Source organism: Sedimentibacter sp. (assembly GCF_032080165.1).
GTDB lineage: Bacteria > Bacillota > Clostridia > Tissierellales > Sedimentibacteraceae > Sedimentibacter.
Genome location: NZ_DAMASY010000004.1, coordinates 282,630 through 340,300 on the forward strand (window position 1 = coordinate 282,630; position 57,671 = coordinate 340,300).

A 57,671-nucleotide genomic window follows, 5' to 3' on the forward strand; every position below is an offset into this window, starting at 1 on the left:
CAAAAATATTCTTCGAATAAGATGCTATGTCTGCTGCTCCGCCGCTCCCGTTAATATGTCTGAAATAATCCTTTTCGTGTACTCCCGTAGAATTTATATTACCAAACTTGTCTATCTGCAGACCGCCTAAAAATCCTACATCAACCAATCCTCTTTGCAGTATGTGCCCCAGGGAACCTATAAAGCTTGTAAAATAATCACTTCTGTACCATAATCTTGGATCGGCGATCCCCACACCTGCATCAACACTTTCAGGATTCACAACTCCAATTTCAAATATGATATTTAAGTGAGGAGCATGTGAGCTTTTAGCAAGAAGCGTTGCAACCTGCGGTAACCCTAAGCCAACTACTATATTTTGACCATCCTTAAGCAGCCTTGAGGCTGTAACAGCCATTAATTCATTAGTTGTAAATTTTGAATTACTCATATTTATCACCCCAAATTTTTTTATAACCGTAGACAGGGTCAGCTTTTAATTTATTTAATGTAGAAATACCGCCGCATTTTTCTAAAAATTCATTGTGATTGTTTGTTCCCGTAACATATTCTTCTATAAATAAATCAAAATCTTCTTGCTTTTTATTGGTTTTAGCATACATTGTCAACATATCGCCATCATAATCATACATTTTATAAACAGCGGTAGGATAAGCTCCGTAAGGTACTTCTATGACTGCATGTGTATAAACATTAGGTATGATAACCTTTTCCGGATGCATCTTGACGTACTCATTTGAAATAATTTGGTCTACCGTAACATACAGTTTTTTAGCTGCTTTTGCTAATTCTAAATCCCATACAGGTCCATCAATCAATACATTTCCCTTTTCATCGGCATATGGAGCATGTATTACTGCATAATCCGGATTCAATGCTTTCATAAAAACATATTTTTCACCGTCACCATACGGTGATTCAGAAATCATAACAGACTCATCTTTCTTATCAATCAGGTTTTTTAAAATATCTGTTCCTAACAATGTCTTTGTAGGTATGTACGGAACTCCTAAAGAGCCTGCCAAAAACCTGTAGGTTAAGCTCAATCCGCTGAATTCTCTTGCATCAATCTTTTTATTTTCAAAAGCTTCATTGATTCTTTCCATTCTTCCGAATCTGTCCAAAGAACCGCCTCCATAAGAAAGCTTCTTTACAGCTTTTGCTCCTACAAGCATGTCTGTGGCCATGCAAACTATAGGTTGATATATACTAAGATTTTTCTTATTTTGTCTTATTAATTCACAGGCAAAAGCTATGGGACTTCTTGTTATTGCAAATCCGCCAAATGCAATTTCCGCACCATCGGGTATTTCTCTGACGGCATCAATTAAATTCATAACCTTACTATTCATACTAATTACCTTCAACTACAGCAGAATCAGCTATTTTAGCACATCTGATGCCGCAATACTCACCTTTGATGTCTATAGGAAGCAATTCGGGAGACAGACCAAGTTCATTTTCAATAGCATTCATAAACATATTGGCAATCGGACAGCTTAAAGGCTGCATACCATTTTTATAGAATGAGTTGCTTATATTATACAGACAGCAGTTTTTCATTTTAGCCTTAAATTCAATTTCATCCTGCTCTATTTCAATTTTTTCACAGAATTTGTTTTCTATCAGCCAATTCTTTATTGTTTCAATGTCATTTGCTTTTTCTCCAAGCTGAGATTTTATATAAGGTACACCCGTTAAAGTTAATCTATATCTTGCACCCTTTCCTCTTTCATCATAGAATGCCTTTTGAACCTCATATAGCATTTGATCTTTAAAGTTATTTATATCACTCATTTTATATCCTCCATAGCTTTTATTTAAATATCGGCGTTAATTATCTGGACAGCATATTATTCTTCGTAATATGTTTCTCCGAACTTTTCATTGAAGACCAAATCTTTCAAAGGAATTCTTGGTCTTGGATTTGCCATTTTAGCAGGATATCCTATTGAAATAATAGCAAATAGCTTATACTCATCAGTTATTTCAAAATACTCCTTCATTCTGAACTCGTCTCTTATGTCAATACATGGAGCTACCAGCCAGCATGCTCCTAATCCTAAACTTGTTACTGTCAAAAGCATATTTTCAATAGCCGCTGAGGTATCAAAGGGAGCATCCCAAACTTCTTTTTTCCCTAATACAATTATGTTTACATCGGCTTCGCTAACAAATGCTGATACATTACCGGAAGTCAATTTTTTATATGCGGCAATCTTTTTTTCTTCATCCTGCAAGCCTGTAAATCTTGCCTGCATTTGTTTACTTAAAAATTCTCCTGTGAATCTTCTTCCGCTTCCATGTTTACCGACGTATGACAAGAACTCCTTACTGTTTCGGTCTTTAACCACAATAAATCTCCACGGCTGTGCATTTTCTCCTGAAGGTGCTTGTCTGGCACTTTCTAATATAAGCCTTAAATCTTCTTCTGTAATCCTTTGATCAGTATACTTTCTTATACTTCTTCGGTCCTTAATTACCTGAAAGAATACTTCCTTAGTATTTTCCATATTGCACTCTCCTTAAATATTTTTGTTTATATAAATCCCTAAAAACATAACCTTATAGGTTGTGAGAAAACGTTTCTATTTGTGATGTAATATTATTTACTATTTCGATATGCAAATTAAGTGCCATACAAGGTTTATTTTAATAAATAAATAAACCTTGTAATTTTAATGTTAATTGTTAAATAAAGTTTGGAATTATTTATGGTATTTCATTATGAAATATTAAATAGATTAAATTGATATTATGATATTTAATTCTGAAAAGATTTACAGTTTTGTTGCTTCATATTTTTCTGCTAATTTGTTTAATTCTTCAATAACTTCAATTTCCACAGGTATGCCTAAGGATTTTCTTTCATCCATCAGATTTTGTTCAATTTCACCTGCCATAAAAACTTCGTTATTACCTTTAGGTGGTAATGATTTTATATTATTCACAATTGAGTCAACATTATTTTTATAAACATCGGTATCAATGAAGCTACTAATATTTACGGCTATAAATACATGGCTTGTTTTGGAAGGACCACTCATATCAGTAATATTTTTTACTTCACCGGTTAAAGAAGTACCTGTTAAAACACCGGTAAGCAAATCAATTATCAATGACAAACCCGAACCTTTAACACCTCCAATAGGTACTAAACTGCCCTTTAATGCCTCATAAGGATCATCTGTGGGGTTGCCTTCCTCGTCTAAACCCCAATCAAAAGGTATTTCTTTATTTTGCAGTGCCGCCATTCTGATTTTGCCTCTTGCAACAGTAGACATAGACATGTCAAGAACAATAGGTTTCTTATGTTTTGCGGGCACAGCTACTGAAAGCGGGTTAGTGCCAAGTAACGGTGTCTTTGTACCAAATGGGGCTATAGCAGGCGATGCATTTGTCATAACTAATCCAACCATATTATCCTTTGATGCCATCATTGAATAATATGAAGCCACACCAAAATGGTTGGAATTTTTTACTGCAACCATTCCTATTCCATAAACTTTTGCTATGCTCATAGCTTCCTTCATAGCTTTATATCCTGCAACCTGTCCCATTCCGTTATCCGCATTCAACGTCGAAATGGCAGCAAATTGATTGTTTATAAATTTCATTTCCGGCTTATTGTTTACAACACCTTTTTCCATTCTCTCTATATATGTGGGTAATCTTACTATGCCATGTGATTTTACATTTCTCATTTCTGCAAACATCAGTGTATCGCTCATAATTTCTGCTTCCTCTGAGCTCATACCCGCTTTTATAAACATACTGATGCAAAATTCATTAAGTGTATTAAAATCGTACACAATCGGTTTGTCCATACCATCACCACCTCATATTTTTTATAGTAATGCCACACCCGTACTTCTTGCTGCCTTTGCCACTGCCTCTGCAATTGCCGGTCTTACTCTTTTATCAAAAGGCATTGGTATTATGTAATCTTCAGCTAATTCTTCATCCGATATAAGCTCGGATAATGCTTTAGCCGCTGCTAATTTCATTTCTTCATTTATAGTAGTAGCTCTGACGTCAAAGGTACCTCTAAAAACTCCCGGGAATGCCAATACATTGTTTATTTGATTCGGATAGTCGGACCTGCCTGTTCCCACTACTCTTGCGCCTGCCTTTTTAGCAAGCTCAGGGTCAATTTCAGGAATCGGATTTGCCATTGCAAAAATGATGGCATCATTATTCATGCTTTTAACCATTTCTTCCGTAACGATGTTAGCTTCCGATACACCTATAAATACATCTGCACCAATCAGAGCATCTGCCAAGCTGCCTTTTTTATTATCCTTGTTAGTAACCTCAGCAAGCTCTTCTTTAGCCCAATTCATTCCTTTTTCTCTGCCCTTATAGATAATTCCGGTTCTGTCAACCATTAGCATACCTTTTACCCCTATATTGAGTATTATCTTTGCAATGGCAACACCGGCAGCACCTGAACCGTTTATTACGATTACTAAATCCTCCATTTTTTTCTTAGTAATTCTAAGGGCATTCATTAAGCCTGCCAAAACAATGATTGCAGTTCCATGCTGGTCATCGTGGAAAACAGGAATTGATAATCTTTCTTTAAGCTTTCGTTCTATTTCAAAGCATCTTGGTGCCGATATGTCCTCTAAATTTATACCTCCGAACACAGGTTCAATCATTTCAACTATATTAACTATTTCATCAGGGTTCTTAGTTTTAACGCAGATTGGAAAAGAATCAACTCCGCCAAATTCCTTAAATAATACAGCTTTTCCTTCCATAACGGGTATGGCAGCGTAGGCCCCGATATCACCAAGTCCTAAAACAGCAGTGCCATCCGATACGACTGCCACCAAATTACCTTTTGATGTGTAATCGTAAACCAAGTTAACATCATTATGTATTTCCTTGCAGGGCTCAGCTACACCCGGTGTATATGCCAGACTTAAGCTTACTTTATCTGTAACGGGAACCTTGCTCATTAAATTTAACTTACCTTGATTATCCTTGTGCAATTTTAATGCATCTTCTCTTAATGACATATAATTACCTTCCTTACACTATTTTGTATTTTTCTTTACCAATTTTGTACAAGTCATTTCCTTGATTGTCTATTATTACTGTTACGGGAAAATCTTCAACTTTCAATTTATATATTGCCTCTGCACCTAAATCGGGAAATGCTATAACTTCGGCTTCCTTAATTGCTTCGGCAAGCAAAGCTCCGGCACCGCCTATGGCTGCAAAATATACCGCATTATTCTTTATTATGGAATCCACAACCCGCTGATTTCTTAGTCCCTTGCCTATCATGCCTTTAAGACCTTCATCCATCAACAAGGGCGCATAAGCATCCATCCTTCCGCTGGTGGTAGGTCCCGCCGACCCGATAACCTGATCCGGCTTAGCAGGACAAGGTCCAACATAATAAATTGTTTGATTTTTTATATCCATTGGCAGCTCTTCACCTTTATTAATAAGCTCTGCCAATCTTTTGTGTGCCGCATCACGACCGGTATATATAATACCGCTTAATAAAACTCTATCTCCTGCTTTAAGGTCATTGATCACTTCGTCTGTTAAAGGAGTATTAATTTTCTTTACCATTCATATACCTCCACCTTCAATAAAAGCCTAAATTATTGCTTCCTGATGCCTTGCAACATGACACTGAATATTTATTGCAACAGGCATACTTGCTATATGAGCAGGGAAAGTTTCAATATGTACGGCCAATGCCGTAGTACTTCCTCCAAATCCCTGGGGACCGATTCCAAGCTTATTGATTTCCTCTAATAATTCTTCTTCTATTTTTGCAATATCAGGATTTGAATTATGTTCACCTACTGTTCTCAGCAATGCTTGTTTTGCAATTAAGGTTGTTTTTTCTATTGTACCGCCTACACCTATTCCGACTATTATGGGGGGACATGGATTAGATCCTGCTTTTTCAACGGTATCTAATACGAATTGTTTTATTCCTTTTACACCATCAGAGGGTTTGAGCATTGCCAAAGCACTCATGTTTTCGCTTCCGCCTCCCTTTGGAGCCAATATTAATTTAACTTTATCTCCGGGTACTATTTTTGTATGTATAATTGCTGGTGTATTGTCTCCTGTGTTTTTTCTGACCATGAACGGATCATCAACTGCCGATTTTCGAAGGTAACCGTTTTTATATCCCCTTCTGACACCTTCATCTATTGCCTCATTTAAATCTCCGCCTGTTAATCTTACTTCTTGACCTAATTCTAAAAATATTACCGCAAGACCTGTATCCTGACAGATAGGTACATTGTTTGTTCTTGCTATTTCTTGATTTTTAATAATATCTTCAATTATTTCCTTCGCAAGGGGAGATTTTTCTTCTTTTAGAGCATCTTGTAATGCTTTTTTTACATCTTGCGGAAGATAATAATTTGATTCAATACACAGTTTTTCAACAGTTTTGGATATTAATTCTACATGAATTTCTCTCATTTTCTTCTCCCTTATTAATATATAATTATCTCTCCTGCAAGAAAAAATCAAACAAGAGAGATAATTCAACAATTTATCAGTATGCTGCAAATAACAGCAACTAATTAATATGCTAAAGCGGCTTCTTTTACATCTACTATTTGTGGATCTGCCTCTCCGGCTTTTAATTGAATTGCTTCCGGATAATATCTATGAACCATTTCAAGAACTATAGCTGCCTGTCTTGCCATATCGATACCATTTTGAGCAGTTGTCAATTGACCATGACCTGATACACATGAATTACCTGTCTTTAAGTATACCGGTGCACAGCATCGAACCATTTCAGGAGCTTCATAAACTCTTATAAATCCGCCTGATCCCGGAGGATTGTCTGTATGTAAATCTAACGGAACCTCAATTGTTTGTCTTAAAGCAGCTAACATAGGAATTGACAAATCTCTTACAGGATTTATGGAGTCAGCGCCTAATCTTTCAAGCAATTTAAAGCTTGCGGGGTTTCCTTGTCCGTTATGTGCCGAATTCTTGAATTTCATATCTTCAGGAAGCTGTCCCGCTTTTCTTGCTTCATCCAACACCCACAATAAACCTTCATCATAAACGATTAATCCTCTGATTCCTGCTTCTGCTATACGTTTCGCATCTTCTACTGCTCTTGCAACTTGCTCCTGTCCTCTTAATCTGTATGCTATAACCCTACCTTGTTCACTTAATCTTGTAGCACTTGTATCATAAGCGGCTCTTGGTCCTATGGACATGTTTAAGCCGGCACCGTGAGCTTTACAAATAGCAGCATATTCTTTTAATTCAGTAAAGGTATGACGAAATGCACCATAGGTTTCGTCAACTCTGTTTATCTGTATGCCTAATCTTTCAGCCTCTTCTATAAGTGCCTTACATGCTACTGCAGTATTGATAGTCGGAACTTCTATACCGAAATGAGCTCCTGAAGGAAATCTTTTTTCAGAAGTCGGGCAATCAAATGCATCACCTCTTGGTAATCCAATACCTACTAAAAACTCTCTTGTATTTTCCATCATTTTGTTTAATCCTCCATAATTTTATTAAATGATATTTAATTCAAGCTTGAAATATAAAAATCTACCATTTCCGGATCTGGTACAATATTTTATTATTTGCTTGTATATGGAGCAATAATTATGCCAAAATTATAAAAAAACAACAATTAGCTTTAATAAAATTTATAATGTTTGAATTTCAACAAATTCTACTGTCATGCACCTATAATTAATCAGCAATACATTACCAAAAAAATATATTTGTTTCAAAATGAAAAGTATATTTTAATAATGAAAAATATAATGAAATTTTTATGATTTTCTAATTATATTTTAGTGATAATTATATATTATATAATTAGTTGTTACAATAATTAGTTTGATTTGCAATAAAAATAATATTATTTATTGCAAATAATAGCTACAAATATTATAATTATAGGAAAACATATTATAGGGGTCTAAGATGACTTTAGATGATAAAAAGAAATTTATAATTAATATAGCTTTCATAGTTACAGCTTACTCAGTTTTATATTTTGTATTTGTTTATGTAATTCATTGGATTATGCCTTTTATTGTAGGATTTTTAATTGCACTTGCACTAAGACCGATAGCAAAATTTATCAGAAAATATATTAAGGGTACAGGAAAGGGAGTCGCCATATTTGTAGTGGCTTTATTTTATGCATTTGTGGCTATAATTCTATGGCTGTTTATTACTTTTTTAATTACTCAGCTTACAGATTTAATTTATGCAATGCCGAATCTTTATTTCAACAAAGTCGAACCGATACTGTTGGAATTCAATGATTGGATAGTGGCAAATACAGAACTTATATCTGAGGATGCAGCTACAACTTTATCACAAATTATTACAAACGGAATTAACTATATATCGGACGTTATTAAAAACACCTCAATAAGTATTGTGCAAATAGCAACAAAGCTAATATCTAATTTTCCGTTATATTTAATATCAGTAATATTTACGATAGTTTTATCAGTTTTTATAAGTGTTGAATATGACAACATAATAGCTTTTATAAAAAGACAGCTGCCTGATAATTTTAACTCAACCTTTGAAGAATCTCGAGTATTCTTAATAGGAAGAGTTTGGAAAATGATAAAATCTTACATAATAATTATGTTTATTACTTTTTTTGAAATTATGATCGGTTTATCCTTTCTGAAGGTTAAATATGCTTTACCTATTGCTGCAATAATAGCAATACTTGATATAATGCCTGTATTAGGTACCGGGGGAATATTAATTCCATGGGCGATTGTTGAAATCATATTGAAAAATTACACTTTAGGATTTGGATTATTGGCACTATATTTAGCGGTAACCATTATCAGAAATGTAATCGAACCAAGAATTGTAGGATATCAGATAGGTCTTCACCCTATTATTACAATTACTGTAATGTATGCAGGGCTTAGATTGTTTGGATTCTTCGGATTGCTTATCGCTCCGATAATTGCAATAGTTGTGAAATACTTAAACGATACAGGAAAAATCAAACTATTTAAATAAGTGATAGGATAAAAAACAGCAAACTAAAAGCAAGGCGAACCTTGCTTTTTTTATATCCTAATTAAATTATACCTTGTGCCATCATAGCGTCAGCTACTTTTTTGAATCCTGCTAAGTTAGCTCCTGCTACTAAGTTATATCCTAATCCAGCTTCTTCAGCTGCTGCAACACTCATGTTGTAGATGTTTTTCATGATGCCGTGTAATTTAGCATCTACTTCTTCGAATGACCAAGCATATCTCATGGAGTTTTGAGCCATTTCCAGTGCTGATGTAGCAACTCCGCCTGCATTAACTGCTTTTGAAGGAGCAACTATCATTCCGCTGTCCATTAAGTATTTTAATGCTTCGTTTGTAGTAGGCATGTTAGCAACTTCTATATAATATTTAGAACCGCTTGATACTATTTTCTTAGCTTCTTCCATGTTGATTTCATTTTGGGTAGCACATGGCATGTAAACATCCGCTTTAACTGACCATGGTTTTTGTCCAGGGAAGAACTCTACTCCAAATTTATCAGCGTAATCTTGAACTTTATCTCTTCCTGATGATCTCATTTCTAACATGAAATCTTCTTTTTCGCCTTTAATTCCGTTTGGGTCGTAAACATATCCATCAGGACCTGAAATAGCGACTACAGTTCCGCCTAATTGATTGATTTTTTGAACTGCACCCCATGCAACGTTACCAAAACCGGATACTACGAATGTCTTGCCTTTAACTTCTTCGCCAAAGTGTTTTAATACTTCCTGAGTATAATAAACAGCTCCGTATCCTGTAGCTTCTGTTCTTGCTAAGCTTCCGCCGTATGGTATACCTTTACCTGTCAATACTCCGTTTTCGAAAGCTCCTCTTATTCTTCTGTATTGTCCATACATGTAACCAATTTCTCTTGCTCCAACACCTATATCTCCTGCAGGAACGTCAACGTCCGGTCCTATATGTCTAAATAATTCAGTCATAAATGCCTGACAGAATCTCATTATTTCTGCATCTGATTTTCCTCTTGGGTCAAAGTCGGAACCACCTTTTGCTCCGCCTATTGGTAAGCCTGTCAATGAATCTTTGAAAGTTTGTTCAAATGCCAAGAATTTCATTATACTTAAGTTTACTGAAGGATGGAATCTCAAACCGCCTTTGTAAGGGCCTATAGCTCCATTAAATTGAACTCTGTATCCTCTGTTAGCATGAACTGTTCCGTTGTCATCTACCCATGAAACTCTAAATGATATAACTCTTTCTGGTTCAACCATTCTTTCTAACAATCCAGCTTTTTCATACTCCGGATGTTTTTCTACCATTGGCTCTAAAGAGTATAATACTTCTTCAACTGTCTGAATAAATTCTGGTTCATGAGAATCTCTTTTTTTAACTGAGTCAATGATTCTTTCAATATATGCATTCATATGTGTAAAACCTCCATATAATTATAAATGTTTTTCCTCCTTTATTATATCAAAAGCAATTTACAATACAACAAATTTAATATTAACTATTTGTAATTTAAAACTTTAGGATAGACAAGCAGTACACATTACGTGTATTTTTTTATTTAAAATGCAATTTTTTAATATATAATTATTTATGTATTAAGATTACGTAATAATTTGTTTGTGCAAATGGGGTTAGGGCATCGCAGGGGAATGCGTCAAATGGGGTTAGGGCATAAAAAAAACAGAGATACTAATGCAATTAAAATCTCTGTTTTTAAAAAATATTATTCGCTTTTTTTCTTGTTCATCTGATTGTAATAGTATGTCAATGAAAACAAGCTTTCATTCAAATGAACATTTTCTACATGTACATAATCCGGCATTTTTAAATCCTTTGGGGCGAAGTTCCAGATGGCTCTTATACCGCACTGTATTAATTGTTCGGCAACTTGCTGACTTACGCTTTTCGGAGTACATATTACAGCGATATCTATGTTTTCTGCTTTCAAAAATTCTTCCAATTCGTCAATATCCTTTATTAACGCATTTCTCATAGACATTCCAATTAATTTCGGATTTTTATCAAACAATGCTACAACTTCATAATCTGCTTCATAGAAACCTGTATAATTTGCAATTGCCTGACCAATATTTCCGGCACCGATAATAATTAATTTATATTTTTTATCTAAGCCAAGAATCCTTGCAATCTCGTTGCGTAAGTTTTCTACATCATAGCCAAAACCTTGTTGTCCAAAACCTCCAAAGTTGTTCAAATCCTGACGTATTTGGGATGCTGAAAAGCCTGTCATATCACTTAATTCTCTTGAGGATGTCTTATTAAGACCTATTTTGTTCAATTCTCCCAAATATCTGTAATACTTTGGCAATCTTCTTATTACTGCAGGTGAAATTTTATCATTATTGTTCATATGCATGCCTCCTGCTTATATTTTAACAAACATTTTTTATCATTGCAAATGTTTTTTTGCAAAATAAACTTTTTTTCACAACTTTTTTTGCAAAGTTTTCAAGTAATAGTATAATATTAAGTAATCTTATATACTTTCGAATGTTATGAATTTTTCATAATAATGCTTTCAACCACATTCACTGCCTGTTCACATGCGTCGCAGCATTTTTCCAGTCTGTTAAAAGCAATTGTCCAACTCATTAATTCAATCGGATCTTTTGATGTCATATGCAATTTTCTAACTGCTTCTGTATATAAATTATCCCCATCTTCTTCTAATTTATTTATATAAACAATTTTATCATGAATAACTGTTGATTTTCGGAAATTCTTAAACTCTTCCAAAGTAATTTTTAATTCTTCGCAGCTTTTTAGAATTAATTTGGAAAACCTTAATGCCTCGTTTCTGATTTCCTGAACATTGTACATATACATGTGTATCAGTACGTCTTCAACACAGTCTGTTATATCATCGATTTCATGAGTAAGGGTTACAATATCTTCCCTCTCGATAGGTGTTATAAATTCTTTTGATAACCTTCTTATTATTTCATGTCCGCATAAGTCAGCTGCATGTTCTATGTTGTGCATCTGCTTCATTTTTTCTTCTAAAGTTGAAACCTCAAAGTTTATTAATACTTCATCCAGCATTTTAGCAGCTTCACAGCAATATTCGGATAATTTTACAAATGCATCAAAATAATCAAATTCTTTTTTACGAGCCATAATTCACCTCTAAATTTAGTTATAATACCATAATAAATAATTTTGCCATCAAATAACCTATTAATCCGCATCCGGGAAATGTCAATATCCAGGTCAATACCATCTCATTAACTAATTCCCAATTAACGCACGATATTCTTTTTGCAGCGCCTACTCCCATAATAGCTGTGGTCTTTGTATGCGTGGTACTTGCCGGAATTCCTGAAACCGAGGAAATTAAAAGACAGGTTGCAGCTGCCATATCAGCAGAAAATCCTTGATATTTTTGCAAGCGGCACATATCCATCCCTACCGATTTTATAATTTTATATCCACCTATTGATGTTCCTAAGGCCATAACAACCGAGCATAAAATCATCATCCATGTGGGCACAACAAAATTTGTAACATTCGCTTGTCCATTTGCTAAATAGATTCCAAGCATAAATACTCCCATAAATTTTTGACCGTCTTGAGCTCCATGCATGAATGCCATAGCGGCACCACTTGCAACTTGAGCATTTTGGAAAAAAGCATTTGTTTTTCGTCTGTTAAATCCTTTAAAAATCAGTTCCATCAATTTTACGGTTATCCAGCCAAGCGCAAATCCTAAAAAAGTAGATAAAATTAAACCATATAATACCTTAATCCATTCATTTGCATTTATACCGGATAAACCATTGTGTAAGGAAATTGCAGCGCCTGAAATTCCTGCAATTAATGCGTGGCTTTCGCTTGTAGGTATACCGAACCACCAGGCAGCAGTAGCCCAAATTACTATGGCAAACATTGCAGCACACAAAGCAACTAAAGCTTCTCTTGAATTTCCTCCGAAATCAACCATCTTATAAATGGTTTGAGCGACATTAGCATTGATAATCGTCATTATGAAAACACCAAAAAAGTTAAAGACTGCCGCCATTAAAATAGCTGATTTTACAGATATTGAGCGGGTTGAAACACATGTTGCAATAGCATTCGGGGCATCAGTCCAACCGTTAACCAAGATTACTCCTATCATTAACAAAGTTGTTACCAATAAAATCGGATTAGAAATTATCTGTGCTAAAAAATCAGAAAAAGATATAATCATTTTGCCTTCTCCTCAATTTGCTTTACATTGTATTTACATAATTATTACATAATTTTTACACACAATTTCAATATATCACAACTGATACTATAATTCTATTAGTTTTAAAAGTTATTATTATAAATTTATCGTAACTTTTTTTCAACACATTGAATATTATGAATAACGAGCAAAAAAACAGGAAAGGGGACACACCTTTTTCAGAAGTATAGTCTTGGGGGATGAAAGGAATGTCCCCAAATTGATAAAAAGGAGGTATTTATGAAAAAATTTATTTCTTTACTGTTGGTTGTTTTACTTGTGTCAACCTTAGTCCTTTCCGGGTGTGAACAAAAACAAACAGACATGACTAAAGTGCGTTTAATAGAAGTAACTCACTCCATCTTCTATTCACCGCAATACGTTGCAATAGAAAAGGGGTTCTTTGAAAAACAAGGACTTCAAATTGAATTAACAAACGGCGGCGGGGCGGATAAATGTATGGCTGCCATGGTAAGCGGCGAGGCAGATATTGCATTCATGGGACCAGAAGCAAGCGTCTATGTTTATTTACAAGGACGAGAAGATTATGCTGTTAACTTTGCACAACTTACTCAGAGAGACGGTTCCTTTATTGTAGGCAGGGAAAAAGACGATGACTTTACATTGGAAAAATTAAAAGGGCATACGATTCTTGGAGGCCGTAAAGGCGGAATGCCTTTGATGGCATTAGAATATGCCATGAAACAGGCGGGCTTAACACCAGGTGTTGATGTTGATGTAAGAACCGATGTACAATTTGATATGATGGCAGGAGCATTTGCTTCGGGCGAAGCAGATTATACCACATTATTTGAGCCGTTAGCTTCAACCTTTGAGCTTCAGGGTAATGGCTATGTATTAGAATCCGTAGGCAGTTTAGCAGGATATATTCCTTATACGTGCTACAGTGCTTTAGGAAGCTATATAGAAAAAAATCCTGATATAGTTCAAAGTTTTGCCGATGCACTTTATGAAGGAATGGTATGGGTTAATGAACATTCAGCTGAAGAAGTGGCAGAAGTTATAGCTCCCCAATTCCCTGATTCTGATAAGGAATTCATAGCAAAAATCGTCGAAACCTACAGGGATATCGGAGCATGGAATCCTGATTTAGTATTGGGAGAAGACGGTTATAACAGATTGATTGATATAATGAAAACAGCCGGAGAAATTGAAGAAGGCGTACCATATGATAAAATACAAACTCCAGAATTTGCAATACACGCGAAGGAAAATTACGGTAAATAAACTTAGAGAATAAAAAAGAGATTTTTCACTGCGTTCAGAATGACAAATGTCATCCTGAGCAACAGTGAAGAATCTCATTACATCAAAGGTGTGCCCCCTTCCAATTGGGGACATTCCTTAACGCATACCCCAAAGACTATCCCTCCGTTAAGGTGTGTCCCCGTACCCTAGTACTGATTAAATGCAGGCATTACACCATCGTCAAAATGCAGACCTGCTTCTTCAAACGAGATGCCTTCGATGTTGAATTCAATATCAGAAATTCCGAATTGTTCTAAGCAAAGTACAACAATTGCGTTCATATCTCTGTATTCTTCTTCAGAAAGATTAACCGCTTCAACACCCAAATTAACTACAGCTGTATCACTTACAATATTAACTCCCCTTAAATTGATTCCAACAGGAATATTATTGCTTAAGATAGTATCTTCAGGTGCTCCGCTAAACAATTTTTCCAATACATTCTTAGCAGGATTATTAAGGGATGAAGCTGAGAATGTTATAGGAATATAGTGACCCATAACCTCTGTATCAGGTGCCTTATAGTATACTGTATAATTAACACCATCCTTAGAGCCGTACAAATTAATATTTTCTCTTTCAAATGCGGTATTGACAGCGTACCCCTTTGATAATGAAGCTAAAGCTTGACCTTCAACCAACAATTCCACTTTATCTATAGTAGGGAATTCAGTAAGTGTATATGTAATTGCAGAAATCATATTTTCTTCTTGCTCATAAGAAGAAGTGTTTAATATGTTCTTAGTAAAATCCACTCTGCAAAGACCATCCTTTATAGCCATCCCTCTGATTTCCGTTCCCTCAGGCAATACACCGTGAAGTCCGGAACCTGCCAGTCTCTTTTCAGTTTCACTTCCGACTACCATACTTCGAAGTGTAGCTTTTGCAATTCCTTCTTCCCATTCAATTTTTGTGTTAGCAGGAACTACAAATCCGTTTTCATCTTCAAAATAAGCCAAAATATCTGTCATTTTAGCTTGCTCGGGATTTACGGTAACGGTTTCTATAGCAGGTTCTTCAACTACTTCTTCTCCGATTGTATCTTCTACTATTTCAAAATCAGTTAAGTTTGCGAAATCAGTTGTATCCGGATTATTTTCCTGTTTCAGCCCTACCATCATATCCAAAGTGCTGCATGCTGTAATGCTTAAGCTCAAGCAAATAATCATAATCAGAGACATTATCCTCTTATATGCCAATTTCATAACCTCCTCACAGCTTTATATATATTATTATATTTAGCATGTACGAAGGTTATGATAATAATTTAATTATAATTTAAATATAAGGCTTCCTATACATTCTACTTACATTCAATAGCTGTACCGTTTTTTCCTTCTAAGGCATCTGCAACTTTATACAAAGAAGTTATTATTGCTTTCCTTCGGGGGGAAGATTTTGCAAAATTTACAGAAGCATCTTCCAGCATCTTCTTTAACTGTATATCCTTTTTCATGAATCAACTTTGATTCTTCTTCTGTATAAAATGGTTCAATTGGTTTCATTACACACTCCGTATATTATTAAATCCATTAGTGTTAAAAGACTTCTTCCTTTTAAGTTAACTGACATTTTACCTTCCTCCTAAAAAATATATATAATACCAAACATCTATAAAAATAATAAACAATTGAAATTGTCATAATTGCAAGTTTTCCGGTAACCGATACCACTATAACAGACAATACATAGTGTTTTTTCTGTTTACTTTTCTACTTTATTTTTTTCTACCAAAAAACATGAAACAAAATGTTCATGGGAAACTTCCGTAAGATTTGGATCCTCCTTGGTACACCTGTCAAAACAGAAATCACATCGTTTTGCAAACCTGCATCCAGGCTTTACGTTAATAGGACTGCTTACTTCTCCCTTAATAAGAGCAAATTCTTCGTCCCTCTTTGAAATATCCGGCTCAGGTATTGCCTTTAGCAATGCCTTTGTATATGGATGCATCGGGTTTTGGAACAATTCGTCCGAAGATGCCATTTCCACGCATTTACCAAGGTACATAACCATTATTTTAGTTGAAATATGCTTAACTACACTTAGGTTATGAGTAACAAACATATATGTAAGCCCCAGTTCCTCCTCCAAATCCATCAAAAGATTCAGAATTTGAGCCTGAATTGAAACGTCCAATGCAGAAACCGGCTCGTCGCATACAATAAATTTGGGATTTAACGATAATGCTCTGGCAATTCCTATACGCTGACGACGCCCACCATCAAGTTCGTGAGCGTATGAGCTCGAATATCTCCTTGCCAAACCTACCAAATCCATAAGCTCCGCTGCACGGTTATAAGTATCAATTTTATTTTTATATACCTTATGTATAAACATATATTCAGCTATTATATCTATAACAGATTTACGTGGATCAATGCTCGAATACGGATCCTGAAAAATTATCTGAAGGTCTTTTCTCATCTCGCGCATTTTTCCTGCACTTATCTTAGTTATATCACTTCCACTATACAAAATTTGACCTGATGTTGGCTCAATCAGTCTAAGTATAGTTCTTCCGAGAGTACTTTTGCCACATCCGGACTCTCCTACCACCCCTACAGTTTCTCCTGGATATATTTTAAGATTAATACCATCAACAGCATGAAGCCTTGCACCGCCATTTAATTTAAACAGCTTTCTTAACTCTACGGTTTCTATTAACGGAGTTGTTTTATTGTTTTTCACGTTTTCCCTCCTGCTTGTCCCTACGTAACTTACCATCAAACAAATGGCATTGCAGGGAATGGGTTTCATCAGATACGGTATTTGGATGTACCCTAATGCATATGTCCATACAATACTTGCACCTTGGAGCAAAGACACAGCCCTCCGGCAGATTTGTCGGGTCAGGCATCAATCCTGGAATAGAGTTCAGCCTTTTTGTCCTGGAAGAAAGGTTGGGAATAGAGCCAAATAAACCTTCAGTATACGGATGATGATTCTCTCCAAGAAATATATCATTAACAGTACCTGCCTCAACAATTTCTCCTGCATACATAACTGCCACGTCATCACATATTTTTGCCACGACTCCCAAGTCGTGAGTTATCATTAGCATTGATGTTCCCAGACGATTTCTCAGTTCCTTAATCATCATCAACACCTGTGCCTGTATTGTAACATCAAGTGCGGTAGTTGGTTCATCAGCAATAAGAAACTTAGGCTCGCATGCAAGTGCCATAGCTATTACAACCCTTTGCTTCATACCTCCGGAAAACTGGTGAGGATATTCAGTCTTTCTTGATGGAAGTATTCCTACCATTGTAAGTTTTTCATCAATGCGTTTTTCTATCTCCTCTTTGCTCAGTCCTTCATTATGCATTATAATGGCCTCTGCAATCTGGTCTCCTACGGTCATAACCGGATTAAGACTTGTCATGGGGTCCTGAAAAACCATGGCAATCTGACCCCCTCTTATTTCACGTATTTCATGCTCGTTCATTTCAAGGAGGTTAGTACCTTCAAATTTAATACTTCCATTCGTTACCTTTCCCGTATTTTCCGGCAGCAGTTTCAATATTGACAAAGCAGTTGTAGTTTTGCCTGCTCCGGTTTCTCCTACCAAACCCAGTGTTTTCCCCTTCTCTATTTTAAGGTTGATGCCATTAACAGCCTTGACAGTTTCCAGGTCCGTTTTATAAATAACCGACAAATCATCTATATCTAAAATCAATTCGTTCATAATCATACAATCCTTTCTGCTTAAGTAAGCTAAGATTTTAAATGTGGGTCCAGGGCATCTCTCAGTCCATCACCTATAAGGTTCACGGAACATGCAGTCAAAACAATTGCCATAGCTGGAAAAAACAGCAGGTGAGGAGAAGTGCGCATGAACTCCCTTGCCTCTGAAAGCATCAATCCCCATTCAGGAGCCGGAGGTGGCATCCCTAAACCTAAAAAGCTTAAAGTAGACTCGTACAGTATAATCTTAGAAACGTTAAGTGTAGTATTTACAATTATAACTCCCATAGCATTTGGCAGAATGTGAGATGCTATAATTCTTGCACTGCTTGCACCACCGGCTCTTGCAGCTTCAACATAGTCAAGTTCCGCAAGATTAAGAACCTGTGAACGAACCAGCCTCACATAATTTGTAAAATACGCTAATGTAAGTGCGACCAGCAAATTGACAAAATTAGCACCAAGAGCAAATACTACAGCCATGGTAAACAGAATATCAGGTACGGACATAAAAATATCCAATGATCTCATAATAATACTATCTATTTTACCTCCGAAATAACCGGCAATAGCTCCTAACGCACTGCCTACTATACATGAGGAAACAGTAGCTAAGATAGCTATAAGTATAGATGTTCTGCCTCCATGCACTATACGTGCAAACACATCACGACCATAAGAATCTGTCCCGAACCAGTGTGCTAAAGAAGGACCCTGAAGTTTGTTATCAATATTTTGCTTTGTAGCCGTTGTATAGGGCGCAATAACATCTGCAGATAACAGAATCAGCAGAATAATCAAAAGCATAACCAGCCCGATAACAGCACCTTTGCTCTTTTTAAACCTTCTCCATATTTCTTTTGTTTGACTTTGTTTTTTAAATGATATATCGCTATTTCTCATAACGTTGTCCATTGTAGTATCCTTCATATCTTTATCCCTTCATTCTTGCATACTTAGCCTTTATTCTTGGGTCTATATATGCATATATTACATCAACCATTAGCATAACAATTGTAAAACACACTGCAATTAATATTGTTCCGGCGATAATAACAGGTTCATCCTTATATGTTATCCTATCTACAATCAAACTTCCGATACCCGGAATAGAAAACAGCTTTTCCGCAACAACTGCTCCTGCTATAAGCATTCCAAGATTTAACCCTATATTAGTTATAATCGGCAGCATTGCATTCTTTAGAGCGTGCTTCCATATAACTATTTTTTCAGGCGCTCCTTTAGCTCTTGCTGTGCGAACAAAATCCTGTCTAATTGATTCCAGCATAGAAGACTTAGTAAATCTCAAGTTCATTGCAGCTGGCGGAATAGAAATGGTAAGTGCAGGCATTATATAATTACTGAAGGATGTAATTCCGTATGACGGAAGTAAATTAAGTTTAAGAGAAAATACAAAAAGTAGAATCATTCCTAATACGAATGAAGGTACTGCGGCTATTAAAAATGCGAAAATGGATGGAACTGTATCCCATAACGAATACTGCTTTACTGCAGCATATATTCCCAAAGGTATTCCTATTACAGAGGATAACACAACGCCCATTAAGGCCAAATTTATGGTTACAATATACCTTGGCCATATTTCTGCAAAAACAGATTGCTTAGTAAAATAAGATATTCCAAAGTCTTGTTTTACTACCATATTGTAAATATAATTAAAATATTTCTGAAGAAACGGCAGGTCATATCCTAACTCATGATTAAGCTTGTCTATATCTGCTTGGGGTGCTGATGAACCAAGCATTGCACGAGCAGGATCTCCCGGTGTTATATTCATTACGAAATAAATAATAAACACAACTCCCAATACCGTAGGTATAAGAAATAGTATCCTTTTTATAATATATCTATACATTTTTATCTCCTAACTTTTCTTATATATTCATAGCATCTCCTCCGCTATGCTTAGGAGATGCTATGAATATTCCTAATACATTCCGCAAATACCCTTATTAGTACATAATATGCTTTTAATTATTTCCAGCTGAATGTACGTATCTTATAGAATGAAGGAACAGGAGTTCCGATTTCCAGATTAGATGCCCACACAGTAGGAACAGGCTTGGACAGACAAGGCAGCAAGGTTGCAGAATCCATAGTAATCGACCATAACTCTCTGTAATATCCAACACGTTCCTCTACATTAGATGTAGAAACACCCAAATCCACAAGTTCTTCAAGACGTTTCCAGTTAAACGGACCATCCTTGTACTTAACAATATACATACCTACCGATTCACTGTGAACCATTTGTCTTATATTATTAAAATCAAAGTTATTGGAATCAGCATATATACAAATATCGTAATCCTGGTCATACAACTTAGGTAATACAACGGCAGATTCCATTACAGATACAGCAGCGGTGATTCCCACATCAGCAAGATTTGCCTGCAGAACTTGTGCCATCTTTGCCTTGTCACCTGTACCCGCTCCATAAGTAAGAATAGTTCCCACATCTACTCCGTCAGGATAACCTGCTTCTGCTAAAAGCAGTTTCGCCTTCTCAGGATTGTACTCATATGTTTCAAATCCGTCCTTAGGTGAAGTAGCAACATATTCCGGAGGCATATAGTAAGGTGTCTCAACACCGTAACCATTACATGCGGCGGAGTTCATATCCTTTTTATTCACAGCATAGAATATTGCTTGTCTTACCTTGTCATTAGCAAGAATATTATTGTTCGTAGGAGACAAATAGTTTACGCCTAAAAATAATACGTCATTACCCTTAGTTAATGAGTGATTTTCACCAGAAGCCTTAACCAGCGATTCCCAGTCTGTCAGAGGAGCATCCTCTAAATAATCAAGCTCATGGTTTTCAAAAGCTATTACTGCAGCAGCATCATCAGATATAACTCTATACTCAATTTTTTTAATAGCCGGAGCACCTCTCCAATAATCTTCAAATGCATTAAGCTTTATGTCCGTTGCCACATTATATTCAGTTACATAATATGGACCTGTACCAGCTTTGTGTGGTATAGTTCCAAACTTGTCTCCCTGTTCCAATACTTCTTTCTCGCTGGAAATCTTTATGCTGAAAAAAGTATGATCAATTGCAGAAAAAGGAGTTTTTAAAGTTATTTTTACAGTATTATCATTGATTTCAGCAACATCTTCAATCATAGATGTTACATAATTAAATCTTGGATTTTTCATTGCTCTCTCATAACTGAATACGACATCAGAAGCTTTCATAACTTCTCCGTTCTGGAATTTTACCCCATCCTGCAGAGTAATGGTATATTCCTTCTGATTGTCACTAAGGCTTACTTCCTTAGCCAGCTCCTTATAATAGCCGCCTTTTGCCTCATCCATGCCATATAGTCCTTCAAACATTTGATGCCATACCTTAACAGCACGTAGACTTGTAGACTGTTCCCAATCGAGTGATGGTATAGAATCATTTACTCTGAGTCTAATTGTTCTTTCCTCAGGAGATAGGTTGTCGTTCTGTGATGTATTTCCTGCACAGCCGGAAATTAATCCCGCAACCATTAAAACTGTTAAAACGATTGCCATAAATCTTTTATTCATACAATTTCCTCCATATTATTTAAGTTTTTGTTATGGTGTTAAGCCTAACTTTCCTCCTTCTGTTATGTAAATAATTTTCACTACTCATAATCATATGCAATTTCCGTACCAACAATCAAACTATAAAATATAGTTATTTTTATTAATTCTGACAGGACACAGACAAAAAATATACTTTATTATTATAATACTTGTTACTCATAAATAACAATGTTAAAAAAATTGACATATCATAATACACCTTGACAAATCAACGTTTTTGATATAGTATTAACATTAATAATCAAGGAGAAAGGTCATGCTGAGAAGATATGTGGAACAGATTTTAAGTATATATAATTATATAGATGGCATTCTGGTTACTAATAACAAAGGGATAATCGAATATTACACAAACTTTAGGCAGGATATAAACAATTTAGAAGAAAAAGATGCTGTAGGGAAGCATGTATTAACTGTATATCCCACATTAACAGAAGAAACAAGCAGTGTTATGAGGGCACTTAAAACCGGAAAATCCATATTCAACGAGTTCCAATCTTTAGTTTCTTATAAGGGACAAACGATAAATGCTATAAATTCGACACTTTTAGTAAAACATAACGAAGATATAATAGGAGTGGTAGATGTTTCCAGATATGTGGATGACTGCTACCAACGTCAGGATATAGTGCTGTCAATTAAAAACAATGAGCAGAAAAAGTCCTTGTATACTGTTGATGATATTATTACCAATTCATCTGCATTAGATAATATAAAGGAAAAAATCAAGAAAGTTGCCCAGACGGACTCCACAGTATTAATTTATGGGGAAACCGGAACGGGAAAGGAGTTAGTGGCCCAATCTATACACACAAGCAGCAATCGTAAGAGCAAACGATTTGTGTCTCAAAACTGTGCCTCTATACCATCAACTCTCTTGGAAAGCATCCTGTTCGGTACAACAAAAGGAAGCTACACCGGAGCCGAAAACAGACCCGGATTATTTGAAACAGCAAATGGAGGAACTCTATTTCTGGATGAGATAAATTCAATGGAAATAAGTGTACAAGCTAAAATACTTAAAGCAATTGAAGAAAAGAAGATTACCAGAATAGGTGGAATCGAAGCCATAAACACGGATGTAAAAATTATTTCCGCTATAAATGAGGAACCTTCAGTATGTCTTAAGGAAAAAAAGCTGCGAGAGGATTTATTTTATAGGCTCAGCGTTGTTCAATTGGATTTGCCTTCTTTAAGGGAAAGAAGACAAGATGTAAATTACCTTACAAAGTATTTTATTGACTATTTTAACAACAAGATGAATAGAAACATAATTGATATATCTGAAGAAGTGGAAGATATTTTTCAAAAATACAACTGGCCGGGAAATGTCAGAGAACTTAGGAATATCATAGAAGGCGCCTTTAATTTAACATCATCTCGTATAATTCAAAAAAAAGATCTGCCGGAATACATCTATAAAATCCCAGTTAATAACTGCAATCTTGAGATAGACAATGATATTTCACTAAATGAAGCAGTTCAAAATTACGAAAAAAAATTAATTATAAATGCGATAAAAAAATCAGATAAATTTACAGATGCCGCAAAAAAACTTAAGATAACAAAGCAAAACTTATACTATAAAATGGAAAAATATGAATTAGATAAAGATAATTTATGTTTTAAGTAAAGTATTACTTTACAAATTAGTAAAAAATTTTTTACTAATTTTTTTTTGCTCCTTAAAATATTAGCAGACCATACTAAAACAAAAATTTCAGGTATGTTTTACATATGGCACAGAAATTGCATGATATGAAATTAAGAAAAAGAAAATATAAGGAGCAATTATAATGAATACAGAAGCGGTAAAAAAAGATATAGACGCTATTGCCGGAGAGCGCTGGTTCCCAAAAGAATCGTATTTTGGAGATGATATTGAGATTTATTGGGGAAAATGGGGAGTATGTTCGGAAGTAGATGACCTAAAATCAGTACTAATGTACAGACCAGGAAAGGAAGTAGAGAAATTTAACGCAAATGAAGTAAGATTTTCAGACGAACCTATTGATGTGGAATTAATGAGAAAGCAGCATGACAACCTTGCCCAAATATACAGAAACCACAATATTGAAGTATATTACGTGGAGCAACAGAGGGAAGACAGACCTAATGCTGTTTTCTGCAGAGATTTAATGTTTATGACCCCAGAAGGAGCAATAATTACAAGACCCGGCATGTCTGCCAGAAGAGGAGAAGAAAGATATATCGCAGAGGCTCTATCTAAGTTAGGAGTCCCTATATTAAGAACAATTAACGGTGACGGCATATTTGAGGGTGCAAATGCTATGTGGGTTAATAGAAAAACCGTAGTTTTATCAACCAGCAGCAGAACTAATAAAAGCGGATATGAACAAGTAAAATACGAACTTGAAAAAATGGGAGTAGATAATATTATACCTATGCAGATTCCCTATAGTAATATACATATAGACGGCATTATGAACATGGCCAGTGAAGAAATAGTAATGATTCACGCTTCGCAAGTACCATATGATGTATGCGATGCCCTGAAAAAATGTGGATGCAAAATATTGGAGGCTCCTTCTACTACTGAGGTACGCAGTACATTTGGCTGCAATTTTGTAGCATTGAAACCGGGTTTGATAGTTATGCCGGAAGGTAATCCCAGAAGCCAGGAGCTTCTTGAAAACAACGGCATAAAGGTTATAACCGTTGACGTATCTGAAATTATGAAGGGTAAGGGAGCAATACACTGTGTTACGGCATTTCTAAAAAGAGGGCAATAGCTATTATACAATTTAAATTTTAAGAAGGAGTCATTACAATGAATAAAGACATAGCTAAAATAGATATTGATGCTATTCCCGGTGAACGCTGGTTCCCGACTGAGAACGACTTTAAGGAAGAAATAGATCTTTACTGGGGTGATTGGGGTGTAGCTTCCGAAGTTGAAGATTTAAAAGCTGTTCTAATGAGAAGACCAGGAAAGGAAATAGAGAATTTCGATTATGAGGAAGTTAGATTTAAAGAACCCATAGACGTGGATTTATTTAGAAAACAGCATGATGATTTAGCTGAAATTTACATTGATCATGGTGTTAAAGTTTATTATGTCAAAGAACAAAGAGAGGATCGTCCTAATGCTTTGTTCATGAGAGACCTTGTTTTTATGACACCCGAAGGAGCTATAGTAACAAGACCCGCAATTGCTGCCAGAAGAGGCGAGGAAAGATATGCAGCCAAAGCTCTTTCTGATTTAGGAGTTCCTATACTTAAAACCGTTACAGGTAACGGAACCTTTGACGGAGCAATGGGCCTATGGATTGACAAGCATACTGTTGTACTGGCTTCAGGTGTAAGATGCAACAAAGACGGATACCAACAGGTTGAATACGAATTGAAAAGAATCGGTGTAGATAATATTATACATATGCAGATACCTTACGGTCATGCACATATAGATGGACTGCTAAACATCGCCAGCAATGACACTGCTATGATTCACGCCTCACAAGTTCCATACGATGTTTGTGATGCTTTAAAAAGGAAAGGCTTCAAACTGTTAGAAGCCCCATCACAAACTGAAGCAAAAGAAACCTTAGGAATCAACTTTGTAGCTATAAAACCTGGATTAGTTGTCCAGCCTGAAGGAAATCCAAGGTGTAAGGAACTACTTGAAAACAACGGCATAAAGGTTATCTCCACGGACTTCTCCGAGATACTAAAGGGCTGGGGTGCTATTCACTGTGTAACCGCATTCTTAAAAAGAGGTTAGCATAATTAAGTTTCTATTAAATGTCAACTACCACACTTCTATGAGGGTGGTAGTTTTTTTATCATTAGTAAGCCCGTCATTAAACCCCTTTTTCCACCCTGTCCTCTGTGTGAAAAAAACAAATCATTTCGGCACTTAGTACAAATACCCGATATCTCAATATTTTCTTCCTTTAAACCTTCTTTTAATAATAAATATTTATTAATTTCCCATAGATTGAAGTAATATTTAACTCCCTTCTTTTCCATGAAATCCGTGAAGTTTTCATCAGCTGCAACGAATAAATCCTTCACATCTTCATCAACTTCAAAGCACTCTTTACAAAGAGACGGTCCTATGGCTGCTTTAATATTCTTTGGATCTGAATTAAAGTCGTTAATCAGTGCCTTAACCATAACACCTCCGATATTTTGAACAGTGCCTCTCCATCCTGCATGAGCCAAACCGATAACCTTCTTTATTGGATCATAGAAAAAAATAGGTGTACAATCTGCATGGAAGGACATTAATATTAGATTTCTTTTATCCGTATAAATGCCATCTATATTCTTTATAGTATTTTCGGTGAAAACTCTGCCCTTATGCTCTTCTGTTACATACATAATATTGTTTGTATGGGTTTGATGAGTTTCAACTATATCATCAACGTTTAAATTAAGTCTTTCAGCCATTATTTTAATGTTTCTTTTAACACTTTCATCATTATCTCCGGTGCTGAATCCTATATTCATAGAAGCAAAAGAACCTTCACTTACTCCTCCTGCCCTTGTAGTAAAGCAATGGAAAATCTCATCATATTCTTCAAAAGACGGAAATGTTATATATTTAAAATCTTGAATTTCATTTATATTATACATAATGACTCCTTGATGTTTGTTTTTATTTCTCACTTATTTCGCAGTCGAGCATCACAAATTTATTTATTCGCTGTCGCTCACATAAATTTGGTGCTCTTTGCATAATGACCTACCGCTATTTTTCTCTCCCTTACGGTCGAAAAAATAGGGTTAGGGCATTTAATTATATCATATGGGGTTTTTATTGTATATGTACAAAAAATACTTAAAGTTATCAAAAAAATGTGATAAAATATGTGTAACCTCAATTTTAGTTAATTTTATGAAATTTAAACAAGACAGTGGAAGGGGGACACACCTCTTTTTGAAAATGATAGTCTTTGGGGATAGGAGGAATGTCCCCGTTAGAAGGAGTATTTATGATTATATCACCCATATTTAACAGAGAAAGCAACATACCCATATACATGCAGCTTTATGAATTTATAAAATCAGAAATAACATCGGGGGTATTAAAACCTGATGCTAAACTTCCTTCTATAAGAGAAGCTTCCACGACCTTGAATTTAAGCAAGACAACTGTTGAAAATGCATACAGCCAGCTTGTGGCAGAGGGCTATATCGAAAATTCCCCTAAAAGAGGGTATTTTGTATGCGACTTAAGTGAATATAACTTTGAAATCAACAGAGAATCTCATAAAAGCATGCTGAATCATCAGCTTGATAATGATTATATAAATGATGGTGTAGATAAGGAAAGCTTTGATATTTCCGAATGGAAGAGGTTATATAATAAAGTAATTTCAGATAAGGAAACTAAAATTTACAACAGCTGTTCAATACAAGGTGAACAATTTTTAAGAGAAGAAATATCCGATTTTGTAAATGCAATGCGCGGAGGACATACAAGCCCTGAACAGGTTATTGTGGGTGCGGGTGTTCAGTATTTACTCGGCATATTAATAGGAGTAATAAAAGAAAGACACAATACAATCGCATTTGAAAAACCGGGATTTAATAAGGCAGAATATATTTTTGAAGATTACATGTTCAATATTAATCATATTGAAATTAGCGACAGCGGCTTTGATATTTCAATGTTAAGAAAAAGTGAATCAAAGTTAATTTATATAAGTCCTTCTCATCAATACCCCTTAGGAACCATTATGCCTGTAAATAAACGTATGGAACTATTAGAATGGGCATATAAAAACAGCGGACTCATAATAGAGGATGATTATGACTCTATGATACGCTATGGAGGTATGCCTATACCATGTCTGCAAGGAATGGATAAAAATGATTGTGTAATTTATTTAGGATCATTTTCTAAAATGCTTTTACCTTCTCTTAGAATCAGCTTCATGGTTATACCGAAAAAACTTTTGACGAAATATAATGATATCAAAAACCGTCATACTCAATCTACTTCAAAAATAGATCAAATTGTACTTGCGCATTTTATGAAAGACGGATACATGCAGAAGCATTTAAGGAAAGTTAAAAGAATTTACAGAAAGAAAAATTCAAATTTATCAAACAGTTTGAAAAGTAATTATAAAGATAAAATCGAAATTATTAATTCTGATTCTGGTCTTCATATAGTATGTCAGGCAACTACACCCAAAAGTGTAGAAAAAATAAAAGAAGATGCGAAGGTTAACGATATTCTGTTGAATATCATAAATCTTAACAACAGCAAACTATTGTTTTCGCTAAACTACAGCGGAATTAATATGGATGAAATCAACACCTTCACTGAAAAATTGGGGACGGTTCTTTTCATTTCTTGAAATGAAAAGAACCGTCCTTGAAATTATCATTTTATCTTATTTTTAAATAAGTCCTTATACAGTTCGCCTGTAATCATCGGTATGAATGAAAAAGTCGTTACTATTAACCAATCATGTGATGTTAAAGGAATTACGTCGAATATATTGTTAAGTACCGGCACGTACAACACAGCTACAGTCAGCAAAAATGATATCAAGACGGCCTGAATCATTCTCGTATTGGAGAAAAAACCGATTTTGAACAATGTATATGTTTGTGACCTGGATGAAAATGCTCTTAATAATTCAGCCGTTATTAATGTGGCAAAAACAACGCTGCGTGCGTGAATTAAACCTTCGTTTACACCGTACATACGCATTGCCCACAAATATGAAAATAGTGAAGCAGCACTTATGGCAGCTGCCTGGAACATAATTCCGCCAAGCATGCTCTTATCTAAAATCGACTCCTTTGTATCTCTCGGCGGCTGATTCATTATACCCGGCTCAGCATTTTCAACTCCCAATGCCATAGCAGGAAAGCTGTCTGTTACAAGATTAAGCCACAGCAGCTGAATCGGGAGCAAAGGCACTTCCCATCCAAGCAATATACTTATGAACACGAGCAGTATTTCGCCGATATTGCAGCTTAAAAGGAAAAATACAAATTTTTTAATGTTACTGAATATTATTCTGCCTTCTTCTACAGCATTGACAATTGTTGCAAAGTTATCATCGGTAAGTATTACTTCTGCCGTATTTTTAGCTACATCAGTACCGGTTATGCCCATTGCTACACCTATATCAGCTTTTTTAAGAGCTAAGGCATCATTTACACCATCCCCTGTCATGGAGGTTATATAACCGTTATCTTTCAATGCCGTAACAATTTTTACCTTATGTTCAGGTGAAACTCTTGCGTAGACCTTTGTATTTTTTACTGCATCTCTGAGCTCTTTATCCGATAATTTATCAAGATCTTCACCCATCATTGCCTGATTTTCATATTCAACCATTCCTAAATCTTTAGCAATGGCATAGGCAGTTTCTTTATAATCACCGGTAATCATTATTGTTTCAATTCCGGCTTGCTTGCATAATTTTATTGATTCCTTGACTTCAGATCTCGCCGGGTCAATCATACCAACCAACCCGACAAAAATCATATCATTTTCCACATCATCAAATTTAATAGACTTTGGAACCTCATTCCACACCTTATAGCTTGTTGATAAAACTCTTAATGCAGAACGGGCAAAATCTTTGTTAACTTTAAGGACCTTGTCCTTTAATTCCTTATTAAAATCTACTATCATTCCGTTTATGGCAATTTTACTGCACCTGTTTATTACAATATCGGGAGCTCCTTTGGTAAAGGATACAATTTTTCCGTTAATATAATTAGAATGAAATGTAGTCATCATTTTCCTTGTTGAGTCAAACGGAAGCTCTGCAATTCTCGGATATGATTTGTTAAGCTCTTCTGTAGTTTGTCCTAATTTTCCCGCAAAGGCAATGATTGCGCCTTCGGTGGGATCTCCCATAATTTTGTACATACCTGAGGAATTATCAAGCAATGCATCATTAGCAAGCGAACCGATGCACACAAGATTTTTCAGATTCGGAAGTGATGATATATTTATATTTTTACCTGATAGCTTAATATTTCCTGCCGGCTCGTAGCCGATACCTTCCACATCCAATATCTTGTTGTCAACATATGCTTTTACTACAGTCATTTCATTTTGTGTCAACGTACCTGTTTTATCCGAGCAAATTACTGAGGTTGCACCTAAAGTTTCAACGGCCAAAAGCTTTTTTACTATGGCATTCTTTCCTGCCATTCTGTTCATTCCTATTGATAAAACGATTGTAACTATTGCCGGAAGCCCCTCGGGTATTGCTGCTACCGCCAAGCTTATGGATGTTAAAAGCATTTTAAGGATGGGTCTTCCTTGAAAAAGTCCTAAAACAAAGACCATTATACAGATGCCGATGGTCAAGGTACCCAGAACCTTGCCAAGCTGATTCAACTTAACCTGCAATGGTGTTTCTTCATCATCATAGGATTGAATCTTAGTAGCTATATTACCGATTTCGGTTTTATGTCCGGTTCCTATAACTATACCCTTGCCTCTGCCGTAAGTCACAATTGTGCTAAAAAAACCCATGTTATGCCTGTCCCCAATTCCGACACGACCTAATATTTTAGTATTTGCATCCTTTTCAACCGGAACGGATTCACCGGTTAAAGAAGCTTCTTCAACCTTTAAATTAGAACTTTCAATTAATCTGATATCGGCGGGTATAATATCCCCTGCATCTAAAACTACCAAATCGCCGGGTACAATGTCCGTCGCAGGAATAATTATCTGATTCCCACCTCTTATTACTTTAGCATTTGGAGCACTTAACTTTTGAAGTGCTTCAACAGATTTTTCTGCCTTGCCTTCCTGATATATTCCAAGAACCGCATTTATGACAACAATGGCCAAAATGACAATTGCATCGTCTCTTTCACCGACAAAACTTGAAACACCTGCGGCAACTATTAAAATAATAATTAAAAAGTCTGTAAACTGAGCAATTAATTTCGATAAAAAACTTTTCTTACCTACGACCTCTAATTCATTTTTGCCAAAATCCTCTAATCTCTTCTCTGCTTCTCTTTGGCTCAATCCGTAATTTAAATCCGTCTTTAGTTCCTTTACTAATTCGCTTTTACCAATATTATACCATTCCAATGTTTTTCCCCCTTAATAATCTTTAGTAACATGTGATAATATAATATATTTGGATTTTTATTTTTTATTACTTAAAATTTGACCCATTCTTACTCCCATAAGAGATGCCATCATTAACCCTCGGGTCCAACCGCTTGAATCACCTAAGCAATATAAATTTTTAATGCTTGTTTCAAAATCTTCAGATATTTCAACTTTATTGCTGTAGAATTTCACCTCAGGTCCGTAAAGAAGGGTCTCGGTTCCTGCAAATCCCGGCACCACTGTGTTTAATGCTTCTATAAAATTCAATATATTAGTCATGGTTCTGTATGGCATTGCAGATGTTAAATCTCCTGCCACCGCATCAGGAAGTGTAGGAATTACGTTTGATCTTGACAATTCTTTTTGCCATGTTCTTTTTCCATCCAATATATCTCCGTATCTTTGAACAATAATGCTGCCGTCTCCAAGCATATTCAACAATTCGGCAACCTTGGCGCCATATTTGATAGGCTCATTAAACGGATGCTTGAAATTATGTGAGCTTAATATAGCTAAATTAGTATTGTTTGATTTCCTGTCTTTATATGAATGACCATTAACAACTGCTAAGTTATTATCGTAATTTTCCTGACTTACAAAGCCACCCGGGTTCTGACAGAATGTTCTTACTTTATCCCTGAATGGTCGAGGGTAACCGATGAGCTTTGACTCATAAAGAATATTATTAACCTTTTCCATTACTTCATTTCTGACTTCAACTCTTACCCCTATATCAACAGTTCCGGCTCTGTGGGCTATATTGTGTTTAACACACAGTGATTTTAACCAATCAGCACCTTTTCTACCTGCAGAAATAACAACGGTATCACCATAAACCTCTTCTGTCGTGGCTTTTTTTACAGCATCTGTCAATATAATTCCCTTTAAAGCACCATCTTCAATAATAACATCAACAGCTTGCATATTGAATCTTATTTCAATTCCGTTGTCAACTAAATGCTGCTCTATTTTACCGTATATGTCCTGTGCCTTTTCAGTTCCTAAGTGCCTGATAGGGCAATCTATCAGCTTGAGTCCCGCTTCAATGGCTTTTCGTCTGACTTCCTTTATTTCCTCCTTGCTTTCAACACCTTCCACCTTTGTATCGGCACCAAAATCAAGATATATTTCGTCTGTATAATTTATTAACTCCTGAACATATTCATAGCCTATTAATTCAGGTAAATCTCCTCCAACTTCAGGACTGAGCGACAGCTTTCCGTCAGAAAATGCTCCGGCTCCGGAAAAACCTGTAGTTATACTGCAATATGGCTGACAATTTATACATTCTTTAGTTTTATCCTTTGGGCAATGGCGTTTTCTTATTGACTTACCCTGTTCTATTAATAATATTTTTTTATCAGGGCATATTCTGTTCAGTTCAAATGCCGTAAATATACCGGACGGTCCTGCTCCGACTATTATTAAATCGTATTTCATTTCATTCTCCTTCGTTAAAATATCAAATTTTAACCTTCAGTATTATACATTTAATAATTCAATAATACAACATCATTTTCTTTTAAACCTGAAATTATTTCTACAAAATCATCATTCTTTAGTCCGGTTGTGACTTCAGTTTCCGTTTGCTTATCTCCGCTTATAACCATAACATATTCTTTATATGATTTTTCATATACAGCGTCTCTATCTACTACCAGCACATTGTCTTTTTCTTCAAGTACAATTACCACATCAACCTCTGCACCGATTTTCATTTTGCTTTCATGCTCTAAATCAGCCTCAATTCTCACTCTTTTTTGTTCAACACCAAGCTCTGAAACCGATGATGTTGCCTTCGGATATACTCTATTTACCTTAAGCTCTTTTACGTCACCATCTAAATCTATTATAAACGGCATATCAATTGAAGTTTTAATCGCATCTTCAGTCAACACTTCCACATAGACACCCAAATTTTGTTCATCCTGAATTTCAACGACAATTACTCCCGTCTGAGTCATACCTCCCTGATGGACGTTTAATTCAGTTATAATACCGTCAAATTCTGCTTTAATAGATGATTGCTCAATATTTTTTTCAAGAATTTTTATCTGTACCATAATTTCTTCAATTTGTGATTCATATTGTTTCTTCACATTAGATGAAACGCCTCTTAACAGTAAATCATAATTATTATTAGCTTCCTGCAGCTGATTTTCCAAAGCGGTAACATTATTTTTCGCTTCATCATATTCAACCTGGCTGACAGCATTGTTTTCGTATAAGTCCTTTATTTTTTCAAAGTTGTTTCTTTCAAGGTTTAAGTTACCTTCAATTGTGCTGATGTTTAATTTCATATTGGAAATCTCTTTAAAATCAGCGCCTTTAATCGTTTCATTATAGGTGGCTGTTATTGCCTCTATTTGTTTATTGGCTTTTTCTATTTCCAAGTCGTAATTATTATCATATGTTAATATGATATCCCCTTTTTTAACCTTATCTCCCACAGATACATTTAAAATTTTTACTTTTTGGCTAATATCAGAATAAAAAGTGTTAACCCTTTTAGAATAAACAGTTCCCGTTTCCTCTAATGTATTTTGAATATTGCCTATCTCTACCTTTGATGTATTTCCTTCATATGAATTATGTCCGCCGGATAACATTGAGAATATAGCAATTAATGCAATTACTAATAATACTGATAATATTACGTACTTCTTTTTAAATTTTATTTTCATTTTGCCCTCCTAAATTAAATTTATGATATTCTGTTTTTCAAAGCCTGCATAAAGTCAAGCTTGTGGATTTTAGCATACGTCATCAACTGTGCTAAAATTATGAATACTATGGTCACTATAATTGAAATAACAATGCTCTTTGGACTAATCGGTTCATTCATGGTATAAACATCTGTGGTGTAGGACTTGCCCATATAATCAACAAGCCACAAACCGATTGGTATTCCAGCGATAATTCCTAATACGGTCATAATCATATTTTCTCTGACCAGCATGTTGAATATTTCTTTTTTAGAAAATCCCATAACTCTCAAAGATGAAAACTCCAATGTTCTTTCATTAATACTCATGAGAGTCATACTGTATACTATGATAAATCCCAACAAACCTGAAAACACAACCATAAATCCCATGGATACTGCTGTTATCGTTGTAAATTCCTCAAATGCCTTTTTCATATCAAACTGTGACTGTACAGAAACGTATTTCATATCATCCAGCTTATAGGTAACATCTTCATCGGAATTGATATAGACACCGTTTATAATGCCTTTATCCAAAAATTTCTCGTTTAAATAATCTATATTCATATATCCGTTAATTCCAAGAGTTTGGTTGATAATTCCCTTTACTTTCACATATCCGTCTTTATCATCTATGAAGCTATCCAAAAATATTTCATCACCCACATCAATCTGCAAAGCATTTGCCAAATTAGACGATATCAAAATTCCGTCAGATGGAATTTTGACCATATTGCCCTTTATATCTCTAAAACCGTAAAATACCGTATCTTTTTTTAATCCTATTACATTGACAACCTTGGATTGTCTTCCGTTTACCATTTCAAAAGGCATTTCTATTCTGCCTTCCATATCCTTTATTCTTATTGCTTCGGACAATTCATTTATTACATTATCATTCTTAAACCCGTTAAAGCTTACATTGTACTGAGCCTTCATGAATTCTGAGTAATGTCTGTTAAACATAATGTCTACTATATCAATCATCCATATTGTCATTACCATCATTCCGCAGGTTATTGCTACTGCAGCTCCTATGAAAATAAATTTCCTTTTTTCTCTGAATATGTTCCTTACAACTATTTTCCACGAAAAAGAAACATGACTCCAAATAAATTTAATATTTTCAACAAATAGCCTTTTGCCCTTCTTAGGCGATTCAGGCTTCATAGATTCGGCAGGATTTATTTTAATAATTCCTCTTACACCCAAAAATCCGGATATAATACAGAACAATAATGATAAAACAACAGAAATGAATATTCTATAATAATATACTTTAGCCTCCAACATTGGTATACTAAAAAATACCAAGTAATAATTAGTCATCCAGCCGGATAGTGCCGTTCCGAAAATCGAACCCAAAAAACCTCCGATTATACCTACAGAAGCAGCATATTTCAGGTAATGGACCAATACTTCGACCTCTGTAAATCCAAGTGCCTTCAATACTCCTATGGAGGTTCTGTCCCTTTTTACAATTCTTGACAGCATGGTAGCAAGCATTATGCCGGCAAATGCCAGGAATACAATAGGTATGGACTGTGACATCATTTCAAGCCCCGAAACTTCCTGCTCCATTATGTTGTTGCTAAGCTGGTCCTTCTTTTCTATTACTCTGGAGACTCCATACTTATCTAAATTATCCTCTAAATAATCTGCTGTTTTTTTTACATTTTCAATATTATTAACTGTTAGCAGGATTTCATTGAAATTACCCTTGGAGCTGTAAACCTTCCTCAAATAATTTTCTTCCAGAAATATAACTCCAAAGCTTTCAGGATTAGGCAGCATTGTCTGCTCGTTTTCCATCATGTAAATATATTCAGGGCTTGTTGCAATTCCTGATACGTTAAAGCTGTTCTGCCTGCCGTTAATTTTGATATTAATTTCGTCGCCAACATTGATATTTCTTGCTGCCGCAAACTGTTCGATTACAATTACATCTTTTTCCGACAAGGTTCTTTTTCCGGACTTCATGAACAGCTTGTTGATTTTATTCTCATATTTATCAACAGAAACCACTCTTACACCAACATTTTCATCCTTATCGTCTGTGATAAGCTTTGTATCAAATACAATTCTTGCTTCAGCTTCCTTTATGTCATTAGTTCCTACCAACTGACTTTTTAGCTTCTCAGGAATGCTTGAGCCTTTTACAAAAATATCTGCAAAATTTGTTACATTGTAATAATCATCAATTGCATCCTTTAAATTTTTAGCTGAATTGTTAACGGCGGTAAAAACAAAAATACCTGTAATTATAATGGCTAAGACTGCTATGTATTGACCCTTGGTATTTTTGATCATTCTAAAAAGTCTTTTATCAAGCTTTTTCATTACCACTCAATCCTTTCAGCAGGTATAGGATTTTCATTTACTGTAATTTCTGTTATTTTTCCGCTTCTCATTTTAATAACCTTGTCAGCCATTTGGGCTATTGATGAGTTATGAGTTATTACTATTACAGTATTTTTATATTTTTCGTTAACATCCTTCAAAACTTTCAATATTTGTATGCCTGTTTCAAAATCAAGTGCGCCGGTTGGTTCATCACATAGTAAGATTTGCGGATTCTTTGCAACAGCCCTTGCAATGGCAACCCTTTGCTGCTCACCTCCGCTCATTTGTGAAGGAAAATGATCCGCCCTGTTCCCAAGACCTACGGCTTCCAATACTTCGTCAATATCAATGACATCTTCGCAAATCTCTGCGGCAAGCTCTACATTTTCCTTGGCAGTCAAAGTTGCCATTAAATTATAAAACTGAAATACAAATCCAATTTTGTTTCTTCTGTAAAATGTAAGCTCCTTGTCACTCATGTTTGTAATAGGTTCATCATTAAAAAGCACTTTACCGCCGGTTGGTGTATCCATACCTCCTATTATATTCAGCAGCGTACTTTTTCCTGAACCGCTGGGACCAAGTATAACAACAAATTCTCCCTTTTTGATTTCGAAGCTTGCATCTTTGAGAGCCTTTACTATTACTTCTCCCATTTGATAATTTTTGCTGAGGTTATCTACCTTCAATACCAAGTCGTTCATAATTTAAACCCCCTACTCTAAAATTCCATACATAATAATATTAATCAACCTTAGATATTCTTCCTTAACAATATCATAAGACTTCTCAAAGCTTACAGTACCATCAGTGAATAAATATATATACTTGCTTTCAATAACATTTGTTATTGATGCTATAATTGAAACAATTTCATCAATGGAAATATCCTTCTTTATGGGCATTTCCTTAATCATATCAACAAAAATGGCATACCCTATTTGTTTTAATTCAGAGTACCTATGTTTCAGTTTTTCCTGTAATTTCTTAGGTGAATCATAAAAACCGTTCACAATAAGCTTATAGTGCTGAGAATGCTTAATAAAAAAATTATATTTCACTTCCATCATTTTCATAAGCCTTGATATAAAATCAGTATCAGGAAATTCAATGCTGTCAAATTCCTCGAAAATATCATCAATACACTTATTCATAGTTGTCATATACAGATTCTCTTTTGAACCAAAATAATGAAATATAAGCCCCTTAGACACTTCAGCTCTCCGACTTATTCTGTCGGTGCTTGCTTTATCGTATCCGTATTCCGCAAACTCACCTAAGCTTGATTCTAAAATTTTATCCCTTTTTGAATTGTCAATCATACAAATCCTCCTTAATCATTGACCATTCAGTCAATATAATTATATATAAAATTGACTTGTTAGTCAATGACTTGTATAAATTTATCCAGCAGGCACACAACAAATAAATAATCATATAATATTATATATAATTTATTGAGGTGATATATTTGTTTAGCAGAATGCATACACATAATTTTGAAGGTTCAACATCCGTCAATGATTTGCATAGACACTATTATAAAGGAACAACTTCTGCAAATCCTAATGTTCCCGGTCATACACATTATATGTCTGATAATACAACATATAACGATGGTCATACCCATAGAATAGAAATTAGAACAGATCCGGAAATCAGAGCAAGAGGTGGGCATACTCACTATTACAGAGGAATGACAACTTTAAATGATGGTCATGTACATTACTTTGATGGATATACATCTGTTTATTAATACTAAAAAAGTTGCTGCGCAACTTCCGCTATGGAACCCATGTCTCACTTCGGTGTAAAAAAATTGGTCCGGGAATTAATTATAATAAAAAATCCCAAAAAGCCTGCTGTTACGAATAATATCCCTATACCAAGCAGCAATAAAGCAGGAATTGGTTGAAAGCTTTCATAAGATACAAAGGGGAGTTTCCCAAACGGAGACAGCCACAACATCCATCCGGGAATATTCTGACCCGAAGCAAACAGGGACAAAACCAGCGAATAAACCAAAACGATATATGGCAGCACTTCCGGCAATGGCAATAAGCGAATGACTGAAAAACCATTGCCGTCTTGTGGTGTTTGTGCTTACAACAAGCTCAAGGTGAGTATCCTTTTCCTCACGGTTCAGCCAGCCCATAGAAGTGATGCCATATCACAAGGTTAAAGCCCGTAACAATTAAAAACGCGGATAAATTTCCGACATGACGGTTGAGAGCGGTGGAGCGGAATAATTCGGAGTATCCGGCAGATTCCTCCCTCATTGTGTATCGCACCGTGAGAGATATACTCATCACCGCCACAACGACCGCAAAGACCAGAAACGATTTGTGCGCCAAAATTATGCCAAGATTGGGAGCGTCCAGCCCGTATCCGGGCCCGGACGTTGCGATGGTAAATGGGTTTTTGAGTATTTCCGCTTCCGTTTCAATAGCCGCCTGATTCGGCAGCATGTCTACCAAAATCCACGCCGAATATACAAGGAGTACCACAAACAAGAGCGGTCAGAGAATAAGCCGGATGCGGTCACGACGAAAAATAATGCGCAGATAGCAGCCCGCATCCCGTATTACTTTGCCTTTCATATTCACACACCGCCTTTCTTGTGTGCAACGCCGGGAATTTGGTCGCCGTAGTGACGCAGGAAAAGTTCTTCCAGAGTGGGCGGCGTACATACTAAAGAGAGAATTTCATAGCCTGTGATATGCCGCATCACATTGGACATTTCCGTGTCGTCCACTTGAAAATGAGACGTGCTTCCATCGACATTGAGATCGTGGACGCCGGATAGAGTTTCAAGCCCTATCACCGGCTTTGCGGTGGAAACGGTTACGTTACTGCGCGTCAAATGCCGCAGTTCGGCCAATGTACCGGACTCCACGATTTTTCCGTCTCGGATAATGCTGATGCGGTCACATAGAGCCTCCACTTCCGCAAGAATGTGGCTGGATAACAAAACCGTCTTGCCGGCCTTTTTGGGTTCCAATACGCTTTGCGTGAAAACCGCCTCCATCAGAGGGTCAAGGCCGCTGGTGGGCTCATCGAACAGGTATAAATCCACATCAGAGGCAAATGCCGATACCAATGCCACCTTTTGCAGATTGCCCGTCGAGTATGACCGGCATTTTTTTGTGGGGTCAATCTGGAAGCGTTCAATATATTCCTTGCGCTTTGAGGCTGAAAACCCGCTCCGCAGTTTGCCCAGCAAGTCGATAACCTCCCCGCCGGTGAGGTTCGGCCACAGCCGCACATCGCCCGGCACGTAGACCAGCCTTTTGTGCAGCGCTTCCGCGTCCCGCCATACATCGCCTCCAAATAGTTTGGCCTCGCCGCCATCCCTTTTGAGGGCGCCGATCAACACGCGGATGGTCGTGGACTTGCCCGCACCGTTTGGCCCGAGAAAGCCGTGCGTTTCGCCCTGCTTTACTTCAAAGTTCAACTCATTGAGGGCTTTTGTTTTCCCAAATGTCTTGGTCAACCTTTGTGTCCGTACCGCTAACATAAAAATATCCTCCTTATTTATAAAAGTTGTGTTCCAGTGTTTCCAGATAGGCATCAAACTCCCGGAACAATTTATCCTGCGCGTCTGATGCTTTTATAAGCTCTTCCGCTTTTGGCAGCAGTTCGCGCTCAAAGCCGGAAACCGTCCACGCGATAATTTTGACTACCCTGTCTACTGATGTCTCGTCGCGGAAACGGCTTGTGTCCAGATTATCAAAAATCCTGTTCCCGGATTGGATAAAGCGTTGTTTTTTCTCATGCATGCCATCTATCAGTTCTTTATTTTGCGTATTCAGTGCAACGGCGGCAAAGGAATAGACTGTGCTGTTTTTTTTCAGCATAGATGCTTTTAATTGCTCAAGCTGCCGGTATCTTGAAAATATATCCCTGTCATTCAAATCCAGTCTATCAAACAGTTCTTTTTCTATCCTGTCAAAGCAATAATCCGCCAGATAGAAAAACAACCCAGCCTTACTATCGAAGTAGCGGAACAACATCCCCTTGCCGATGTTGGCCCTTTTGACAATCTCGTTGGTATTGGCAATCTCATAACCATTTTCGGAAAACTCCTCCAGCGAGGTGTCTAAAATGCGTTGCTGCTTTTCCATATCAAGCTCATGGAATCTTTCGTACATAGCCTTACTCCTTTCAATCAAGAAATTTATGATAGACCCGTGGGTCTATATCAATTATAACACATATAGACCCGCGGGTCTATAGTTTCCTCAAAAAAATTATATTTATTAAAAAAGTTGCTCTTTACTTAAAGAACAACTTTTTTATTTTAATATTTTATACTATTTACTTATCTTGCAAACATATTTAATAATCTTAGATAGTGATTTGCTTCACGCAAAGTATGGTCACCCAACAATGGAATAATTATTGATTTAATACTACAATTAAGTAACCCTTCCGTACCTTGTGCTTTAAAATCTCTAATAGCTATAGTCGCTTCCAGGCTGTCTTCAGTAACTTTTCTAAATGGTACTGTTCTATCCATTGCTGCTAAAGCTTCTCCTGTTAATACATCAAATTCCTTTCCGAAAGCATTGGCTTTGTTAAATAATGCTTCTTCTGTAGGATCAAGTAATCCACGTATAAATTTCGCATGCTCCGCCATAATCCTATTCCAAAAAGCTTCCTGTTCTAATGCTTCTCTTTCCATATTTATAAATTCTCTTTGTTGAAGCTTTTCAACCATGGATAAATACAATCTCGCTTCACGCATAATATGGTCTATCAATAGCGGATAATTCATAGTAAACATTTTGCATTCTAAAACATTTGATAAAATAGTAGCTTTAAACATTATTAAATCAGAAATTAACTGTATAGCTCTATTATTAATTCTTGAAACCTCATCAACAAAAGAAGTGCTCAATGTGTTGGGGTTTGCCCCCATTAACGTTTCCTCTGCTTTCGTTATACCGGTTGGAATATCAACTCCGGTATAAAATTCAGAAAGTCTTTCTGCCTGAAGCGTAAAAGGTGTTACTACTTCTCCTGACTGAAGAACATGTTTACTTACTATACCATCAGATAATGCAACTACATCGCATAAAAGTGTATCAAAAGCTCTTCTGAATTCATCTGCCTTTTGCGTAAATTTAATATCCCTTGGCGTGAATCCTATTTGTAGAAAAAAAGAATGTTCTTTCATTATTCGAGCAAAAAATAAATGCAGTTCTAATGATTGACGAACAAAATTTGTATCTGTATACATTAATATCACTCCCCAATATATTTATATTACGGTATATGATATGTCTGAGATTCAGATTTTGTGATAGTTTATCAAACTTATAAACAAACTCAGGGCTTTCTCAATATTTTAAATTTTACAGTATTTAAATTAATTCCATTTTTATTTTTACAACAACTTTTCTGATATTGTTTGGCTCTAAATCAGTGCATCCCGGTCTATGAATATCCCAGGGAAAAAATACAAAAAAATCGTTTTGATTCATTTTTATAAATTTTTCATTTTCTACAATTAAATATTTTAAGACGTCTTTATCTTGTAGTTTGTTTTCGGTAATTTCATTATTGCCTTTATCTATAGCAAATCCCATTAATTCTCCTCCACTTGGAGAGAATTGAATATCTATATATTTAACATGGGACTCAGCATTTTTCTGTTCTATTCTATCAGTCATAGTATCTGTAACTAAAAAATAAATATCATTTCCTTCAATATCATATTTACCCGGTTTTATACTATTGAAATCCTTATTTTTCAAATACTCTAATAATCTATATACGGTTTTTGGATAAGCATTTGGCTCTCCAAGATTACCTAAATTTCCATATATCATATTTCAACTCCATATCAATATAATTATTTATTAATACCAGTTTATTTTAACACCTGATTCTTCTTGTAAAGCTGCTAAGGATTCTTCAAGCTCTTTTGGTAAAGTAAGCCCGTTTTCCAAGCATGATTTGTGTTTTTCCCATTCAATTTCACCGGGATAGAATATTCTTTCCGTACCCTTTGCCTTTGGTGTTGAATGTAAATACTCAATCATATTTTCTATTCTGTTATTAAATAAATCAGGTCCCATAAATTTTGACACATCAATAACTATAAACATATGTGATACATTATTTTTTTCTTCCATAGAGAACAACCAGCTCGGAACTTCATTCATAATACCACCGCCCGATAGCGCACCTGTCAGAATTTCTACTAATAATGCTAATCCATATCCTTTATGAGCAGCCATAGGTTGCATAGCACCCTCTTCAGGATAACGGCTTGGATCTGTAGTCGGAAGTCCTTCTGCATCTGTTATCCAATTATCAGGTATAGATTTACCGTCTTTTCTTGCTTGAACAACTTTTAAGGATGCAACTGAGCTCATTGCTATATCAAGAAAAATAGGTGAATATTTACCGGCCGGAACTCCATACGCTAAAGGATTATTGCCCATTACCTTGCCCTTTGCTCCGGGAATTGTCATGTTAGCATCAACGTTACTGAATACTAATCCTATCAAATTTTCTTTAGCCGCCATATTAGCATAATATCCTGCTGCTCCAAAATGTGATGCATTTTTTACTACCGAACAAGCTATACCGCAGTTTTTTGCTTTACTTATCGCTAATTCCATAGCTTTAAATGCAGGTACCATTCCAATAGAGGAATTAGCATCAATTAATGCATAGCCTGGTCCATCAGTAATAATTTCATAAGCTCCATTGATGCTCATTCCACCGGCTCTCATTTTACGTATATAATTATGCAAATTTTTTGTTCCGTGCGAATGAGTACCATACCCGTCGGTTTCACTTAATACATCAGCAGTAATTTTTGCATCATCTTCATTCATTCCTTCTTTAACTAACACTTGATAACAAAATTCTTTTAAATCATCTAATTTTATTGTTTTTAGTTTATCACTCATAGTAGTCCTCCTAAACACCCCAGTATGAAGAGAATCCTCCATCAATTGGAATAACGGCACCATTTACAAAAGATGCAGCTTCTGAACAAAGCCATAGTACCGGCCCTGCTATTTCTTCAGGATTGCCATATCTATTCATTGGTGTTTTGTCTAATACTTTTTTTCCTCTCTCAGTAGGGTCGCCATTTTCTTGTACCATTAAATATTTATTTTGGTTAGTAAGTAAAAATCCCGGTGCAACCGCGTTAACTCTTATTTTAGTTGAATAATTCTGATTAAAATGAACTGCCATCCATTCCGTAAAATTCGACACTGCGGCCTTTGCACCCGAATATGCAATTGTTTTAGTTAGCGGGTGATATGCTGCCATAGAAGAAATATTAATTACACAGCCTTTACCTGATTTTGCAAAAAGCTCACCAAAAACCTGAGTGGTTAAAACCGCTCCCATTACATTTAAATTAAATACGCACTCTAAAGCTTTAAAATCTATATCAAAAAAACTTAGTTCATCAGAAGTAGTAGCTTCTTTTTTATTTCCGCCTGCACCATTTATTAAAATATCAATATCTTGATATTTTTCTATTACATAATCACGTGCTTCGATTAAACTCTCTTTATTTAAAACATCTGCGTTATAGTAAATGGCAGAGCCACCATCTCTTATGATTTCATCGGCCAACATTTTGGCTTTGTCTCCACCATGACCTAATACAGCTACATTAACTCCTTGTTTAGCCAACTCTTTTGCTATAACACTGCATAAAATTCCTGTAGCACCGGTTATAACTGCAGTTTTTCCCTTTAAGTCAAAAATCATGCTCATAGTGTAACCTCCTGCATAAATATTACATTGTCATACCGCCATCAATAACAATAACACTTCCTGTCATGTAAGCGGCTTCTTCACATGCAGCAAACAAAACAGCATGTGCTATTTCATCAATCTTACCAAGACGACCCATAGGTTGTCTGTTTACGAAAACAGCTTCCATTTCCGCAGGATTTTCTGCATTCCTTATTTTTTCCTCAATCGCCGGTGTATATGTTGTCCCCGGGCATATGACGTTAACACGTATATTGTCTTTTACATAATCCGCAGCCATAGCACGAGACAAGGCAACAATTGCACCCTTAGATGCACAATAAACCGCTCTGTCCACATGACCTTTCAAAGCAGCAACCGAACCAATATTCACAATAACTCCACTGCCTTGCTTTTTCATATATTCAACAGTATATTTTGACATGAAAAAAGTACCTTTTACATTTACATCCATTGTCATATCAAAATCCTTTTCAGATGTATCTGTTAAACTTCCGGGAATTACGATTCCGGCATTATTTACTAATATATCAATTTTCCCATAATGATTAATTGCTTCATTAACAATAGATTCTGCTGACTTCGGATTTGAAACATCACCTGCTATAAACACCGACTCTCCACCGTTACTTCTTATAATTTCAACTGTTTCGACAGATGTTTTTCCTGCGTCAGGTTTTGTGGCATTTACTATTACTTTAGCTCCATTTTCAGCAAACTTTAAAGCTATGGCTTTTCCAATACCTTTACGTGCACCGGTTATTAAAACTACCTTACTATTAAAATTCATAAATACCTCCCTGTTAAAATTTCCTGCTAAATATTAATTCCGGCAACCACAATGACAATTGCGGAACTAGTAATATAACAATTATGGCAAATATAACAGCCATCCATAAGTATTTTGATTCTCTAACATATTGGCCTATAGAACAATCGTAAATCGTACACACAACATACATACATACTCCCACAGGAGGAGTCAACAGCCCGCATGTTAATGTGAGTATCATAACTAACCCGAAATGAATAGGATCTACACCTATTTCTCTTGCTACAGGAACAAGCATAGGAGTTAATAATAAAATTAATACAGTTGAATCTACAAACATACCAGCTATTAATAAAAAGACAATAATTAATGTCATTATTAATATTGGAGAACTTGTTATACCGAATAAAAATGACATGATAGACTGCGGTACGCTTTCCCATGTAAGTCCGTAGCTTAACGCGCCGGAAAAACATATCAAAAGCATTATCATACCAACATCTATAACCGTTATGTCTATAGCATGCTTGAATTTTTCCCAAGTTAATTCTTTATACGCGAAAATTCCTATAACTACAGTATAAACCGCTGTAAAAGCTCCCGCTTCAGAAGGTGTAAAAAAACCTGTTCTCATTCCTATAAACAGGAATATTGGGAATAACAAAGCCCATATACATTCAATTGCTGTTTTAAATATTTCTGAATTTGATGCTCTCTTTTCTCTTTCAGGAGGCATATTCAACTTTCTTGCCGTAAAATTTACAGCTGCCATCATTGTAATAGTCATAATGATTCCCGGAATAATTCCTGCCGCAAATAAACGTCCTATAGATACCTCGCCTATGGTTCCATAAAGTATTAAACCTGTTCCGGGAGGAATTATAGGAGTTATAATTGAACTAAAAGCTACTGAACCTGCACCAAAGCCTTTAGAATATTTCTTTTCTTCCATTGTCGGCTGAAATATACGGGATTGCATGCTTGCATCGCCGATAGCTGAACTGCTTACTCCACCCATCAAAGCGGACAATACGCAAGTTGTTTGAGACAATCCTGCTCTCATATGTCCTGTTAAGACACTGGCAAGTTTAAGTAAATGTTTTGTGATACCCGTTTGATTCATTAAATTACCGGCAAAAATAAACATAGGTATTGCTAACATGGCAAAGTTTTGTGTTTGGGTAACTGTCAATTGTACAGGTATCGTGAAAGTTAATGTTTCCTGTCCTAAAAAAAACATTAAGCCTGAAATACCCATAACAAACGCAACCGGCATACCCATAACCAATAATATTGCAAATGTAATTGCTACAAGTGTCATTTAATATACCCTCCTTCCTTTAAGATGTCTTTTGTTTTTAAAATAGTAGTAAACAACATCAACAAACATCCAAAAGGCACTGATGCTGTAGCCCATGAAAAGCTTAACCATGGCAACCCTGCAAAAGTTCGATGGTATGTAGTAATAGTTAATCTGATTCCATAGAAAATCATAGTAACTAAATATATTATAATTATAACATTATTAATTATTCTTATATTAAGCTGAGCTTTCTCAGAAAGCTTCTTTACAAACATATCGATATTTACAAGCGCGTCTCTTCGCATAGCTGCATCGCCGCCAAGAAAGACTACCCAAGCAAAGAGGAATGTAGAAATATCTACTGCCCATGATATTGGATGTCCAAATTTTCTAGTCACCGCTTGAACAAATACAAGTAAAGTCATAACTGTTAGTGCAATTTTAGCAATTAAAACTTCATGTTTGCCAAGCCAGTTATAAAATTTCATACATTGTCACCTCTGTCTTAATTTTCAAAAGGGACTGTTATAAAACAGTCCCGTTTATTACAGTTATTATATTATATTATTTTTTACCTATTTCATCCCAGATAGCTTTCTTAACATCTGTTAAGTTTAATACTTCATAAGCTTTTTCGCCTGCAGCTTTAAAAGCCTCGATATCAGGATCAGTGTTTATTGTCATTCCTGCTGCTTCTAAATCTTTCCTTATATTATCTACATTAGCTTCCATTTGTTTAGATACTTCCATACCTGCTTTATCACATTCTTCCATTAATATCTTTTGATATTCTTCAGGTAAAGAATTAAACCATTTTGCACTAACAACCTGGAAGTTTATAAGAAGAATATGACCAGTTTCGTTAGCATAACTTAAAACTTCATTTAATTTACCGCCCGGTATATTAGCATATACTAATTCCGCTCCATCAACAGCGCCTTGTTGAATTCCTGTATACATTTCACCGAAATTCATAGCAACAGGTTCAGCTCCTAATGCTCTTACTGATTCTTGCCATATTGGAGAACCGGGAGTACGAATTCTTAGTCCTTTTAAATCTTCAGGTCTGTCAATTTCTTTATTAGTAAAGAAATGTCTGTGTGTTTGCACCCAGTTGTATGATAAAACTTTTAAGCCAAAACTTTCAACTTTATCTATGTATTCTTGAAGAGTCGCACTGTCTTTTAATTTTTCTACTTCTGCTAAGCTTTCAACAAAGTAAGGTCCATTCATTACAGCTACTTCAGGAACATACATACCTAATCTCGCTGAGTCAGTATTATGTCCAACATTAACACCTTCTTTTGCTTGTTCAAGCAAATCTTCTTCAACGCCTAATTGTCCTGATGGATGAACTTCAATTTTAAGACCGCCATTTGTTCTCTCTTCAACAGCCTTAGCCCAATTTAAAAAACCTTGATGAAATGGTTCGTTAGATGATAAAACGTGACAATGTTTTAATACATATTGTTTGTCAGGCGCAGCAGCTGAATCGTTTCCGCCTGGTTGTGCAGCTGGGTTGTCAGCACCGTTATTTGTGCCTCCATTGCCGCATGCAGCAAGTAAGAAAGTCATAGCTAATACTAAAAACAAACTGATAATCTTTTTATTTTTCATCTTCTCCTCCTAATAGATCAATTGATCCGACAAAATTTAATTATGATGCTTTGTGGCATCTTAGCAGCAAATGATTGCCGCTTGTTTCATATTATGAAACATTAATTCGTATAATGGATTAATTTGATTATATAATAAAAAGAAATCATTTGCAAGTATTTATTTTTATAATTGTTAATTAATAATTGAACAATGTTACAAAATATTACTATTTTCTGTATCCGATTTCTTCTGATATGAGGTGAGCATATTTCATAACTTCAATGGCTATAGTTTCAACCTTTTCTTCTGTGACTCTGTTTGACGGTCCTGACAAGCTTATCGCTCCTTCGATTTCTCCATGACGGTTGAAAATAGGAGCACCGACACATCTTACACCTATTTCGTTTTCCTCATCATCAACAGCATATCCCCTACTTTTTATTTCTTTAAGCTGTTTCTTTAATATTTCAATATCTACTATTGTTTTATCTGTTCTCATTTCTAACTTGCTGTTATTTAATATATTCATACATTGATTTTCCGACATAAATGCCAGGATAACTTTACCTGTTGCCGTAGAATACATTGGCCCTCTTTTTCCGATAGTTGATGCCATACGTATTGTATTATTAGCCTCCACTTTATCTATATATACTATTTCATTACCATCTCTGACAACTAAATGGACAACTTCATTAACCGTTTCCATTAGCTTTCTGGTAAATGTTTTAGAAGCTGACAACAAATCCATGTTTTCCACTTTTTTGCTGCCGAGTTCAAATAACTTTAACGTTATCTTATATTTGTTAGTATCCATATCCTGAATAACATAACCTTTATAAATTAAAGTTGAAAGTAATCTGTAAACCGTACTTTTATGTAATCCTACCTCTTGACTGATTTCTGTTACACCCAGACCTTCGTTGTAATTTGAAAGAACTTCTAATATTGTCAATGCTCTGTCTATAGATTGAACTAAATCCATTTTTTCACCTCTTTTTAAAATTAAATATTATTTAAAAATATCTTGATGTTATTATATCAATTTAATATAATATAGTAAATAGTTTCATTATGCAATACCTTATTTCGTATTATGGATTATTACAAATGGAGGTTGATATGATAAAACTAAATACTTTAAAAAGAATCGAAAATACCGGTATAGTTGCGGTTGTTCGAGCTGAAAGCGAAGAAAAAGCTATCAATATATCATATGCCTGTATAGAAGGTGGAATCGATTCTGTAGAAATCACTTTCACTGTACCGCAAGCACAAAATGTTATTGAAGCATTAGTTAACGAATTTGGTGATAAGCTATTGGTAGGAGCAGGAACAGTTCTTGATAGCGAGACAGCGAGAGTTGCAATATTATCTGGTGCAAAATTTATAGTAGGTCCTTCTTTTGATATAGAAACTGCTAAACTCTGCAACAGATACCAAATACCTTATATGCCCGGATGTATGACACCTACGGAAATGATTAAGGCAATGGAAGCAGGAGTTGATATAATAAAAGTATTCCCAGGCAGTGCATTTGGTCCTTCCTATATAAAAGACATTAAAGGACCTTTGCCTCAAGCTAATTTAATGCCTACAGGCGGAGTCAGTTTAGATAACGTTGAACAATGGATAAAAAACGGATGTATCGCAGTTGGTGTCGGAGGAGCTTTAACTAAGGGTTCTAAGGATGACATAACTAAAATGGCAAAAGAATTTGTTAAACGTATAAAAGAAGCAAGAGCATAAGGAGGTATAAAATTGAAAAAAGTTGTAACTTTGGGTGAAATAATGCTTAGATTATCTACTCCGGGATACGAAAGATTTGTTCAATCAGATTCTTTCGATGTAACTTACGGCGGAGGAGAAGCTAATGTTGCGGTTTCATTAGCAAACTATGGCTTCGATGCATACCTTATTTCAAAATTGCCTACACACGAAATTGGTCAATCTGCTGTAAATCATCTTAGAAGATTCGGAGTAAAAACAGACTATATTGTTAGAGGCGGAGATAGAGTAGGCATTTACTATTTAGAATCAGGTGCTTCTATGAGACCTTCAAAGGTTATATATGATAGAGCTGACTCAGCAATTTCCGAGGCGGATGCTTCTGAATTTGATTTTGATGAAATTTTTAAAGATGCTGATTGGTTTCATTTTTCCGGCATCACACCGGCTTTAGGCGACAAAGCGATAAAATTAACCGAAGAAGCATTAAAAGCTGCTAAAAGACATAATGTTACAGTTTCTGTAGACTTGAATTACAGAAAGAAATTATGGACAACAGAAAAAGCAAAACAAGTAATGACTAATTTAATGCAATATGTCGATGTTTGTATCGGAAATGAAGAAGATGCAGAATTAACATTAGGTTTTAAACCTGGTAAAACTGATGTAACAACCGGTGAATTAGAATTAGAAGCTTATAAGAGTATATTTAAACAAATGATTGAAAAATTCAACTTTAAATATGTTGTAAGCTCATTAAGAGAATCCTATTCTGCTTCAGATAACGGCTGGTCAGCTTGCATTTATAATGGTAAAGAATTTTATCATTCAAAGAAATATGATATCAGAATCGTTGATAGAGTCGGTGGAGGAGATTCGTTCGCCTCAGGTCTGATTTATGGATTATTACAAGGTAAGGATTTCAAAGAAGCTTTGGAATTCGGTGTGGCAGCTTCTGCTTTAAAACACACAATATTAGGCGATTTTAATATGGTTTCTGTAGATGAAGTAGAAAAGTTAGTTAAAGGAGACGGTTCCGGAAGAGTTCAAAGATAGTGCAAAATAAGTCCTCACATAAATCAGGTGAGGACTTTTTATTTATCTGCAAAGCAGTACCGTCAAATCATTCACATTGGTTCCGGTTGAACCGGTTATAATTAAATCTCCGCTCACTTTAAGAGCATTGTATGAATCATTATTGTCCAGGTAATCATCAGGTTGCATATTAGTAGATCTTATTTTACTTGCTGTTTCACCATCCACAATACCGCCTGCTGCATCAGTCGGACCGTCGGTTCCGTCTGAGCCGACAGAAAATATAACTGTATCATTGAGTCCTTCAATGCCTATGGCAGCTGACAGGCATAATTCTTGATTTCTGCCGCCTTTACCCTTACCTTTGATACGAACAACTGTTTCTCCGCCAACAATTACAGCGATAGGAATTTTTAAGCTTTTACCATTTCTGATTTCTCTCCCTATTGCCGCCATAAATCTTCCTGCTTCCTTTGCTTCGCAATCCAATGTAGACGTCAATAGAAGAGGATGATAACCCAAGCTTACTGCAACCTTTGAAGCAGCACTGCATAATTCGCTGACACTGCCTGTTATTACAGTTTCACAGTTGTTAATTTCTTTTGGTGTTTCTATTTTTAGAGCATCAAGAACTTGCTCAGTTACTACAATATTATACTTTTCTGTAATTTCCAATGCCTGGGAAGATGTTGAATTATCCGGATAGGCAGGACCTGATGCTATTGAATCCAATCTATCTCCTAAAACATCTGATAAAACTATAGAAAAAATATTTGCTTTACAATGCAATGCAAATCTTCCGCCCTTTACATCCGATAAGTGTTTCCTTATAGTATTTATCTCAACAATATCTGCACCGGAGCTCAATAGTTGATTAGTGATATCCATTATATCCTCAAGCTCAATTCCCTCCATTGGCTTTTCGAAAATGGCAGAACCGCCTCCTGATACCAAAAATATAACATCGTCATTTTCATCAAGATTTTTTACCAGCTCTAAAGCTTTTGCAGCCCCTATTACAGAATTTTCGTCAGGCACCGGATGTCCGGCTTCTATAATCTCAAATCCTTCGATTGGACCTTTTGAATGATCATACTTAGTAACTATAATTCCTCTTGAGACCTTATATCCAAGCTTTTCCTTAGCGGCAAAAGCCATGGTCCAAGCTGCCTTACCTATTGCTACTACTGTAACATCACCTGAAAAGTTTTTCTTTTCAAGCGCTTTAATTACTGCTGCTTGAGGTAATACTGCTTTAATTGATTCTTGAATAATCAAAAAAGCATCTTCTCTAATAGTCATTAGCATTCACCTATCCCTAAAACAAACTATTTTATCAAATTTAACTCAACTAATACCTTTTCCGATTATAACATATTTGTAAAGAAATTGTTAAGGAAAACTTTATACGTATGATTTTGTATGATTTTAATTATAAAAAATAATTTTTTTAACTATTGACATAAGATGTTATTAATTATATACTGTCACTTAATAATTTAATAAATTCATCAAGAGTGACGGAGGGATCTGGCCCTATGAAGTCCGGCAACCAATATTATATATATGGTGCTAATTCCAGCGGTTAAAACCGGCAGATGAGGATGCATAAAGATAATATCTTTCCCAATGTCGGGGAAGATTTTTTGTTTTATTAAGGAGGATTTAATGAAAATAAAAGATAAATTTAAAGTAAAGAGACCTTTATTGTCATTTGAAATTTTTCCGCCTAAAGCAAATTACCCTGTAGATACAATATATAATTCAATTGATGAGTTATATAACTTATATCCTGATTTTATGAGTGTTACCTACGGAGCAGGCGGAAGTACAAAGGACAAAACAATTGAAATATCATCATATATACAAAACAAATACAATTTAACATCTATCGCCCATATAACTTGTATATCATCTTCAAGAAATGAAATAAATAATATATTAAATTCACTGAAAGAAAATAATGTTCATAATGTTTTAGCTTTAAGGGGTGATTATCCAAAGGATACGGCATATACTCCGCCAAATGACGGCTTTAAGAATTCGGTGGAACTCATAGAATATTTTAGAAAAAACACAAATTTATGCATCGGAGCTGCATGCTACCCGGAAAAACACCCTGATGCTTATGATTTAAATGCTGATATTGATTTTCTTAAAAGAAAAGCAGATGCAGGTGCTGATTTCTTAATAACCCAAATGTTTTTTGACAATGAATTGTTCTATGACTTTTTTGACAAAGTCCAGAAAAAAGGTATTAATTTGCCTATAATTACAGGAATTATGCCGATATTAAATAAAAATCAAATAAAAGCAATAGTAAATCTTACCGGAAATTTAATACCTGCGAAATTAAGAAGAATATTAGATAAATACGAAAACAATCCGGTCGCTTTAAACGAGGCAGGCATATCTTATGCAATCAGTCAAATAATAGACCTTTTATCCTGGGGAGTTGACGGAATTCATATTTATACTATGAATAAGCCATCTACCGCAAAAAAAATTTTAGGCAGTATTTCTGCAATCAGGGGTGTGCTGACAAATGAGAGTAAATCATCTTAATAATGAACTTATCAAAATAGATAAATCTGAGGTTTTAAGATATTTATCATATAAAAACAAAAACATTGATGAAGAAACTGATATATTACTTAATGAATCAATAGCGGAATTAAAGGAAATCAGTGAATTGAAATATGTTTATAAAATCTTTGATATTACTAATTACGATAATATTATTTCTTTTGAGAACCGGATAAATATAAAATCAAATGACCTTACAGAGCTTCTTAAAAACTGTAAGAGGTCGGCTGTAATGGCGTCAACTCTCGGTTTTGAAGTAGAAAGAAGAATTAATTATTACAGCCTGGCTGATTTATCTAAAGCCGTTATATTTGATGCATGTGCAGCTTCCTGTATTGAGCATCTTTGTGATTTGGCAGAATCTGAAATAAAAGAGCTTGCAGCAAAAGATGGCTGCAATATTACCTTCAGATACAGTCCCGGCTATGGAGATGTACCGATTTCTCATCAAGGTGATATATTAGCCGCCTTAAATGCACAAAAGCTCATAGGTCTTTCCGTTACTGATTCATTTATATTGATTCCCAGAAAATCAGTAACGGCTTTTATAGGTTTTTCAATGAATAATGAAATTAACAATAAAATTAATAAAAAATCCTGTTTAAACTGCAATCTTTTTGGTAATTGTAATTTTTTTAGGGAAGGAGAAAATGACTGTGTTAGATAAATTAAAGAAAAAGTTCCTGTTCTTTGACGGAGCAATGGGTACCATGTTACAAAAATCCGGATTGAAAACAGGCGAATTACCTGAAGAATTTAATATATTAAAACCTGAAGTTATTTATAATATCCATAGAGAATATTTAAATGCCGGCGCAAATATTATAACTACAAATACATTCGGTGCAAACAGGTTAAAATTGAAAAATTCAGCATATACGGCAGAAGAAATTATTACTGCTGCAGTAAAGACAGCAAGACAATCCACAGAGGGTCTTAAAGAAAAATATGTAGCCTTAGATATTGGTCCCATAGGAACCCTTCTTTCTCCGTTAGGTACATTGAGCTTCGAAGACGCTTATGATATATTTAAAGAGCAAATACTATCGGGAGTAAATGCAGGGGCAGATATAATACTTATAGAAACCATGACCGATATTTATGAAGCAAAGGCGGCAATACTTGCTGCTAAAGAAAACTCTGTCCTTCCGATATTCTGTACCATGTCATTCCAGAGTAACGGGCGTACTTTTACGGGTACTGACGCAGCAACATTTGTTGCAGTTGCAGAAGGTCTTGGAGTGGACGTGCTTGGAGTAAATTGTTCCTTAGGCCCTAAGGAATTACAGGCAACAGTTGATGAACTGTTAAAATACAGCTCAATACCGATAATGGTGCAAGCAAATGCAGGCCTGCCTAAATATCAAAATAATACCACATATTATGATATTGATCCGGTGGAATACAGCCATGAAATAAGCATAATGGCAAAAAAAGGTGTTGTAATATTTGGAGGCTGCTGTGGTACTACACCTGAATATATTAAAAGCTTAACAAATGCATTAGGTGGATTAAATCCGTTAAAAATTATAAAAAAGCACTTTACAACTACAACCTCCTCTTCAAAAACAGTATTTTTAGGTGATGAAATTAAGATTATAGGTGAAAGAATAAACCCCACCGGTAAAAAGAGAGTAAAAGAAGCTTTGAGAGAAAATAATCTTGATTATGTTATAAGAGAAGCTATAGCACAACAGGACAGCGGTTCGGAAATATTGGATATAAATGTAGGGCTTCCTGATATTGACGAAAAAGAAATGATGGTAAAAGCAGTAACCGAATTGCAAGGTGTGGTTTCTCTGCCATTGCAAATAGACAGTTCAAATTCTGATGTCTTAGATGCTGCTGCGAGAATATATAACGGAAAACCGATAATAAATTCTGTTAACGGTAAAAAGGAAAGCATGGAAAAAATATTTCCTATTGTTAAAAAATATGGTTGTTTGGTTGTAGCATTGACACTGAATGAGGACGGTATACCCACAACCTCTGAAAAAAGGCTGGAAATAGCATCAACGATAATAAAATCAGCTGAATCATACGGTATACCTGAAGAAAATATACTCATAGACCCTCTCGTATTGACCGCTTCAGCTGATCAGGCAGCAGTAATGGAAACACTTAAAGCAATTCCTTTAATTAAAAACAGATATAATGTAAAGATAGTATTAGGTACGAGCAACGTATCTTTCGGACTGCCTAACAGGAAACTGTTAAATACTACTTACCTGGCAATGGCTTTAGCTTACGGATTAGATGCACCTATTACAGATTCAACCAATGAAGCATTAATGGACGTTATAAGATCATTTAAAGTTTTGGCTAATCAGGATAAAGACAGCAAGGATTATATACACGCTTATGGAAATGTAGTTACAGAGAATGCTGTAATAAATTCCGATATCGATTTAAAAGATATTATTATAAAAGGATTAAAAGATGAAGCAAGAAAAGTTTCACTGCAACTTCTGAATCAATATAGTTCTATTGAAATAGTAAATGAATTCATGATACCTGCGTTGGACATTGTTGGCGAAAGATATGAAAGACAGGAAATATTTCTTCCTCAGCTCATAAGAAGTGCTGAAACCTCCAAAACAGTATTTGAAGCCATAAAGGAAAAAGCACTTATAGAAGACAGTGAAATGATTGTCGGAAATAAAATACTTTTGGCAACAGTAAAAGGTGATATACATGATATAGGGAAAAATATCGTTAAGCTTATCCTTGAGAATTACGGTTATAAAATCATAGATTTAGGTAAGGATGTAAGTACAGAAAGAATCATTGAATCCGTACATAAGGAAAATATAAGCTTAGTAGGTCTGAGTGCTTTAATGACTACCACAGTTAAAAATATGGAATATACTATAACAACCTTAAAAAATGATTTTCCGTACATAAAAATCATGGTCGGAGGTGCAGTGTTAACACCTGATTATGCTCATAAAATTGGGGCCGATTTTTATTCAAAGGACGCAAGAGGAGCTGTAGATATTGCAAAAATAGTATTTAAAGATACAGGCTGTTGAAAAAGTTCATCCTGCAAGGCGCCGGAAGCCGGGCAACGACGCAGGGGGACATTTTCAGCAGCCTGAGGACGGAAATTAATTTCCGTCCTCAATTTCATTTTCCTTTAACTTCATATTCATAATAACGATGGATGAAAGTAATATAATAATTCCCAGCACATTGATGAAATTAAGTTTTTCTTTAAATACGAATACTCCTATCAATGTTGCAACAACTGTCTCAACTGATGCAATAATCGGAACTTTCGATATTTCCAAATTCTTTCCCAAGCCACCCATATACAGCAAATATGACCCTACCGTCGGTATCAGACCATATCCGAATGCATATATCCAAAAATTTAAACCCGAAACAGCTCCAATAGATTGCCAGGGCGCAGAAATTATACCAAGCATCAGCCAGCCAAACAAAAAGCTGTAAAATACTACCGTAAACGGATGAATATTACCCGATGCAATCTTTCCTATAATAGTTACCAAACTGTATAAAAAAGCTGCCGCTAATCCAAAGGAAATTCCAACAGCAGATATTTTGAAATATGATAAATCTCCGCCTGTAACCATTAGAAAGCACCCAGCTAAATTTATAATTAGAGCAAAAATCTTATAACTTCCTATCAATTCCTTAAAAATTATTTTAGACATAATACATACAAATACAGGTGCAGTATATAAAAGTATAGATGCCGTAGCAACCCCGACACTTCCTATGCTTACATTATAGCAATAATTAAAAATCGCCTGAGATAATATACCTAACAGCAAACATTGAATCAGACCCTTTTTATCAATTTTAAATATTTTCAGACCGCCCGTGCAAAGCATAATAGGTATTAAAATGCAAAAACCCATAAATAATCGCATAAAAGCTATAAGTGAAGTGCTTGCACCGACACCGCTCAATAATTTTACAAACAGTCCTATTGTACCCCATAGCGTTCCTGCTCCAAAAATCATCAGATAGCCAATAATATCACTTGAATAAAGTTTTTTTACATAATGCATATTTTTAATTCTCCCGGTTTGTAGTTTGTCTTTTCGATATATACATTTCTTTATCGGCCTTCGTAATAAGTTTATCTAAATTATCACCGTCATCAGGATAAAAGCTAACCCCTATACTCAAAGATATCTTGATTGCATTACCTTCTAATTTTATAATATCATTTTTATTATCAGCTATTCTTGAAATTACAGCCTTATGGTCATCAAACGATTTTATTTGCGGCAACAATACTAAAAATTCATCTCCGCCGTATCTTGCAACAATATCATTTTTTCTTACAGCATTTTTTAATATTTCAGACACTCTTACTATAACCTTGTCACCTGCTTCATGTCCATAATTATCATTAATACTTTTAAATTTATCAACATCAATAAACATTAAACACATTTTGCTATTACTTCTCTTTGCATTTTCTAACATGTTACCTGCAATTTTATAAAATAAGGTTCTGTTCGAAACACCGGTTAAATTATCGTAATATGCTAAATTTTCAATAATTTTCTCTTTTTCCTTCAATTGTTTATTTAATTCGATAAGTTCATTTATATATTGCTTTAATTTATTGATTTGTAAAAATTGGCTTGTAACGTTAATAAATTCTAAAAGGAGATATTTTGATTCTTCTTCTCCATTATTTATCAAGCTTAAATTTAAATTCAGTTCAATATTATCATTTACCAAATGTTTATGCATTGCTGCAGAAAAGAATATCTTATTTCCGCTTTTAAACAAATCATTTGCTGATTTTTTAAAATAATTAGTATTCAAATTAGGCAACACTACAAATATATTTTTACCTTCAACCTGTTCTAAACTAAGATTTGTTATTAATTCCATAAAGCTGTTCCAATAACATATTTCAAGTTTTTCATTAATAATAACTATTCCTTCATTTAAACAATCCAAAGCTTTACAAAAAATA

54 protein-coding genes and 1 riboswitch (2 of these 55 cut by a window edge) are annotated in these 57,671 nt (G+C 35.3%); of the genes, 12 read left to right on the top strand and 42 right to left on the bottom strand.

The genetic code is table 11. The features are described from left to right. From RT412_RS07980 to RT412_RS08020, 9 genes are all read right to left on the bottom strand, one after another. Nucleotides 1-430, bottom strand: partial view of a CoA-transferase gene (locus RT412_RS07980; protein WP_313341872.1) — the 5' portion only. Its footprint begins 335 nt before the window's first position; only the first 430 of its 765 coding nucleotides appear in the window; its start codon is at nt 428-430; the stop codon falls past the left edge of the window. Then, nucleotides 423-1,352, bottom strand: a complete 930-nt coding sequence (locus tag RT412_RS07985; RefSeq protein ID WP_313341874.1) for a CoA-transferase — start codon at nt 1,350-1,352, stop codon at nt 423-425. The genes RT412_RS07980 and RT412_RS07985 overlap by 8 nt, the downstream gene beginning before the upstream one ends. Before the next feature lies 1 nt (nt 1,353). Then, nucleotides 1,354-1,797 (bottom strand): hypothetical protein, encoded by a 444-nt coding sequence (locus RT412_RS07990; RefSeq protein ID WP_313341877.1) that lies wholly within the window; start codon nt 1,795-1,797, stop codon nt 1,354-1,356. Nucleotides 1,798-1,853: 56 nt separating this feature from the next. Further along, complete coding sequence (locus tag RT412_RS07995) at nt 1,854-2,513, bottom strand: nitroreductase family protein (RefSeq protein ID WP_313341880.1); 660 nt, start codon at nt 2,511-2,513, stop codon at nt 1,854-1,856. A 267-nt stretch (nt 2,514-2,780) separates the two neighbouring features. Continuing rightward, complete coding sequence (locus RT412_RS08000) at nt 2,781-3,827, bottom strand: Ldh family oxidoreductase (protein ID WP_313341882.1); 1,047 nt, start codon at nt 3,825-3,827, stop codon at nt 2,781-2,783. A gap of 21 nt (nt 3,828-3,848) precedes the next feature. Further along, a complete protein-coding gene (locus RT412_RS08005) occupies nt 3,849-5,024 on the bottom strand; it encodes a malic enzyme-like NAD(P)-binding protein (protein WP_313341884.1) in 1,176 nt (391 codons plus the stop codon). Nucleotides 5,025-5,037: 13 nt separating this feature from the next. Beyond that, complete coding sequence (locus RT412_RS08010; RefSeq protein ID WP_313341886.1) at nt 5,038-5,589, bottom strand: Fe-S-containing hydro-lyase; 552 nt, start codon at nt 5,587-5,589, stop codon at nt 5,038-5,040. Nucleotides 5,590-5,616: 27 nt separating this feature from the next. Then, complete coding sequence (locus tag RT412_RS08015) at nt 5,617-6,462, bottom strand: fumarate hydratase (RefSeq protein ID WP_313341888.1); 846 nt, start codon at nt 6,460-6,462, stop codon at nt 5,617-5,619. Between the two features lie 104 nt (nt 6,463-6,566). Beyond that, on the bottom strand, nt 6,567-7,502 hold the full coding sequence (locus RT412_RS08020) for a peptidase (RefSeq protein WP_313341890.1): 936 nt from the start codon (nt 7,500-7,502) through the stop codon (nt 6,567-6,569). Nucleotides 7,503-7,947: 445 nt separating this feature from the next. On the opposite strand from RT412_RS08020, the gene ytvI reads away from it, so the two are divergent. Beyond that, on the top strand, nt 7,948-9,021 hold the full coding sequence (gene ytvI, locus RT412_RS08025; RefSeq protein WP_313341892.1) for a sporulation integral membrane protein YtvI: 1,074 nt from the start codon (nt 7,948-7,950) through the stop codon (nt 9,019-9,021). Between the two features lie 61 nt (nt 9,022-9,082). Here the strand turns inward: ytvI and gdhA are convergent, their stop codons facing one another. From gdhA to RT412_RS08045, 4 genes are all read right to left on the bottom strand, one after another. Next, nucleotides 9,083-10,426, bottom strand: a complete 1,344-nt coding sequence (gene gdhA, locus RT412_RS08030; protein ID WP_313341894.1) for an NADP-specific glutamate dehydrogenase — start codon at nt 10,424-10,426, stop codon at nt 9,083-9,085. A gap of 311 nt (nt 10,427-10,737) precedes the next feature. Then, nucleotides 10,738-11,385 carry a redox-sensing transcriptional repressor Rex gene (locus RT412_RS08035; RefSeq protein WP_313341896.1) on the bottom strand — a complete coding sequence of 216 codons (648 nt, stop codon included), beginning with the start codon at nt 11,383-11,385 and terminating at the stop codon, nt 10,738-10,740. A 143-nt stretch (nt 11,386-11,528) separates the two neighbouring features. Beyond that, nucleotides 11,529-12,152 carry a DUF47 family protein gene (locus RT412_RS08040; protein WP_313341899.1) on the bottom strand — a complete coding sequence of 208 codons (624 nt, stop codon included), beginning with the start codon at nt 12,150-12,152 and terminating at the stop codon, nt 11,529-11,531. A gap of 19 nt (nt 12,153-12,171) precedes the next feature. Next, a complete protein-coding gene (locus tag RT412_RS08045) occupies nt 12,172-13,224 on the bottom strand; it encodes an inorganic phosphate transporter (RefSeq protein ID WP_313341902.1) in 1,053 nt (350 codons plus the stop codon). A 261-nt stretch (nt 13,225-13,485) separates the two neighbouring features. On the opposite strand from RT412_RS08045, the gene RT412_RS08050 reads away from it, so the two are divergent. Continuing rightward, nucleotides 13,486-14,493, top strand: a complete 1,008-nt coding sequence (locus RT412_RS08050; RefSeq protein WP_313341904.1) for an ABC transporter substrate-binding protein — start codon at nt 13,486-13,488, stop codon at nt 14,491-14,493. A gap of 167 nt (nt 14,494-14,660) precedes the next feature. Here RT412_RS08050 and RT412_RS08055 read toward each other — a convergent pair whose 3' ends face one another. The 7 genes from RT412_RS08055 to RT412_RS08085 all read right to left on the bottom strand — a co-directional run bounded on the left by RT412_RS08055 (nt 14,661) and on the right by RT412_RS08085 (nt 21,762). Further along, nucleotides 14,661-15,713, bottom strand: a complete 1,053-nt coding sequence (locus RT412_RS08055; RefSeq protein WP_313341906.1) for a GerMN domain-containing protein — start codon at nt 15,711-15,713, stop codon at nt 14,661-14,663. 156 nt (nt 15,714-15,869) lie between these two features. Further along, nucleotides 15,870-16,019 carry a hypothetical protein gene (locus RT412_RS08060; protein ID WP_313413230.1) on the bottom strand — a complete coding sequence of 50 codons (150 nt, stop codon included), beginning with the start codon at nt 16,017-16,019 and terminating at the stop codon, nt 15,870-15,872. A 199-nt stretch (nt 16,020-16,218) separates the two neighbouring features. After that, on the bottom strand, nt 16,219-17,205 hold the full coding sequence (locus tag RT412_RS08065; RefSeq protein ID WP_313341911.1) for an oligopeptide/dipeptide ABC transporter ATP-binding protein: 987 nt from the start codon (nt 17,203-17,205) through the stop codon (nt 16,219-16,221). Beyond that, nucleotides 17,192-18,202, bottom strand: coding sequence for an ABC transporter ATP-binding protein (locus RT412_RS08070; RefSeq protein WP_313341914.1), 1,011 nt, complete (start codon nt 18,200-18,202; stop codon nt 17,192-17,194). Before RT412_RS08070 ends, RT412_RS08065 begins: the two co-directional genes overlap by 14 nt. A 29-nt stretch (nt 18,203-18,231) precedes the next feature. Then, a complete protein-coding gene (locus RT412_RS08075) occupies nt 18,232-19,131 on the bottom strand; it encodes an ABC transporter permease (protein ID WP_313341917.1) in 900 nt (299 codons plus the stop codon). A 4-nt stretch (nt 19,132-19,135) separates the two neighbouring features. Beyond that, nucleotides 19,136-20,077 carry an ABC transporter permease gene (locus RT412_RS08080; protein WP_313341920.1) on the bottom strand — a complete coding sequence of 314 codons (942 nt, stop codon included), beginning with the start codon at nt 20,075-20,077 and terminating at the stop codon, nt 19,136-19,138. Between the two features lie 119 nt (nt 20,078-20,196). Next, nucleotides 20,197-21,762 carry an ABC transporter substrate-binding protein gene (locus RT412_RS08085; protein WP_313341922.1) on the bottom strand — a complete coding sequence of 522 codons (1,566 nt, stop codon included), beginning with the start codon at nt 21,760-21,762 and terminating at the stop codon, nt 20,197-20,199. Nucleotides 21,763-22,060: 298 nt separating this feature from the next. Between RT412_RS08085 and RT412_RS08090 the strand changes: the two genes are divergently transcribed. The 3 genes from RT412_RS08090 (at nt 22,061) to RT412_RS08100 (ending at nt 25,546) form a co-directional block, all read left to right on the top strand. Beyond that, the gene (locus RT412_RS08090) at nt 22,061-23,437 is read left to right on the top strand and encodes a sigma 54-interacting transcriptional regulator (RefSeq protein WP_313341924.1); all 1,377 of its coding nucleotides are present in this window, start codon (nt 22,061-22,063) and stop codon (nt 23,435-23,437) included. Between the two features lie 163 nt (nt 23,438-23,600). Beyond that, a complete protein-coding gene (locus tag RT412_RS08095; RefSeq protein WP_313341926.1) occupies nt 23,601-24,557 on the top strand; it encodes an arginine deiminase family protein in 957 nt (318 codons plus the stop codon). A gap of 38 nt (nt 24,558-24,595) precedes the next feature. After that, nucleotides 24,596-25,546, top strand: a complete 951-nt coding sequence (locus tag RT412_RS08100) for an arginine deiminase family protein (protein ID WP_313341928.1) — start codon at nt 24,596-24,598, stop codon at nt 25,544-25,546. Nucleotides 25,547-25,584: 38 nt separating this feature from the next. Here the strand turns inward: RT412_RS08100 and pgeF are convergent, their stop codons facing one another. Beyond that, entirely contained in the window at nt 25,585-26,403 is an 819-nt protein-coding gene (gene pgeF / locus RT412_RS08105; RefSeq protein WP_313341930.1) for a peptidoglycan editing factor PgeF, read from the bottom strand. Nucleotides 26,404-26,738: 335 nt separating this feature from the next. Between pgeF and RT412_RS08110 the strand changes: the two genes are divergently transcribed. Continuing rightward, nucleotides 26,739-28,136 carry a PLP-dependent aminotransferase family protein gene (locus RT412_RS08110; protein ID WP_313341933.1) on the top strand — a complete coding sequence of 466 codons (1,398 nt, stop codon included), beginning with the start codon at nt 26,739-26,741 and terminating at the stop codon, nt 28,134-28,136. 26 nt (nt 28,137-28,162) lie between these two features. Here the strand turns inward: RT412_RS08110 and RT412_RS08115 are convergent, their stop codons facing one another. Genes RT412_RS08115 through RT412_RS08140 form a run of 6 tightly spaced genes read right to left on the bottom strand, consistent with a single transcriptional unit; the run spans nt 28,163 to nt 37,255 of the window. After that, on the bottom strand, nt 28,163-30,859 hold the full coding sequence (locus RT412_RS08115) for a cation-translocating P-type ATPase (RefSeq protein ID WP_313341937.1): 2,697 nt from the start codon (nt 30,857-30,859) through the stop codon (nt 28,163-28,165). 57 nt (nt 30,860-30,916) lie between these two features. Next, a complete protein-coding gene (locus RT412_RS08120) occupies nt 30,917-32,323 on the bottom strand; it encodes an FAD-dependent protein (RefSeq protein ID WP_313341939.1) in 1,407 nt (468 codons plus the stop codon). Nucleotides 32,324-32,373: 50 nt separating this feature from the next. Then, on the bottom strand, nt 32,374-33,567 hold the full coding sequence (locus tag RT412_RS08125) for an HlyD family efflux transporter periplasmic adaptor subunit (RefSeq protein WP_313341942.1): 1,194 nt from the start codon (nt 33,565-33,567) through the stop codon (nt 32,374-32,376). Between the two features lie 20 nt (nt 33,568-33,587). Next, nucleotides 33,588-35,930: an FtsX-like permease family protein gene (locus RT412_RS08130; RefSeq protein WP_313341944.1), complete on the bottom strand. Its 2,343-nt coding sequence runs from the start codon at nt 35,928-35,930 to the stop codon at nt 33,588-33,590. Beyond that, a complete protein-coding gene (locus RT412_RS08135) occupies nt 35,930-36,637 on the bottom strand; it encodes an ABC transporter ATP-binding protein (protein WP_398439134.1) in 708 nt (235 codons plus the stop codon). The genes RT412_RS08130 and RT412_RS08135 overlap by 1 nt, the downstream gene beginning before the upstream one ends. A 12-nt stretch (nt 36,638-36,649) precedes the next feature. Next, nucleotides 36,650-37,255, bottom strand: coding sequence for a TetR/AcrR family transcriptional regulator (locus RT412_RS08140; RefSeq protein WP_313341947.1), 606 nt, complete (start codon nt 37,253-37,255; stop codon nt 36,650-36,652). A gap of 140 nt (nt 37,256-37,395) precedes the next feature. Between RT412_RS08140 and RT412_RS08145 the strand changes: the two genes are divergently transcribed. After that, nucleotides 37,396-37,689, top strand: a complete 294-nt coding sequence (locus RT412_RS08145) for a YmaF family protein (protein WP_313341950.1) — start codon at nt 37,396-37,398, stop codon at nt 37,687-37,689. A gap of 379 nt (nt 37,690-38,068) precedes the next feature. Here the strand turns inward: RT412_RS08145 and RT412_RS08150 are convergent, their stop codons facing one another. From RT412_RS08150 to RT412_RS08205, 12 genes are all read right to left on the bottom strand, one after another. After that, nucleotides 38,069-38,410 (bottom strand): hypothetical protein, encoded by a 342-nt coding sequence (locus tag RT412_RS08150; RefSeq protein WP_313341955.1) that lies wholly within the window; start codon nt 38,408-38,410, stop codon nt 38,069-38,071. A gap of 125 nt (nt 38,411-38,535) precedes the next feature. Further along, nucleotides 38,536-39,450, bottom strand: coding sequence for an ABC transporter ATP-binding protein (locus tag RT412_RS08155; protein WP_313341958.1), 915 nt, complete (start codon nt 39,448-39,450; stop codon nt 38,536-38,538). A 13-nt stretch (nt 39,451-39,463) separates the two neighbouring features. Further along, nucleotides 39,464-40,084: a helix-turn-helix domain-containing protein gene (locus tag RT412_RS08160; RefSeq protein ID WP_313341959.1), complete on the bottom strand. Its 621-nt coding sequence runs from the start codon at nt 40,082-40,084 to the stop codon at nt 39,464-39,466. 170 nt (nt 40,085-40,254) lie between these two features. After that, nucleotides 40,255-41,175, bottom strand: a complete 921-nt coding sequence (locus tag RT412_RS08165) for a DUF2935 domain-containing protein (RefSeq protein ID WP_313341962.1) — start codon at nt 41,173-41,175, stop codon at nt 40,255-40,257. Nucleotides 41,176-41,299: 124 nt separating this feature from the next. After that, nucleotides 41,300-41,767 (bottom strand): YhcH/YjgK/YiaL family protein, encoded by a 468-nt coding sequence (locus RT412_RS08170; protein WP_313341965.1) that lies wholly within the window; start codon nt 41,765-41,767, stop codon nt 41,300-41,302. Between the two features lie 30 nt (nt 41,768-41,797). Continuing rightward, nucleotides 41,798-42,859, bottom strand: coding sequence for an Ldh family oxidoreductase (locus tag RT412_RS08175; protein ID WP_313341968.1), 1,062 nt, complete (start codon nt 42,857-42,859; stop codon nt 41,798-41,800). Between the two features lie 10 nt (nt 42,860-42,869). After that, complete coding sequence (locus tag RT412_RS08180) at nt 42,870-43,685, bottom strand: SDR family oxidoreductase (RefSeq protein WP_313341971.1); 816 nt, start codon at nt 43,683-43,685, stop codon at nt 42,870-42,872. A gap of 22 nt (nt 43,686-43,707) precedes the next feature. Next, complete coding sequence (locus RT412_RS08185) at nt 43,708-44,475, bottom strand: SDR family oxidoreductase (protein WP_313341973.1); 768 nt, start codon at nt 44,473-44,475, stop codon at nt 43,708-43,710. A 13-nt stretch (nt 44,476-44,488) separates the two neighbouring features. Next, nucleotides 44,489-45,778, bottom strand: a complete 1,290-nt coding sequence (locus tag RT412_RS08190) for a TRAP transporter large permease (RefSeq protein ID WP_313341977.1) — start codon at nt 45,776-45,778, stop codon at nt 44,489-44,491. Beyond that, entirely contained in the window at nt 45,775-46,248 is a 474-nt protein-coding gene (locus RT412_RS08195; RefSeq protein WP_313341980.1) for a TRAP transporter small permease subunit, read from the bottom strand. The genes RT412_RS08190 and RT412_RS08195 overlap by 4 nt, the downstream gene beginning before the upstream one ends. A gap of 76 nt (nt 46,249-46,324) precedes the next feature. Further along, entirely contained in the window at nt 46,325-47,377 is a 1,053-nt protein-coding gene (locus RT412_RS08200) for a C4-dicarboxylate TRAP transporter substrate-binding protein (RefSeq protein ID WP_313341983.1), read from the bottom strand. Between the two features lie 208 nt (nt 47,378-47,585). Further along, complete coding sequence (locus RT412_RS08205; RefSeq protein WP_313341985.1) at nt 47,586-48,344, bottom strand: IclR family transcriptional regulator; 759 nt, start codon at nt 48,342-48,344, stop codon at nt 47,586-47,588. Between the two features lie 137 nt (nt 48,345-48,481). Here RT412_RS08205 and RT412_RS08210 point away from each other — a divergent pair, with 137 nt between their 5' ends. After that, nucleotides 48,482-49,108, top strand: coding sequence for a bifunctional 2-keto-4-hydroxyglutarate aldolase/2-keto-3-deoxy-6-phosphogluconate aldolase (locus RT412_RS08210; protein WP_313341987.1), 627 nt, complete (start codon nt 48,482-48,484; stop codon nt 49,106-49,108). A 12-nt stretch (nt 49,109-49,120) separates the two neighbouring features. Next, nucleotides 49,121-50,143 carry a sugar kinase gene (locus RT412_RS08215; RefSeq protein WP_313341989.1) on the top strand — a complete coding sequence of 341 codons (1,023 nt, stop codon included), beginning with the start codon at nt 49,121-49,123 and terminating at the stop codon, nt 50,141-50,143. A gap of 42 nt (nt 50,144-50,185) precedes the next feature. Here RT412_RS08215 and RT412_RS08220 read toward each other — a convergent pair whose 3' ends face one another. Continuing rightward, complete coding sequence (locus RT412_RS08220) at nt 50,186-51,424, bottom strand: glycerate kinase (RefSeq protein WP_313341991.1); 1,239 nt, start codon at nt 51,422-51,424, stop codon at nt 50,186-50,188. Between the two features lie 203 nt (nt 51,425-51,627). Next, a riboswitch (SAM riboswitch) is annotated at nt 51,628-51,727 on the top strand. A 63-nt stretch (nt 51,728-51,790) separates the two neighbouring features. Here RT412_RS08220 and metF point away from each other — a divergent pair. From metF to RT412_RS08235, 3 genes are read left to right on the top strand one after another with little or no spacing between them, the layout of a single operon-like run. Next, nucleotides 51,791-52,687, top strand: a complete 897-nt coding sequence (gene metF, locus RT412_RS08225; RefSeq protein ID WP_313341994.1) for a methylenetetrahydrofolate reductase [NAD(P)H] — start codon at nt 51,791-51,793, stop codon at nt 52,685-52,687. Then, the gene (locus tag RT412_RS08230) at nt 52,668-53,375 is read left to right on the top strand and encodes a hypothetical protein (RefSeq protein WP_313341997.1); all 708 of its coding nucleotides are present in this window, start codon (nt 52,668-52,670) and stop codon (nt 53,373-53,375) included. The genes metF and RT412_RS08230 overlap by 20 nt, the downstream gene beginning before the upstream one ends. Further along, on the top strand, nt 53,359-55,740 hold the full coding sequence (locus RT412_RS08235) for a homocysteine S-methyltransferase family protein (protein WP_313342000.1): 2,382 nt from the start codon (nt 53,359-53,361) through the stop codon (nt 55,738-55,740). The genes RT412_RS08230 and RT412_RS08235 overlap by 17 nt, the downstream gene beginning before the upstream one ends. Before the next feature lie 75 nt (nt 55,741-55,815). Here the strand turns inward: RT412_RS08235 and RT412_RS08240 are convergent, their stop codons facing one another. Continuing rightward, on the bottom strand, nt 55,816-56,745 hold the full coding sequence (locus tag RT412_RS08240; RefSeq protein ID WP_313342002.1) for an EamA family transporter: 930 nt from the start codon (nt 56,743-56,745) through the stop codon (nt 55,816-55,818). Between the two features lie 4 nt (nt 56,746-56,749). Continuing rightward, nucleotides 56,750-57,671, bottom strand: partial view of a diguanylate cyclase domain-containing protein gene (locus RT412_RS08245; RefSeq protein WP_313342005.1) — the 3' portion only. The gene runs 8 nt beyond the window's last position; the window shows 922 of its 930 coding nt (coding positions 9-930); its start codon lies off the right edge, out of view — the gene reads right to left on this strand; its stop codon occupies nt 56,750-56,752.

Coding starts and splice junctions, on each gene's coding strand:
- RT412_RS08160 (WP_313341959.1), bottom strand. CDS start 40,084: ATGTACGAAAGATTCCATGAGCTTGATATGGAAAAGCAGCAACGCATT.
- RT412_RS08240 (WP_313342002.1), bottom strand. CDS start 56,745: ATGCATTATGTAAAAAAACTTTATTCAAGTGATATTATTGGCTATCTG.
- RT412_RS08190 (WP_313341977.1), bottom strand. CDS start 45,778: ATGACACTTGTAGCAATTACATTTGCAATATTATTGGTTATGGGTATG.
- RT412_RS08205 (WP_313341985.1), bottom strand. CDS start 48,344: ATGGATTTAGTTCAATCTATAGACAGAGCATTGACAATATTAGAAGTT.
- RT412_RS08180 (WP_313341971.1), bottom strand. CDS start 43,685: ATGAGCATGATTTTTGACTTAAAGGGAAAAACTGCAGTTATAACCGGT.
- RT412_RS08095 (WP_313341926.1), top strand. CDS start 23,601: ATGAATACAGAAGCGGTAAAAAAAGATATAGACGCTATTGCCGGAGAG.
- RT412_RS08140 (WP_313341947.1), bottom strand. CDS start 37,255: ATGATTGACAATTCAAAAAGGGATAAAATTTTAGAATCAAGCTTAGGT.
- RT412_RS08230 (WP_313341997.1), top strand. CDS start 52,668: ATGAGAGTAAATCATCTTAATAATGAACTTATCAAAATAGATAAATCT.
- RT412_RS08200 (WP_313341983.1), bottom strand. CDS start 47,377: ATGAAAAATAAAAAGATTATCAGTTTGTTTTTAGTATTAGCTATGACT.
- RT412_RS08165 (WP_313341962.1), bottom strand. CDS start 41,175: ATGTATACAGATACAAATTTTGTTCGTCAATCATTAGAACTGCATTTA.
- RT412_RS08075 (WP_313341917.1), bottom strand. CDS start 19,131: ATGAAGGATACTACAATGGACAACGTTATGAGAAATAGCGATATATCA.
- RT412_RS07990 (WP_313341877.1), bottom strand. CDS start 1,797: ATGAGTGATATAAATAACTTTAAAGATCAAATGCTATATGAGGTTCAA.
- RT412_RS08045 (WP_313341902.1), bottom strand. CDS start 13,224: ATGATTATATCTTTTTCTGATTTTTTAGCACAGATAATTTCTAATCCG.
- metF (WP_313341994.1), top strand. CDS start 51,791: ATGAAAATAAAAGATAAATTTAAAGTAAAGAGACCTTTATTGTCATTT.
- RT412_RS08000 (WP_313341882.1), bottom strand. CDS start 3,827: ATGGACAAACCGATTGTGTACGATTTTAATACACTTAATGAATTTTGC.
- RT412_RS08155 (WP_313341958.1), bottom strand. CDS start 39,450: ATGTTAGCGGTACGGACACAAAGGTTGACCAAGACATTTGGGAAAACA.
- RT412_RS08185 (WP_313341973.1), bottom strand. CDS start 44,475: ATGAATTTTAATAGTAAGGTAGTTTTAATAACCGGTGCACGTAAAGGT.
- RT412_RS08080 (WP_313341920.1), bottom strand. CDS start 20,077: ATGTATAGATATATTATAAAAAGGATACTATTTCTTATACCTACGGTA.
- RT412_RS08035 (WP_313341896.1), bottom strand. CDS start 11,385: ATGAACAATAATGATAAAATTTCACCTGCAGTAATAAGAAGATTGCCA.
- RT412_RS08020 (WP_313341890.1), bottom strand. CDS start 7,502: ATGATGGAAAATACAAGAGAGTTTTTAGTAGGTATTGGATTACCAAGA.
- RT412_RS08050 (WP_313341904.1), top strand. CDS start 13,486: ATGAAAAAATTTATTTCTTTACTGTTGGTTGTTTTACTTGTGTCAACC.
- pgeF (WP_313341930.1), bottom strand. CDS start 26,403: ATGTATAATATAAATGAAATTCAAGATTTTAAATATATAACATTTCCG.
- RT412_RS07995 (WP_313341880.1), bottom strand. CDS start 2,513: ATGGAAAATACTAAGGAAGTATTCTTTCAGGTAATTAAGGACCGAAGA.
- RT412_RS08170 (WP_313341965.1), bottom strand. CDS start 41,767: ATGATATATGGAAATTTAGGTAATCTTGGAGAGCCAAATGCTTATCCA.
- RT412_RS08010 (WP_313341886.1), bottom strand. CDS start 5,589: ATGGTAAAGAAAATTAATACTCCTTTAACAGACGAAGTGATCAATGAC.
- RT412_RS08040 (WP_313341899.1), bottom strand. CDS start 12,152: ATGGCTCGTAAAAAAGAATTTGATTATTTTGATGCATTTGTAAAATTA.
- RT412_RS08005 (WP_313341884.1), bottom strand. CDS start 5,024: ATGTCATTAAGAGAAGATGCATTAAAATTGCACAAGGATAATCAAGGT.
- RT412_RS08220 (WP_313341991.1), bottom strand. CDS start 51,424: ATGACTATTAGAGAAGATGCTTTTTTGATTATTCAAGAATCAATTAAA.
- RT412_RS08015 (WP_313341888.1), bottom strand. CDS start 6,462: ATGAGAGAAATTCATGTAGAATTAATATCCAAAACTGTTGAAAAACTG.
- RT412_RS08090 (WP_313341924.1), top strand. CDS start 22,061: ATGCTGAGAAGATATGTGGAACAGATTTTAAGTATATATAATTATATA.
- RT412_RS08195 (WP_313341980.1), bottom strand. CDS start 46,248: ATGAAATTTTATAACTGGCTTGGCAAACATGAAGTTTTAATTGCTAAA.
- RT412_RS08135 (WP_398439134.1), bottom strand. CDS start 36,637: ATGAACGACTTGGTATTGAAGGTAGATAACCTCAGCAAAAATTATCAA.
- RT412_RS08125 (WP_313341942.1), bottom strand. CDS start 33,567: ATGAAAATAAAATTTAAAAAGAAGTACGTAATATTATCAGTATTATTA.
- RT412_RS08130 (WP_313341944.1), bottom strand. CDS start 35,930: ATGAAAAAGCTTGATAAAAGACTTTTTAGAATGATCAAAAATACCAAG.
- RT412_RS08110 (WP_313341933.1), top strand. CDS start 26,739: ATGTCCCCGTTAGAAGGAGTATTTATGATTATATCACCCATATTTAAC.
- ytvI (WP_313341892.1), top strand. CDS start 7,948: ATGACTTTAGATGATAAAAAGAAATTTATAATTAATATAGCTTTCATA.
- RT412_RS08060 (WP_313413230.1), bottom strand. CDS start 16,019: ATGAAACCAATTGAACCATTTTATACAGAAGAAGAATCAAAGTTGATT.
- RT412_RS08120 (WP_313341939.1), bottom strand. CDS start 32,323: ATGAAATACGATTTAATAATAGTCGGAGCAGGACCGTCCGGTATATTT.
- RT412_RS08100 (WP_313341928.1), top strand. CDS start 24,596: ATGAATAAAGACATAGCTAAAATAGATATTGATGCTATTCCCGGTGAA.
- RT412_RS08210 (WP_313341987.1), top strand. CDS start 48,482: ATGATAAAACTAAATACTTTAAAAAGAATCGAAAATACCGGTATAGTT.
- RT412_RS08175 (WP_313341968.1), bottom strand. CDS start 42,859: ATGAGTGATAAACTAAAAACAATAAAATTAGATGATTTAAAAGAATTT.
- RT412_RS08235 (WP_313342000.1), top strand. CDS start 53,359: ATGACTGTGTTAGATAAATTAAAGAAAAAGTTCCTGTTCTTTGACGGA.
- RT412_RS08070 (WP_313341914.1), bottom strand. CDS start 18,202: ATGAACGAATTGATTTTAGATATAGATGATTTGTCGGTTATTTATAAA.
- gdhA (WP_313341894.1), bottom strand. CDS start 10,426: ATGAATGCATATATTGAAAGAATCATTGACTCAGTTAAAAAAAGAGAT.
- RT412_RS07985 (WP_313341874.1), bottom strand. CDS start 1,352: ATGAATAGTAAGGTTATGAATTTAATTGATGCCGTCAGAGAAATACCC.
- RT412_RS08085 (WP_313341922.1), bottom strand. CDS start 21,762: ATGAATAAAAGATTTATGGCAATCGTTTTAACAGTTTTAATGGTTGCG.